This window comes from Dactylosporangium maewongense, assembly GCF_039531485.1.
In the GTDB taxonomy this organism is placed as follows: domain Bacteria; phylum Actinomycetota; class Actinomycetes; order Mycobacteriales; family Micromonosporaceae; genus Dactylosporangium; species Dactylosporangium maewongense.
This window is the reverse complement of sequence record NZ_BAAAQD010000037.1, coordinates 1-55,909: the sequence shown is the minus strand read 5'-3', so window position 1 is coordinate 55,909 and position 55,909 is coordinate 1. Positions and strand designations below refer to the sequence as shown.

57 protein-coding genes and 2 tRNA genes (1 of these 59 cut by a window edge) are annotated in these 55,909 nt (G+C 69.2%); 28 read left to right on the top strand and 31 right to left on the bottom strand.

The features are described 5' to 3' along the window. Positions 1–308 carry the 3' portion of a pseudouridine synthase gene (locus ABD332_RS52225; RefSeq protein WP_344513244.1) on the top strand. The gene continues 493 nt to the left of window position 1, outside the view, so only the last 308 of its 801 coding nucleotides appear in the window; the start codon falls outside the window, past its left edge; it ends in the stop codon at positions 306–308. A 6-nt stretch (positions 309–314) separates the two neighbouring features. Here ABD332_RS52225 and ABD332_RS52220 read toward each other — a convergent pair whose 3' ends face one another. Together ABD332_RS52220 and ABD332_RS52215 are read right to left on the bottom strand one after the other, a co-directional pair. After that, positions 315–1,085, bottom strand: a complete 771-nt coding sequence (locus ABD332_RS52220; protein ID WP_344513242.1) for an ABC transporter permease — start codon at positions 1,083–1,085, stop codon at positions 315–317. Continuing rightward, positions 1,082–2,017, bottom strand: coding sequence for an ATP-binding cassette domain-containing protein (locus ABD332_RS52215; RefSeq protein ID WP_344513240.1), 936 nt, complete (start codon positions 2,015–2,017; stop codon positions 1,082–1,084). The genes ABD332_RS52220 and ABD332_RS52215 overlap by 4 nt, the downstream gene beginning before the upstream one ends. A gap of 63 nt (positions 2,018–2,080) precedes the next feature. Between ABD332_RS52215 and ABD332_RS52210 the strand changes: the two genes are divergently transcribed. Continuing rightward, on the top strand, positions 2,081–3,055 hold the full coding sequence (locus tag ABD332_RS52210) for a helix-turn-helix transcriptional regulator (protein ID WP_344513238.1): 975 nt from the start codon (positions 2,081–2,083) through the stop codon (positions 3,053–3,055). A 1-nt stretch (position 3,056) separates the two neighbouring features. Here the strand turns inward: ABD332_RS52210 and ABD332_RS52205 are convergent, their stop codons facing one another. Then, positions 3,057–3,617 carry an NADPH-dependent FMN reductase gene (locus ABD332_RS52205; RefSeq protein ID WP_344513237.1) on the bottom strand — a complete coding sequence of 187 codons (561 nt, stop codon included), beginning with the start codon at positions 3,615–3,617 and terminating at the stop codon, positions 3,057–3,059. A 119-nt stretch (positions 3,618–3,736) separates the two neighbouring features. On the opposite strand from ABD332_RS52205, the gene ABD332_RS52200 reads away from it, so the two are divergent. From ABD332_RS52200 to der, 3 genes are all read left to right on the top strand, one after another. Continuing rightward, positions 3,737–4,276, top strand: a complete 540-nt coding sequence (locus ABD332_RS52200; protein ID WP_344513235.1) for a MarR family winged helix-turn-helix transcriptional regulator — start codon at positions 3,737–3,739, stop codon at positions 4,274–4,276. Positions 4,277–4,354: 78 nt separating this feature from the next. Further along, a complete protein-coding gene (gene cmk, locus ABD332_RS52195) occupies positions 4,355–5,026 on the top strand; it encodes a (d)CMP kinase (RefSeq protein ID WP_344513233.1) in 672 nt (223 codons plus the stop codon). A gap of 39 nt (positions 5,027–5,065) precedes the next feature. After that, entirely contained in the window at positions 5,066–6,451 is a 1,386-nt protein-coding gene (gene der, locus ABD332_RS52190) for a ribosome biogenesis GTPase Der (RefSeq protein ID WP_344513232.1), read from the top strand. 135 nt (positions 6,452–6,586) lie between these two features. On the opposite strand, the gene ABD332_RS52185 is transcribed toward der, so the two are convergent. From ABD332_RS52185 to ABD332_RS52175, 3 genes are all read right to left on the bottom strand, one after another. Next, on the bottom strand, positions 6,587–7,393 hold the full coding sequence (locus tag ABD332_RS52185) for a hypothetical protein (protein ID WP_344513230.1): 807 nt from the start codon (positions 7,391–7,393) through the stop codon (positions 6,587–6,589). A gap of 86 nt (positions 7,394–7,479) precedes the next feature. Beyond that, a complete protein-coding gene (locus tag ABD332_RS52180) occupies positions 7,480–7,932 on the bottom strand; it encodes a response regulator transcription factor (RefSeq protein WP_344513228.1) in 453 nt (150 codons plus the stop codon). A gap of 96 nt (positions 7,933–8,028) precedes the next feature. Next, positions 8,029–8,439, bottom strand: a complete 411-nt coding sequence (locus ABD332_RS52175) for a VOC family protein (protein WP_344513226.1) — start codon at positions 8,437–8,439, stop codon at positions 8,029–8,031. A gap of 94 nt (positions 8,440–8,533) precedes the next feature. On the opposite strand from ABD332_RS52175, the gene ABD332_RS52170 reads away from it, so the two are divergent. The 4 genes from ABD332_RS52170 to ABD332_RS52155 all read left to right on the top strand — a co-directional run bounded on the left by ABD332_RS52170 (position 8,534) and on the right by ABD332_RS52155 (position 11,639). After that, a tRNA-Pro gene (locus tag ABD332_RS52170) sits at positions 8,534–8,607 on the top strand. Positions 8,608–8,655: 48 nt separating this feature from the next. Then, complete coding sequence (locus tag ABD332_RS52165; protein ID WP_344513224.1) at positions 8,656–9,681, top strand: tyrosine-type recombinase/integrase; 1,026 nt, start codon at positions 8,656–8,658, stop codon at positions 9,679–9,681. 542 nt (positions 9,682–10,223) lie between these two features. Continuing rightward, complete coding sequence (locus ABD332_RS52160) at positions 10,224–11,129, top strand: tyrosine-type recombinase/integrase (protein ID WP_344513222.1); 906 nt, start codon at positions 10,224–10,226, stop codon at positions 11,127–11,129. Positions 11,130–11,560: 431 nt separating this feature from the next. Further along, a tRNA-Thr gene (locus ABD332_RS52155) sits at positions 11,561–11,639 on the top strand. 51 nt (positions 11,640–11,690) lie between these two features. Here the strand turns inward: ABD332_RS52155 and ABD332_RS52150 are convergent. Together ABD332_RS52150 and ABD332_RS52145 are read right to left on the bottom strand one after the other, a co-directional pair. Continuing rightward, positions 11,691–12,203, bottom strand: a complete 513-nt coding sequence (locus ABD332_RS52150) for a tyrosine-type recombinase/integrase (protein ID WP_344513220.1) — start codon at positions 12,201–12,203, stop codon at positions 11,691–11,693. Between the two features lie 1,136 nt (positions 12,204–13,339). Next, positions 13,340–13,858, bottom strand: coding sequence for a transposase (locus ABD332_RS52145; RefSeq protein ID WP_344513218.1), 519 nt, complete (start codon positions 13,856–13,858; stop codon positions 13,340–13,342). A gap of 335 nt (positions 13,859–14,193) precedes the next feature. Between ABD332_RS52145 and ABD332_RS52140 the strand changes: the two genes are divergently transcribed. Then, complete coding sequence (locus ABD332_RS52140; protein WP_344513216.1) at positions 14,194–15,264, top strand: ABC transporter permease; 1,071 nt, start codon at positions 14,194–14,196, stop codon at positions 15,262–15,264. 40 nt (positions 15,265–15,304) lie between these two features. Next, positions 15,305–16,486: a sugar ABC transporter substrate-binding protein gene (locus tag ABD332_RS52135; protein WP_344513214.1), complete on the top strand. Its 1,182-nt coding sequence runs from the start codon at positions 15,305–15,307 to the stop codon at positions 16,484–16,486. A gap of 152 nt (positions 16,487–16,638) precedes the next feature. Here ABD332_RS52135 and ABD332_RS52130 read toward each other — a convergent pair whose 3' ends face one another. Genes ABD332_RS52130 through ABD332_RS52120 form a run of 3 tightly spaced genes read right to left on the bottom strand, consistent with a single transcriptional unit; the run spans position 16,639 to position 19,028 of the window. Continuing rightward, positions 16,639–17,532 carry a polysaccharide deacetylase family protein gene (locus ABD332_RS52130; protein WP_344513212.1) on the bottom strand — a complete coding sequence of 298 codons (894 nt, stop codon included), beginning with the start codon at positions 17,530–17,532 and terminating at the stop codon, positions 16,639–16,641. Then, the gene (locus ABD332_RS52125) at positions 17,519–18,235 is read right to left on the bottom strand and encodes a fumarylacetoacetate hydrolase family protein (protein WP_344513210.1); all 717 of its coding nucleotides are present in this window, start codon (positions 18,233–18,235) and stop codon (positions 17,519–17,521) included. The genes ABD332_RS52130 and ABD332_RS52125 overlap by 14 nt, the downstream gene beginning before the upstream one ends. A gap of 46 nt (positions 18,236–18,281) precedes the next feature. Beyond that, positions 18,282–19,028 carry a sulfite exporter TauE/SafE family protein gene (locus tag ABD332_RS52120; RefSeq protein ID WP_344513208.1) on the bottom strand — a complete coding sequence of 249 codons (747 nt, stop codon included), beginning with the start codon at positions 19,026–19,028 and terminating at the stop codon, positions 18,282–18,284. Between the two features lie 85 nt (positions 19,029–19,113). Between ABD332_RS52120 and ABD332_RS52115 the strand changes: the two genes are divergently transcribed. The 5 genes from ABD332_RS52115 (at position 19,114) to ABD332_RS52095 (ending at position 23,307) form a co-directional block, all read left to right on the top strand. Then, positions 19,114–19,794, top strand: coding sequence for a GntR family transcriptional regulator (locus ABD332_RS52115; protein WP_344513206.1), 681 nt, complete (start codon positions 19,114–19,116; stop codon positions 19,792–19,794). A gap of 110 nt (positions 19,795–19,904) precedes the next feature. After that, positions 19,905–21,470 carry a sugar ABC transporter ATP-binding protein gene (locus ABD332_RS52110; protein WP_344513205.1) on the top strand — a complete coding sequence of 522 codons (1,566 nt, stop codon included), beginning with the start codon at positions 19,905–19,907 and terminating at the stop codon, positions 21,468–21,470. A 99-nt stretch (positions 21,471–21,569) separates the two neighbouring features. After that, positions 21,570–21,923: a hypothetical protein gene (locus tag ABD332_RS52105; RefSeq protein ID WP_344513204.1), complete on the top strand. Its 354-nt coding sequence runs from the start codon at positions 21,570–21,572 to the stop codon at positions 21,921–21,923. A gap of 38 nt (positions 21,924–21,961) precedes the next feature. Continuing rightward, on the top strand, positions 21,962–22,360 hold the full coding sequence (locus tag ABD332_RS52100; RefSeq protein WP_344513202.1) for a hypothetical protein: 399 nt from the start codon (positions 21,962–21,964) through the stop codon (positions 22,358–22,360). After that, positions 22,357–23,307, top strand: coding sequence for an NAD(P)-dependent oxidoreductase (locus tag ABD332_RS52095; RefSeq protein ID WP_344513200.1), 951 nt, complete (start codon positions 22,357–22,359; stop codon positions 23,305–23,307). Before ABD332_RS52100 ends, ABD332_RS52095 begins: the two co-directional genes overlap by 4 nt. Here the strand turns inward: ABD332_RS52095 and ABD332_RS52090 are convergent. The 13 genes from ABD332_RS52090 to ABD332_RS52030 form a co-directional block, all read right to left on the bottom strand. Continuing rightward, positions 23,258–24,265 (bottom strand): Ldh family oxidoreductase, encoded by a 1,008-nt coding sequence (locus ABD332_RS52090; RefSeq protein ID WP_344513198.1) that lies wholly within the window; start codon positions 24,263–24,265, stop codon positions 23,258–23,260. The genes ABD332_RS52095 and ABD332_RS52090 overlap by 50 nt on opposite strands. After that, a complete protein-coding gene (locus tag ABD332_RS52085; protein WP_344513196.1) occupies positions 24,262–25,611 on the bottom strand; it encodes a mandelate racemase/muconate lactonizing enzyme family protein in 1,350 nt (449 codons plus the stop codon). Before ABD332_RS52085 ends, ABD332_RS52090 begins: the two co-directional genes overlap by 4 nt. Beyond that, the gene (locus ABD332_RS52080; RefSeq protein WP_344513195.1) at positions 25,611–26,915 is read right to left on the bottom strand and encodes a KamA family radical SAM protein; all 1,305 of its coding nucleotides are present in this window, start codon (positions 26,913–26,915) and stop codon (positions 25,611–25,613) included. The genes ABD332_RS52085 and ABD332_RS52080 overlap by 1 nt, the downstream gene beginning before the upstream one ends. Continuing rightward, the gene (locus ABD332_RS52075; RefSeq protein WP_344513193.1) at positions 26,912–27,874 is read right to left on the bottom strand and encodes an AurF N-oxygenase family protein; all 963 of its coding nucleotides are present in this window, start codon (positions 27,872–27,874) and stop codon (positions 26,912–26,914) included. Before ABD332_RS52075 ends, ABD332_RS52080 begins: the two co-directional genes overlap by 4 nt. After that, positions 27,871–28,590 (bottom strand): TauD/TfdA family dioxygenase, encoded by a 720-nt coding sequence (locus ABD332_RS52070; RefSeq protein ID WP_344513191.1) that lies wholly within the window; start codon positions 28,588–28,590, stop codon positions 27,871–27,873. Before ABD332_RS52070 ends, ABD332_RS52075 begins: the two co-directional genes overlap by 4 nt. Positions 28,591–28,662: 72 nt before the next feature. Next, a complete protein-coding gene (tnpC, locus tag ABD332_RS52065; protein ID WP_344513189.1) occupies positions 28,663–30,138 on the bottom strand; it encodes an IS66 family transposase in 1,476 nt (491 codons plus the stop codon). Positions 30,139–30,258: 120 nt separating this feature from the next. Then, positions 30,259–30,453: a hypothetical protein gene (locus ABD332_RS52060; protein ID WP_344513187.1), complete on the bottom strand. Its 195-nt coding sequence runs from the start codon at positions 30,451–30,453 to the stop codon at positions 30,259–30,261. A 4-nt stretch (positions 30,454–30,457) separates the two neighbouring features. Beyond that, on the bottom strand, positions 30,458–30,631 hold the full coding sequence (locus ABD332_RS52055) for a hypothetical protein (protein WP_344513185.1): 174 nt from the start codon (positions 30,629–30,631) through the stop codon (positions 30,458–30,460). A 102-nt stretch (positions 30,632–30,733) separates the two neighbouring features. Then, entirely contained in the window at positions 30,734–31,483 is a 750-nt protein-coding gene (locus ABD332_RS52050; protein WP_344513183.1) for a sulfite exporter TauE/SafE family protein, read from the bottom strand. 63 nt (positions 31,484–31,546) lie between these two features. Further along, positions 31,547–32,020 carry a DoxX family membrane protein gene (locus tag ABD332_RS52045; protein ID WP_344513181.1) on the bottom strand — a complete coding sequence of 158 codons (474 nt, stop codon included), beginning with the start codon at positions 32,018–32,020 and terminating at the stop codon, positions 31,547–31,549. Between the two features lie 2 nt (positions 32,021–32,022). Continuing rightward, a complete protein-coding gene (locus ABD332_RS52040; RefSeq protein WP_344513179.1) occupies positions 32,023–32,376 on the bottom strand; it encodes a hypothetical protein in 354 nt (117 codons plus the stop codon). 29 nt (positions 32,377–32,405) lie between these two features. Then, the gene (locus ABD332_RS52035; RefSeq protein WP_344513177.1) at positions 32,406–33,869 is read right to left on the bottom strand and encodes a cytosine permease; all 1,464 of its coding nucleotides are present in this window, start codon (positions 33,867–33,869) and stop codon (positions 32,406–32,408) included. 410 nt (positions 33,870–34,279) lie between these two features. Continuing rightward, a complete protein-coding gene (locus tag ABD332_RS52030; RefSeq protein ID WP_344513175.1) occupies positions 34,280–35,203 on the bottom strand; it encodes an NAD(P)-dependent oxidoreductase in 924 nt (307 codons plus the stop codon). Positions 35,204–35,262: 59 nt separating this feature from the next. Here ABD332_RS52030 and ABD332_RS52025 point away from each other — a divergent pair, with 59 nt between their 5' ends. Beyond that, positions 35,263–35,835 carry a CGNR zinc finger domain-containing protein gene (locus ABD332_RS52025; protein WP_344513173.1) on the top strand — a complete coding sequence of 191 codons (573 nt, stop codon included), beginning with the start codon at positions 35,263–35,265 and terminating at the stop codon, positions 35,833–35,835. A gap of 951 nt (positions 35,836–36,786) precedes the next feature. Here ABD332_RS52025 and ABD332_RS52020 read toward each other — a convergent pair. Next, a complete protein-coding gene (locus tag ABD332_RS52020) occupies positions 36,787–37,326 on the bottom strand; it encodes a pyridoxal-dependent decarboxylase (RefSeq protein WP_344513171.1) in 540 nt (179 codons plus the stop codon). Then, positions 37,250–37,987, bottom strand: coding sequence for an amino acid permease (locus tag ABD332_RS52015; RefSeq protein ID WP_344513319.1), 738 nt, complete (start codon positions 37,985–37,987; stop codon positions 37,250–37,252). Before ABD332_RS52015 ends, ABD332_RS52020 begins: the two co-directional genes overlap by 77 nt. Here ABD332_RS52015 and ABD332_RS52010 point away from each other — a divergent pair. Next, entirely contained in the window at positions 37,935–38,165 is a 231-nt protein-coding gene (locus ABD332_RS52010) for a hypothetical protein (protein WP_344513329.1), read from the top strand. The two genes, ABD332_RS52015 and ABD332_RS52010, sit on opposite strands and share 53 nt — an antisense overlap. A 140-nt stretch (positions 38,166–38,305) precedes the next feature. On the opposite strand, the gene ABD332_RS52005 is transcribed toward ABD332_RS52010, so the two are convergent. The 3 genes from ABD332_RS52005 to ABD332_RS51995 form a co-directional block, all read right to left on the bottom strand. After that, entirely contained in the window at positions 38,306–39,277 is a 972-nt protein-coding gene (locus tag ABD332_RS52005) for a transposase (RefSeq protein ID WP_344513169.1), read from the bottom strand. After that, positions 39,268–39,807, bottom strand: coding sequence for a transposase (locus ABD332_RS52000; protein WP_425552426.1), 540 nt, complete (start codon positions 39,805–39,807; stop codon positions 39,268–39,270). Before ABD332_RS52000 ends, ABD332_RS52005 begins: the two co-directional genes overlap by 10 nt. 133 nt (positions 39,808–39,940) lie before the next feature. Beyond that, the gene (locus ABD332_RS51995; RefSeq protein WP_344513166.1) at positions 39,941–41,104 is read right to left on the bottom strand and encodes a hypothetical protein; all 1,164 of its coding nucleotides are present in this window, start codon (positions 41,102–41,104) and stop codon (positions 39,941–39,943) included. A 1,055-nt stretch (positions 41,105–42,159) separates the two neighbouring features. On the opposite strand from ABD332_RS51995, the gene ABD332_RS60310 reads away from it, so the two are divergent. Next, positions 42,160–42,426, top strand: coding sequence for a helix-turn-helix domain-containing protein (locus ABD332_RS60310; protein ID WP_425552425.1), 267 nt, complete (start codon positions 42,160–42,162; stop codon positions 42,424–42,426). A gap of 424 nt (positions 42,427–42,850) precedes the next feature. Here the strand turns inward: ABD332_RS60310 and ABD332_RS60305 are convergent, their stop codons facing one another. Both ABD332_RS60305 and ABD332_RS51990 read right to left on the bottom strand, forming a co-directional pair. Continuing rightward, the gene (locus tag ABD332_RS60305) at positions 42,851–43,015 is read right to left on the bottom strand and encodes a diguanylate cyclase domain-containing protein (RefSeq protein WP_425552430.1); all 165 of its coding nucleotides are present in this window, start codon (positions 43,013–43,015) and stop codon (positions 42,851–42,853) included. A gap of 50 nt (positions 43,016–43,065) precedes the next feature. After that, complete coding sequence (locus ABD332_RS51990) at positions 43,066–43,218, bottom strand: hypothetical protein (RefSeq protein WP_344513164.1); 153 nt, start codon at positions 43,216–43,218, stop codon at positions 43,066–43,068. Between the two features lie 409 nt (positions 43,219–43,627). On the opposite strand from ABD332_RS51990, the gene ABD332_RS51985 reads away from it, so the two are divergent. The 9 genes from ABD332_RS51985 (at position 43,628) to ABD332_RS51945 (ending at position 55,808) form a co-directional block, all read left to right on the top strand. After that, positions 43,628–44,749, top strand: coding sequence for a hypothetical protein (locus ABD332_RS51985; protein ID WP_344513162.1), 1,122 nt, complete (start codon positions 43,628–43,630; stop codon positions 44,747–44,749). A 261-nt stretch (positions 44,750–45,010) separates the two neighbouring features. Next, positions 45,011–45,421 (top strand): hypothetical protein, encoded by a 411-nt coding sequence (locus ABD332_RS51980; RefSeq protein ID WP_344513160.1) that lies wholly within the window; start codon positions 45,011–45,013, stop codon positions 45,419–45,421. A 1,150-nt stretch (positions 45,422–46,571) separates the two neighbouring features. After that, positions 46,572–47,033, top strand: a complete 462-nt coding sequence (locus ABD332_RS51975) for a MarR family winged helix-turn-helix transcriptional regulator (protein WP_344513158.1) — start codon at positions 46,572–46,574, stop codon at positions 47,031–47,033. After that, positions 47,030–48,295, top strand: coding sequence for a pyridoxal-dependent decarboxylase (locus ABD332_RS51970; protein WP_344513156.1), 1,266 nt, complete (start codon positions 47,030–47,032; stop codon positions 48,293–48,295). The genes ABD332_RS51975 and ABD332_RS51970 overlap by 4 nt, the downstream gene beginning before the upstream one ends. A gap of 34 nt (positions 48,296–48,329) precedes the next feature. Continuing rightward, entirely contained in the window at positions 48,330–49,964 is a 1,635-nt protein-coding gene (locus tag ABD332_RS51965; RefSeq protein WP_344513155.1) for an amidase, read from the top strand. A 503-nt stretch (positions 49,965–50,467) separates the two neighbouring features. Then, complete coding sequence (locus tag ABD332_RS51960) at positions 50,468–53,617, top strand: DEAD/DEAH box helicase (protein WP_344513153.1); 3,150 nt, start codon at positions 50,468–50,470, stop codon at positions 53,615–53,617. Between the two features lie 24 nt (positions 53,618–53,641). After that, a complete protein-coding gene (locus ABD332_RS51955) occupies positions 53,642–54,217 on the top strand; it encodes a restriction endonuclease (protein WP_344513151.1) in 576 nt (191 codons plus the stop codon). 569 nt (positions 54,218–54,786) lie between these two features. Continuing rightward, entirely contained in the window at positions 54,787–54,981 is a 195-nt protein-coding gene (locus ABD332_RS51950; protein WP_344513149.1) for a hypothetical protein, read from the top strand. Beyond that, entirely contained in the window at positions 54,978–55,808 is an 831-nt protein-coding gene (locus tag ABD332_RS51945) for a hypothetical protein (RefSeq protein ID WP_344513147.1), read from the top strand. Before ABD332_RS51950 ends, ABD332_RS51945 begins: the two co-directional genes overlap by 4 nt. The last annotated feature ends 101 nt before the right edge of the window (positions 55,809–55,909 follow it).

Genomic DNA, 55,909 nt, shown 5'->3' with positions numbered 1-55,909 from the left:
TCGCCGGTCCGGTGCCGCGGGCGATGGGCCGGGAGCTGAAGGCCGGCGTGCAGCTCGAGGACGGGCCGGCGAAGGTCGACTCGTTCAGGGTCGTCGACGCGTACGGGAAGGTCGCGCTCGTCGAGGTCGTGCTGCACGAGGGGCGCAACCACATCGTGCGGCGGATGTTCGACGCGGTCGGCTACCCGGTGCAGCGGCTGATCCGCACCCAGATCGGCCCGATCCGGCTCGGCGATCTCCGCCCGGGCAGGACGCGACACCTGTCCCAGGCGGAGATCGGCGCACTCTTCAAGGCCGTCGGCGAGTAACCGCTGTCAGGTGGAGCGGCGCATCGCGCGGATGCCGACCGTGAGCCCGGCTAGGGCGGTCGCGGCCGCCGCGGCGAAGCCCCACCAGACGGCGCGGTCGCCGACGGTACCGGCGAAGAGCAGACGCTCGGCGGTCACCATGTGCGCCAGCGGGTTGAACTGCGCCAGTGCCCGCATCCAGCCCGGCCCGGTCTCCAGGGGCAGCAGCATCCCGGAGAGGATCATCAGGGGGAACAGCAGCGTCTGGTGCACGACCCAGAACATCCAGTCGGTGCGGCGGACCGCGACCGCCAGGGCGTAGCTGAACGAGCCGAGCCCGACGCCGAAGAGGGCGAGCAGCGCCAGGCCGAGCAGCGCGCCGGCCGGGTGCAGCTCGAAGCCGAACGGCAGCATCACCACGACGATGATCAGGGCCTGCCCGGCGAGCGGCACCATCTCCTTGAGCGCGCGGCCGACCAGCAGCGCGTGCCGGGCGAGGGGCGTGACGAGCATGCGCTCGTGCGCGCCGGTGACGAACTCGCTGAGCAGGTTCGCCCCGACGGTCGACGTGCCGAAAAGCGTGGTCATGACGAGGATCGCCGGCACGAACCACTGCCACACGTCGCTGCCGAGGCCGCCTTCCTGGCCTTTCAGGGAGCCGGCGAGCAGCGGCCCGAACAGCGCCAGGAACACCAGCGGCTGGATCATGCCGAAGATCAGCGAGAACGGCGAGCGCAGCAGCGGCCGCAGCTCCCGGGCCGCGACGATGCGGACGTCGCGCAGGGCGAGGGTGGTCATGCGTTCTCCCGGAGGTTGCGGCCGGTCAGGGACAGGAAGACGTCGTCGAGCGTGGGGCGTTGGATCTCGGCGGTACGGACGGCGCCCGGCACCGCCGCGATGAGCTCGGGCAGCGCGGCGGGCCCGTCGTTGACCCGGAACGTCAGCGTGTCCGAGATCTCGGTCATGTCGCGCATGCCGGCGAGCCCGCCGGCGGCCTTGGCGATGAGCGGGAGGTCACCGGTCAGCAGCAGCTTGTCGCCGGCCAGCTTGGCCTTCAGCGCCGACGCCGTGTCGTCGGCGATCACCTCGCCGTGGTCGACGACCACGACCCGCTCGGCCATTGTGTCGGCCTCGTCGAGGTAGTGCGTGGTCAGCACGATCGTCATGCGGTGCTCCTCGCGCATCCGCAGGATGTGCTGCCACAGGTTCGCGCGGTTCTGCGGGTCGAGCCCCGTCGACGGCTCGTCGAGGAACAGCAGCCGGGGCGCGTGCACCAGCCCGATCGCCACGTCGAGGCGCCGCCGCTGGCCGCCGGACAGGTCCGACACCTTGCGGTCGCGCTGCTCGGCGAGGTCGAGCGCCTCCAGGAGCTCGTCGGTGCGCCGGGCGGCGGCCTTGCGGTCCAGGCCGTAGATGAGGCCCTGGGTGCGCAGCTCGTCGGCGACGCGGTGGATGTGGCCGGCGCCGTTGCCCTGCCCCACGTAGCCGATTCCCCGCCGTACCGCCGCCGCCTGCGTCGCCACGTCGTGCCCGGCGACGGTCGCGGTGCCGCTGGTCGGCGCGATGAGCGTGGTCAGCATCCGCAGCGTCGTGGTCTTGCCGGCACCGTTCGGGCCGAGCACCGCGACGAGCTCGCCCGGCGCGATGTCCAGGCTGATGCCACGGACCGCGTGCACCGTGGTCTTGCGATTGACGACGAAGTCCTTCGTCAGCGCTCTCGTCTGAATCATGCCGCTGACATTGCCGGTAGATGCGGACAGCTTCTGTCCTCAAGTGCGGGCGATACTGGACGCATGTTGGAGACCTCGGCCCGCCTCCTGGCGTTGCTGTCCCTGCTGCAGGCCCGCCGCGACTGGCCGGGGCAGACCCTCGCCGACCGCCTCGAGGTGAGCCCGCGGACCGTCCGGCGCGACGTCGACCGGCTGCGCGAGCTCGGCTATCCGGTGCAGGCGACCCGCGGCCCGGACGGCGGCTACCGGCTGGACGCCGGGTCGGAGCTGCCGCCGCTGCTGTTCGACGACGACCAGGCGGTCGCGGTCGCGGTGGCGCTGCAGACGGCGACGATGTCGGTCGAGGGCGTCGAGGAGGCGGCGCTGCGCGCCCTGGCGACGGTGCGGCAGGTGATGCCGGCCAGGCTGCGCCAGCGGGTCGACGCGTTGCAGGTGACCCGGGTGGCGAAGGCCGGCTGGCAGCCGTCGCGGGTCGACACGGCGGTCCTGCTGGCGATCGGCCAGGCCGTCCGGGCGCGGGAGGTGCTGCGCTTCGACTACGCGGGGGTACGGGAGATCGCGGCCGGTCTGACGGGCGACCGGCGCCGGGTCGAGCCGTGCCATATGGTGACGTGGGGCGGCCGGTGGTACCTCATCGGCTTCGACCTCGACCGGGTGGATTGGCGCACGTACCGGGTGGACCGCATGACGCTGCGCACACCCAACGGTCCCCGGTTCACGCCCCGGCCGCTGCCGGCGGCGGACGTGGCGGCGTTCGTGGCGCAGCGGTTCGAGGGCCACGACCCGCTGCCGTGCCGCGGCGAGGCGATCCTGCACGCGCCGGCGGCGGCGATCACCGAGTGGACCCGCGGGCAGGCCGTCGTCGAGGAGCTGGGCCCGGACCGGTGCCGGGTCAGCGCCGGGTCGTGGTCGTGGACCGGCCTGGCCGCGTGGTTCGGCATGTTCGACGCCGAGGTCGAGGTGGTCGGGCCGCCGGAGCTGCGGTCGGCCACGGCGGCCCTGGCCGCCCGCTTCGCACGGGCGGCCGCCGCTTCCTGAGCTACCGCTTGCGGACCGCTTCGAGGGCCTTCGTCCAGCTCACCGTCTGGTCGAGCACCACGCCGAGCGTGCCCTCGTGCTGCGGGCCCGGCTTGAACGTCGAGAAGTTCTCGAAGTCGGTGAAGAGCGACAGCGCCACCTGCGCCCGGACGTCCGCGATCTGCAGCTCGCCCATGATCAGCCGCAGGTGCTCGACCGCGCGGGTGCCGCCGGCGGAGCCGTAGCTGACGAACCCGGCCGCCTTGTTGTTCCACTCGGAGTAGACGAAGTCGATCGCGTTCTTCAGCGCGCCGCTGGTCGAGTGGTTGTACTCCGGCGTCACGAACACGAAGCCGTCCAGCTCGGCGATCTTCGCGGCCCACTGCCGGGTGTGCTCGTGCGCGTACTGCCCCATGGACGGCGGCACCGCCTCGTCGAGGTGCGGCAGGTTGTAGTCGAGCAGGTCGACCAGCTCGAACTCCGCGTCGGAGCGGCGGCTCGCGATGTCGTACACCCACTTGGCGACCGCCTCGCCGTTCCGGCCGGGGCGGGTGCTGCCGAGGATGATCCCGATCTTGGTCATGGTCCAACTCTCTGCTCGTGCGGCGTGGTTCTCTGCTCGTGCGACGTCATGGGTGACGCGTCACCGTCACGCTAGCTCGTCCCACGGTGATGTGTCACCCATGGACGTAGACTTCGGGTGTGACGGATCCCAATTGGCTGGACGAGCGGGAGCAGCGCGCCTGGCGCGGGTTCCTCGCCGTCAACGCCGCGGTCAGGGGTCGCATCGCCCGCCAGCTGCAGCAGGAGACGGGGCTGTCCAGCGCCGACTACGCGGTCCTCGTCAGCCTCTCCGAGGCACCCGGCGGGCGGCTGCGCGTCTTCCAGCTCCGCGTCGCCGCCGACTGGGAGAAGACCCGCCTCACGCACCAGATCACCCGGATGACCGCGCGCGGGCTGGTCGCCCGCGAGCCGTGCGCCGACGACCCCCGCGGCGCGTTCGTCGTGCTCACCGAGGCCGGCTGGGACGCGATCACCGCCGCCGCGCCCCGCCACGTCGAGCACGTGCGGCACTGGTTCTTCGACGCGCTCGGCCCCGAACACGTCGACGCCCTCATCGAGGTCAACGAGGCGGTGACGCGGCACCTGCTCTCGGCGAGCGAGCCCTGCTCGCCGTGCTCCCCCTGCTCACCGAGCTCACCGGGCGATGTGCCATCCTCCTGCGACGACGTGCTCCCGTGAGGTAGGGCCACCGGCCGGTCAAGTACTGTCGAACAGCAGGTGTCATCGGGGATTCATTGTTTTCGTGGAGGATCGGGCGTGGCAGGACACAGCGGCCAGTTGGTGGTTGCCGTCGACGGGCCCTCCGGGTCCGGCAAGTCCACGATCTCGCGTCGGGTGGCACAGGCCCTCGACGCCCGCTACCTGGACACCGGCGCCATGTACCGGGCGGTGACCTGGGCCGTGCTGCGCGACAACGTCGACCTCGCCGACGCGGAGAAGATCCACGCCGTCGCGGCGTCGGCGGCGCTGGGCATCGGCACCGACCCGGCCGAGCCGCACATCAGCGTCGACGGCGTCGGTGTCGACCGTGAGATCCGCGGCACCGAGGTCACCCAGGCGGTGTCGGCCGTGTCCGCGGTCCCGGCCGTGCGGGCGCTGCTCGTCGCGCTCCAGCGGGACATCATCGCCGAGGCGGGCCGGATCGTGGTCGAGGGCCGCGACATCGGCACCGTCGTCGCCCCCGGCGCCGACCTGAAGGTCTACCTCACCGCCTCCGCGGACGAGCGAGCCAGGCGCCGGAGCACCGAGAATGCGACCAACCAGGCCGCGACCGCAGCCGACCTGGCCCGTCGTGACAGACTTGACTCGACGCGCGCCGCCGATCCGCTTCGCCAAGCCGACGACGCCGTTGTGCTCGACACCACCGCGCTCGGCATCGACGAGGTGGTCGAGCGACTCCAGCGGATGCTGGACAAGGTCACCGCATAGGCGAGCGCCGGCCCCCCGGCCGTTGAGCAAAGGACCCCCGTGAGCGCTGAGGCATCCGCAGGTGCCGAGGTCGACGTCGACGTTGTCGATGACGTCGAGCTGAGTGTGCCGATCGTCGCCGTCGTCGGCCGACCCAACGTCGGCAAGTCGACCCTCGTCAACCGGATCCTGGGCCGCCGTCAGGCGGTCGTCGAGGATGTCGCCGGCGTCACCCGCGACCGGGTCGCCTATGACGCCGAGTGGACCGGGCGGCACTTCACCGTCGTGGACACCGGCGGCTGGCTGCCCGACGCCAAGGAGCGGGCCAAGGCCATCGCCACCCAGGCCGAGATCGCCACCCAGACCGCCGACGTGGTGCTGTTCGTGGTCGACGCCACGATCCCGCCGACCTCCGACGACGAGGCCGCGGTCAGGATGCTGCGCCGCAGCGGCCGGCCCGTGATCCTCGTCGCCAACAAGGTCGACAACGCGCGCATCGAGGGCGAGATCTCCAGCCTCTGGGGCCTCGGCCTCGGCGAGCCGTTCCCCGTCTCGGCCCTGCACGGCCGCGGCTCCGGCGACCTGCTCGACAAGATCCTCGAGGCGCTGCCGGCCGCTCGTGTCGTCCCGCCCCGCGAGGCCGGGCCGCGCCGCATCGCGCTCGTCGGCCGGCCCAACGTCGGCAAGTCCAGCCTGCTCAACAAGCTGGCCAAGGAGGAGCGGGCGGTCGTCGACTCCGTCGCCGGCACCACCGTCGACCCGGTCGACAGCCTCGTCGACTTCGGCGACGAGACCTGGCACCTCGTCGACACCGCCGGCCTGCGCAAGCGGGTCGCGCACGCCAGCGGCACCGAGTACTACGCCTCGCTGCGCACCAACGCGGCGATCGAGGCGGCCGAGGTCGCGATCGTGCTCCTCGACGCGAGCGAGGTCATCTCCGAGCAGGACCAGCGGATCATCACCATGGTCATCGAGTCCGGCCGGGCGCTCGTCATCGCCTTCAACAAGTGGGACCTCGTCGACGAGGACCGGCGCCACCAGCTCGGCAAGGAGATCGAGCGGGAGCTGCGCCGCGTGCCGTGGGCGATCAGGCACAACGTCTCGGCGCTCACCGGCCGCGCCGTCGACAAGCTCGCGCCCGCGCTGCGCACCGCCCTGGAGAACTGGGAGCGTCGCGTGCCCACGGGGCAGCTCAACCAGTGGCTCACGGCGCTCGTGCAGCAGACCCCGCACCCGATCCGCGGCGGGCGCGCCCCGCGCGTGCTCTTCGCCACCCAGGCCGGCGTGTCGCCGCCGAAGTTCGTGCTCTTCACCACGGGCGCGCTCGACCCCGGCTACGTCCGGTTCGTGGAGCGCAAGCTGCGCGAGGAGTTCGACTTCCTCGGCACCCCGATCCACATCAGCGTGAAGCCCCGCAAGAAGAACAGCCCGCGCGGGAAGAAGTAGCTCTCGCCGGCTCCCGCCGCGGTAGCAACGCTTCGGCGGCCACCGCCACGACGACCAGCCCGGCGAAGATCATGAGTCCCATGCCCGCGACTTCGACAGGTGCGCCGCTCAGCTGAGCGGCGCACCGTTACGCACCTAGGCTGCTGCCGTTTCCTCGGTCGTGCCCGCCTCGATCTGGTCCTGGGCCGCCGACGCGCTGGTCAGGACGTCCAGCTCCAGGCCCTTCGCCAGCCACGACGCGCCGAAGCACAGGACCGAGGCCGTCTCGCCGATGATCAGGCTGTACGCGTCGAGCGTGTGGAACACCTGGGTCACCGCGATGTACACCACGGCAAGGGCGATCCCCGCCGCGCACGCGTAGTGGAACGACCGCCAGAACGCGGGGGAGAACCGCGCCAGGTGCCCGTCGCGGTGCTGCGACCTGGCACCCTCGCGGCGGCCGAAGAAGTAGCTGATCACGCCCAGGCAGAGGATGAACGTCGCCGCGCACACGTAGTGCACGCTCTGCACCGTCTGCTCGCCGAGCTTCTCCTGCAACGGCGACAGCGGCACCGTCCCGCCGCCCGGCCGCCCCGTCGGGAACAGCGCCACACCCACCGCCGTCACGCCGGCGACGATGCTGAGCGTGTTCTCCAGGTTCCGCTCGAAGAACTTGTAGAAGATCAGGAAGAACGCGGTCACGCACAGGCAGCTGACGAAGATGTCGCGCATGCCGGAGTAGTAGTACGCGCTCAGCGACCCCCGCGGCTTCCCTCCCTCGAACAGGAAGCCGTCGCCGAGCAGGAGCGTCACCGGCAGCAGAATGCCCATGACGCCGATCAGGGTGCGCATCAGCAGGAAGGAGCGCAGGTAGAGGATCCTGGCCTTCAGGTTCTCGTCGGCCTGATCCTGCGGTTTGCCGGGACGCTGCGGAGCGTCCACCGGTGGGGTGAGGTATCCCATGGTGCCCTCCAAGTGTGGTTACTTGAAGAGAGCACGTGATCACGCTGTCGATACGTTGACTGCGCTTTTACGACAGACACGTTCGGTCACCACTGATAGCTGCGGCCCAGATCGTGGCCCGTGTTGGGGTCCACCGGCGTCGGGTGCACCCGCAGCAGCGACTGCACGCTGCGCAGCAGTGCCTCCGGGCTGAACGGTTTGACCATGTGGTGCACCGCCCCCGCCATCACGCCGCTGCGTACGACGTCCGGCTGCGACAGCGCGGACAGCAGCATCACCGGGATCTGCGCCGTCTCCGGGTCCGCCTGCAGCTGCTCGCACGCGGTGAGCCCGTCCTGCCCCGGCATCATGATGTCGAGGATCACCAGGTTGGGCAGGCAGGCGACCGCGGCGTCGACCGCGGCCAGCCCGTTGTCGGTCTCGATGACCTCGAAGCCCGCCTTCACCAGCTTGTACGCCACCATGCCCCGCAGATCCGGGTCGTCGTCGACGACGAGAATCCGGGCGGTCTGCGCTTCGGACGCGATGGCCGTGTTCATCGGGAACCTCCTGCAACGGGTTGAGACCATCAGGTTCACCGCACCCGGCTGCGCTTCAGCGGCCTTTCCGTTTGCCGACCGGTTGTGTGCGCTACGTCACTGCGCTTCCCCCACCGCCGGCGGCCCCAGCAGATCCCACAGATTGCCGGCGACGTCCTCGAAGACCGCGACCTGCCCGTACACCTCGTCCCGCGGCGGCCGCACGATCGTGACCCCGGCCGCCTCCAGCCGCTCGAACGTCGCCCGGAAGTCGTCCACCCGCAGGAAGAACCCCACCCTTCCCTTCACCTGGTCCCCGACCGCCTCCCGCTGCCGCTCCCCGTCTGCCCGCGCCAGCAGCAACCCCGTCCCCCCACCCGGCGGCCGCACCACGACCCACCGCTTCGCCGCCCCGTTGGTCGTCGTCGCCGGCGAGTCCTCCACCAGCGCAAACCCCAGCACCTCGGTGAAGAAGACGATCGCCGGGTCGTACTCCTCCACCACCACCGTCACCAGATCCAGCCGCATCCCCCCACCGTAGTTGGGACAGGGGATACTCCTGCGCGCGGCGGTAACCCTATGCGCTAGTCTGTAGCGGCTGCTCCGGACGAGTCCGGTTGCACGGGACGTAGCGCAGCTTGGTAGCGCACTTGACTGGGGGTCAAGGGGTCGTGGGTTCAAATCCCGCCGTCCCGACAGCGCAAGGGTTTTCGCAGGTCACAAGCCTGCGGAGGCCCTTTTTTCGTGTGTGAGCAGTTCGTCGAGGTCGAGCACGCCGCTGTTGGACCCCTTGACTCGACGGGTGACGAGATGCCCCTGCTCAAGATCGAAAAGCTCACCGAAGGCCTCGCCGGCGACTGGCCCGGACACCTCCGCGACTGGGACCGGACCCTGCGCGCCGCCAACCATCCGGAGACCACCCGCTACAACTATCTGCTCGCTGCGGCGCAACTCGGCCGGTATCTCGGCGAGCATTCCCCGGACCCTGACGCTGTCGACGCGGCCGAGGATCCGACGGACGTGACGAAGGCGCACGTCGAGCACTTCCAGGCGTGGGTGATCGAGACCCGCTCCGCCGCGACCGCCTTGAACAAACACAAGGGCCTGCAGCAGTTCTTCAAGTACCTCGTCGATGAGGACGAGATGGACCGCTCACCGATGGACCGGGTGAAGCAGCCGAAGACGCCGAAGAAGCTCATCCCTGTCATGCGCGACGACGACACGAAGAAGCTGCTCGACGCGTGCAAGGGCAAGGCGTTCGTGAACCTTCGCGACGAGGCGTTGATCCGGCTGTACTACAACACCGGCGCACGCCTGTCGGAGGTCGGCAATCTGCTGCTGACCGACCTCGACCTGAACACCGAGTCGGTGCGGTTTCACGGCAAGGGCGCGAAGGACCGGCGGGTGCGGTTCGGGCCGAAGACCGCCCGGGCGCTGAGCCGGTATCTGCGGGCGCGGGCGAAGCGCCGCGATGTCGAGCAGGTCCCGAACCTGTGGCTGGCTGAGCGCGGGGCCCGGCCGTTGCTGCCGAACGGCATCAAGATCCGGCTCAAGCGGCTCGGGCTCGCCGCCGGTCTGGATGGTGTCCACGCGCACCGGTGGCGGCACAACTTCGCCCACGAATGGCACCGCGCCGGCGGCAACACCGGCGACCTCATGCTGTTGCTCGGCTGGACGTCCGAGGACATGCCGCGGCACTACGGTGCCAGCGCCGCCGCGGAGCGAGCGCAAGAGATCCAGGCGCAGTTCGGCATCGGCGAACGCGTCTGACCGCTCCAGCGGAGGCGGCTCCTCGCCGACACGGTCCGCCTGGACCGCCTCCGTTCGCTCACCATCAGATCCAACGGTGAGCAGGGTGGGTCGCGGCCTCGCCGATCTCGGTCGGCAGGCCGGCGACCTCCGCTGGAAGCGGTGCGGTGGCTCGTGCGAGTGGTTGGTGACTATGTGCCTCGGGAAGTCCGTGCGCCACTGCAGCCGGTCGGTCAGGCAGTGGAGACCTGTAGGCCGATGGTCGAATGGCCTGGGTGGCAGGGACCGCGGCGCAGGTAAACGCTCTACCGCCGCGTGTAATGGACGGGTGCCGAACATGGCGCAGCCGCGCAGGGTATTGCAACTGTCGTGCCTGCGTCGTGTATGGGACGCCGGGGTTCCGTGGGCCCGCTCTGGCAACAGGTGACACCTGGTGACACCTGACGACACGTTCCATTTCCGGCGGCGCGTGGGCGATGCTCGGACCGGCAAGGATCACCACGCCGGAACGGGGGGAGTGGACGGTGACAATCGATCTGCAGAAGTTGACCGACGGTCTACCGATGGTTTGGTCGAGCTATCTGCGCGACTGGGACCGCACCCTGCGCGCGGCGAACCACCCCGACACGACCCGCTACAACTACCTCTTGGCCGCCATACAGCTGGCGAGGTACCTCGGTGAGCAGGACGACACTGCCGGTGCGGCGGATGATCCGACCGTCGTCGACCGGGCGGCTGTCGAGGAGTTTCAGGCGTGGATGGTGCAGACCCGGTCGGCGGCGACCGCGCTGAACAAGTACAAGGGGTTGCAGCAGTTCTTCAAGTGGCTCGCCGAGGACGAGGAGATCGCCCGCTCGCCGATGGAACGGGTACGGCAGCCGAAGACCCCGACCAAGCTGATCCCGATCATCCGTGACGACGACACCAAGCGGGTCCTCGACGCCTGCAAGGGAACCCAGTTCGTCAACCTGCGCGACGAGGCCATCGTCCGGATGCTGTACAACACCGGCGCTCGGCTGTCGGAAGTCGCGAACCTGCGCGTCTACGACGTCAACATGGACGCCGACACGATCCACTACCGGGGCAAGGGCAGCAAGGACCGGCGGGTGAGGTTCGGGCCGAGAACCGGCCGGGCTTTGAGCCGCTACCTCCGCGCCCGCGCCCGCCACATCGGGTTCTCGCTGCCGGCGCTGTGGCTCGCCGAGCGGGGCGGGCACTCGCTCTCGGCGAACGGCGTGAAGCTGATGCTGCGCCGGCGCGGTGTCCAAGGCGGGGTGTCCGGCGTCCACGCGCACCGGTGGCGGCACAACTACGCCCACGAATGGAAGCTCGCTGGCGGGGACACCGGCGACCTGATGCTGCTACTCGGCTGGACGTCAGAGGACATGCCACGGCACTACGGCGCGAGCGCCGCAGCCGAACGCGCACAGCAGATCCAGTCCCGGATCGGCATCGGCGAACGTGTCTGACCACGACACCACCAAGCCGCGACGCGAAAGCCTGAGCCCGCACCAACGTGTTCGCCGCGCTCGAATCGCCGCGCACGCCTCCTGGGCGAACACCAGCGACCGGACCGCCCGCACCACCCCGGCCACCAACGCGTTCCTGGCCCGGTTCGAACGGCAGGTGGACCCGCTCGGCGTCCTACCCGAGGAGACCCGGACCGCCATGGCGGCCCACGCACGACGCGCCTACATGCTGCAACTCGCGGAACGCTCCGCTCGAGCCAGACGCCGTCGCCTAACAGCAGCTGATGATCAACATTGATGGTCGGAGCCGAGCCGAGATGATGTGCTGGTTTGCAACAATTCGATCTTGGCGCATTTCCACCGAGGACGGCGCTAGAGGGGGTCTGCCCACATCGTGAGTCGCATTGCCTCGTGGTGGCGGTGAGGGCGGCGTCGCTGGTCGGGATCGGTATGGCCATGACCTATTCACTCGTAATGAATAGGTCAACGGTTCGATTCCGTTAGGCGGCTCTGGCAACGCAGCGCCCTCCACCGCAGGTGGGGGGTGCTTTCCGTGGACGCCTACGCCGACCGCTGGAACGGAATGATCTTGGCCTCGCCTGGCCTGGTTGCAGGTGTGGTTGCATAACTAGCCTTATCTATATTGACGTTCTTGCGTTTTTGCTGCTTGCTGGCCTTCTTGCTCTTCTTCTTCGGCTTGGGTGCCGGAACCTCCTCCGGGCCGTACAGGAGCTCACTGAGGCGGCGCGACGCTTCGACGCGCAGCTCGTCGATCACGTGCTGATAGCGCTGGACCATCCGGCGGTCCGACCAGCCCATGATCGCCATGACAGTCTGCTCATCCACGCCCTGCAGGAGCAGCATCGTCGCAGCGGTGTGCCGCCCGTCGTGTATTCGGGCGTCCCGGACACCGGCGAGCTTGAGAATCGCCTTCCACTCCCGGCGGTCCGTGCCGGCGTCGATCGGGCTGCCGTCCAGCTGACACCAGACCAGGTCGTGATCTTCCCAGTGCTCACCCGCGGCCCGACGTTCCGCGTCCTGCTCGGCTTTGTGCCCCCGCAGCTTCGTGAGCATCTGCGGGGCGAGTGCGGCCCGGCGGCGTCCGGCTTCCGTCTTGGTGTCGACGAGCCGGATGCCGCCGCCAGTGCGCTTCGGGCATCGGTCCGCGTGACCGGCGCAGTCGGGTGGGCACACCTTCACGCAGTTGCGCAGGTCGCGATGCCGCCGACACGAGTCCGCCGGCCGCCGCTTCGGACACCGGTCGGCCCGGTGCTTCGTGCAGGCCGCCGGCGGCCTGCCGCACCCGTGTCCCCATCGCGCCGGGCACGCCGCCGTCCGGCAGTGCGGGCGAGCGCATGCGCGCTGGTCCTTGCACCCATGCTGCCACTTGCGGCGCTCTGTTTGCTTGCGGGTGTGCAGCCATCCGCCATCGAGGTCGAGACCGATCGGCTTCTCTCGGCAATGCCGCAATGGGCGCACCATCGCGCACGTCGCCACAGGTCCATCGCTCGATCCATCGCAGGTCGATCGGCGACGGAGCGATGGCGCCGAACGAATGCCAGTGCACTGAACGCAACCAGCGCAACCACCGAGAACACGGCCAAAGGTCCCGTCGAGCCGGCGCGTCCCGGCCCGACCGAGTCGGCGAGGGCGACTAACCCGAAGAGTCCGGCGACGCCGGCTGCGAACGCTGGACGACGCCACGACGGCAACGCGGTCGGTGGTTGAAGTCTCGCGGCGAGTGCGGTGTGGATCGATGCTCGACCCCGACTCCAGCCGGCAGCGCGACCCGCAGCCGAATGCGAGACACGGATATCAGCGATATGACTGCCGGCCGCGTGAATTGCCGAGACGGGCGAGACGCCATCGGCCCGGCTGCACCGGGGACATGCGGTCGAGACTCGGATTCGTGTGTCTCGCTCCGCGAGCGAGGGCTGTCTCGTCTCGCGGCTGTGCCCAATGACTTCTGTCGCGGCATGGTGGTCTCGTCTCGTCATCCCGACCTCCGTCTCGCCAGGTCTCGAATATGGTCGATGGTATCGGCTATGCCTCGACGTTTCAGGATCTTGAATACGTTGACGTATGTGGATGGCTGCGGGTGGTGGGTGTTGGTTTTCGGCGGTGGGCGGCCGGTGGTGCCGAGTGTCGCCTCGGTGGGCGCCGTTCTCCAGGCGGTGGGGTGCGTGGTCGGTTCTGCGGGGGTGTGAGGGTCAGGTTGGGGCGGGGATCGCGAGGAGCCGTGTGAAGATCGCCTGGATGTGGTGGGTCCATGGCCAGTGGGCTGGGAAGTTGAGGCGGCGTTGTCGGCCGCCGCGGGTGAGGGTGGCCGGGGTGTGGAATACCTGGTATTGCAGGGTGGCTGGTTCGGCGCGGGCCTGGTGACCATCGCAGGCGAGCAGTTGCAGCCAGGCGATGAGGTCGCAGGCGATGGCGTGGGTGCGGTACCAGGTGGTGTTGGTGGCGAAGCTTTGGGAGGGCAGCCGGTCGGCGCCGGTGGTGTTGCCTTCCTTGAAATGGTCCTCGACCCGGGCGTGGACGCGGTGGCGGCCGTCGAGGCAGGCGGCGACCTCGCCGGCGTCTTCGCGGGGTCCGGCGGCCGGACTGTTGGTGGCGAAGGCTTCGTAGCGCCAGCCCGCAGCCTGCTGTTGCAGGTCGAGGGCAAGCTGGCCGGTGCCGGGCAGGGGTTTCGGGGTGGTGTCGCGGAGGGGTTTGACCCGGCGGGCGAACACCTGCTGGAGGCCTCATCGCGCCCTGGAACTGCAGCCACCCCGGTCTGAACGCCTCGTCGCCGACCTGACCCACGAACGGATCAAACGCCGACCGATCCTCGGCGGCCTCGTCAACGAGTACGAACGGGCCGCATAGAAGTCCAGCTTAGGCACTGAAGCGAAGTAAAGACACCCCACAGGAGTGCGGGCCCGTTGTCGTTCCCGCGACCAGCCGCCATCCGGATCTGCCGAGGCCGCTCGTCCTCGCTTCTTGTACGCAGTGCATGCACTGGGTATATTCCGATGAGTCCCGGGTTCGACGCGGCGTGGACTTGCCAGCGAAGGGAGACGACGATGTGCTGTTCAGCAGACAACAAGAGTTCGGGCGGTCGGTCATGACGCCGACGGCCGCGAACACCGCACACGAGGCGGACGCCGGCCCGGTTCCGGCGGCCGCCGGAGCGACGACGCGGTTCTCGTCCGCGCGGGTCGCTGCCTTCACCTATCGCTACATGGTCGTATTCGTCCTGGTCGCGATGGTCGTCCTGTTCTCGCTGTTGCTCCCGGAGACGTTCCCGACGGTGGCCAACCTGAGGACGATCACCGGTACCCAGGCCGTGTTGATCGTCCTCACGCTGGGGCTCACCGCGACGCTCGCCGTGGGCGAGTTCGACCTGTCGTTCGGCGCCGTGCTCGGCTTCAGCTCCACCCTGACGGCGGTGCTGAGCGTCGAGCACGGCTGGTCGACCGTTCCCGCCGTGCTCGCCGGGGTCGTCGCCGGCACCGTCGTCGGATCGATCAACGGGTTCTTCGTCGTACGACTCGGCATCAGCTCGCTCATCACGACCCTGGGCGTCAGCACCATCCTGACGGGACTGACCCTGGCGGTGAGCCACCAGCAGGTCATCTCGGGAGCGCCGCAACTGCTCGTCGACCTGAGCGCCGACCAGCTCTTCGGCCTACCCTACCCCGTCTACTACGGCATGGCGCTCGCCGCGATCGCCTGGTACGTCTACGAGCACACGCCGCTGGGCCGTTACGTCTACTTCACCGGCGAGGGCCGGGAAGTGGCCCGGCTCAGTGGCCTTCGGGTGGACGCCATCCGGTGGGGAGCCTTCATCGTCACCGGGACCGTGAGCGGTCTTGCCGGCGTGCTGACCTTCGGCACGCTCGGTAGTGCCGATCCCAACATCGGCGGCACGTACCTGCTGCCGGCCTTCGCCGCGGCGTTCCTGGGCGCCACGACGATCAAACCCGGCCGGATGAATGCATGGGGGACCGTGGTCGCCGTGTACGTCCTCGTGGTCGGTGTGACCGGACTGCAGCTTCTCGGGGGTGCGGGCTGGCTCGAACAGGTCTTCAACGGTTCTGCACTGGTGCTTGCGGTCACGTTCGCCCGCATTGTGCAGCGACCGAACCAGTCATGACCAAGGACCCCTGCAACACCCGAACCCGAGAGGCGGCACTGTGATTCAACCGACGACCGCTCCCACCGCCCCAAGAGCCCGGACTCGCACGAGTCGCTGGCTCGCCGTCCTCGCCGCTGCCGCGGCGTCCGCGTTGACGCTCACCGCCTGCGACAGCTCTGCCTCGGGGCCGAGCGACGGCCCGGGTGTCTCGGCCGCGCACGGGAGCGAGGCGAAGGCGTTCGTGGCGAAGTACAGCGGCGACCTGACGTTCATTCCCCCCGGCAAGCCCATCGACATCACGTCGCTGAAGGGCAAGACGGTGTGGATCATTCCCTCGGACCTCTCCATCCCGTTCATGCAGACCGTGGCGAACGGCTACAAGGAGGCCGCGGCGGCTGCCGGTCTGGACGCGGTCGTGTTCGACGGCAAGGGCTCGACGAAGGAGTACAACCGGGGCATCCAACAGGCGATCGGCACCAAGGCCGCCGCCATAGCCCTGATCTCGATCAGGTCGAGCTTCGTGAGCGGTGCGCTCAAGGAGGCCCAGTCCGCGAAGATTCCGGTCATCGGCGTCTCCACGATCGACGCCCATGAGAGCCCTCAGGAGGGCACCGCGGGTGCGGCCACGTTCGACTATGTCGCTTCCGGCAAGCTGCTGGCCGCCTACGCCGTCGCGCACACCCCGGGGCCGGTACGCGCGGTGTTCAGCCACGTGCCCGAGTTCGTCGAGCTCGAGAAGCTGAGGAGCGGTGTCGAGTCGGGCATCGAGGAGTACTGCTCGTCGAATTGCTCGGTCGCGACGATCAACTCCCAGGTCGCGACCTTCAAGACCCAGGTCCCGACCCAGGTCCAGTCCGAGCTCAAGCGCAAGCCTGACACCAACTGGGTGTTCCCGGCCTTCGACGGGCAAGCCGTCTTCGCCGCGTCGGCGGTCAGGCAGGCCGGCAAAGGCGACTCGATCCGGATCGGCAGCATCAACGGTGTCAAGGCCAACCTCGACCTGATCAAGAACGGTGACGTCCAGGTCGTCGACGTCGGTGCCTCGAACACCTGGCAGGGCTGGGCCGCCTTCGACCGGGCGCTTCGCGCGATGCTCGGCGAGCCGCCGGCCGTCAGCGAGGTCCCGATCAAGCTGTTCGACAAGGAGAACCTGGAGGGGATCGACACGTCTTCGGAGGACGCCTTGTTCAAGGGAGCCGACTACCGGAGCGAGTACAAGAAGCTCTGGGAACTGAGCTGAGCCGAGGGCGGCCCTCGTCCGAGGGTCGCGTGGGCCCCGTCGCACCGCGGCGGGGCCCTGTTTCGTGCCCGCTGCAGGTCCGGGAACCGGCGAACCCGCTGACCCTAGCGACGCGGGCCAGCGGGTTCGGGTGCGTGCGGTGCGTGCGGGCCTCAGGCGATCGCGGGCGCCGTCCGTGCGGCCGCGCCCAGACCCGAGGCGTCGAGGATCTTCGACCCCGTGGTGAAGGCGACGTTCGCGTGCGATCGGATGTGCTGCAGCGCTCGCTCGAAGTACGCCAGCCGGTGTGGTGCGCCCATGATGTAGGGGTGGACGACCAGGGCCATCACCCGGCCGCCGTCCGCCGAGTCGGTGTACAACTGGTCGAACTGGTCGACGGCCCGCTGGTAGTACTCACGCGCCGGGTGGTGCTGGATGAGCATCATCGCGACGTCGTTGCACTCCTGGGTGTACGGGATGTTGACGATGGGCCTCGTGCGCGTCCGGAGGAGTACGGGCTGGTCGTCCAGCACCCAGTCGCAGACGTAGTCGTATCCCTCCTCGACGAGGATGTCGGGCGTCTCCAGCGTCTCGGTCAGTCCCGGGCCCAGCCATCCGCGCGGGGGAGACCCGACGAACCTCTCGATCGCGGCGGTCGTGCTGGCGATGTCGTGCCGCTCGTCCTCGACCTTCTGCATGTTCTTCTGCGTGAAGCCGTGACCGATGAACTCCCACCCGCGTTCCTTCGCGGCCTGGGCGATCTGCGGGTAGTGCTCGATCGCCTGGCCGTTGATCGCGAGAGCGACGTCGATCTGCTGACGGTCCAGCGCCTTGAGCATCCGCCAGAACCCGACCCGGTTGCCGTACTCGTGCCAGGCCCAGTTGGGGACGTCGGGCACCGGTACGCCGCCCGCGGGAGGGGTGAGTACCGTGCGTGGCATCGGCTCGGAGTCCGACCAGGTCTCGACGTTCACGATGACCCAGACCGCCACCCGGGCGTCGCCGGGCAGCGTCAGCGGTGCCCGACCCTGGATGGGATCGAAGGCGATCCGCTCACTCGGACGCATGGCGGGCCCCCTCGGAGATGGTGACGGCCAGGGACGGCAGCGAGGTGATCTCCACCCTGACCGTGTCTCCGGGGAGGACCGGCGCGACGCCTGCCGGGGTGCCGGTGTAGACGAGGTCTCCCGGCATCAGGTGGTAGGAGTGCGACAGGTGACTGATGATCTCGGGGACGTTCCAGATCATCAGCGAGAGCGCTGTGTTCTGGCGCTCCTCACCGTTGACGAGGAGACGCAGCATCCCGTCGAACGGCACCGCCACCTCGGTGACCGGCGCGATCGGCCCGCACGGGGCCGAGTGGTCGAAGGACTTGCCGGCCTCCCAGGGATGGGCGCGGTCACGCGACAGCTTCTGCTGGTCGCGCCGGGTGAGGTCGATGCCGGCGGCCAGTCCGAACACGTAGGACCAGGCACGCTCGACCGGGATGGCGGAGCCCTCCGTGCCGATGGCGACGACGAGTTCCCCTTCGAACTGGAGATCGGACGTGTGCGGCGGGTACGGCACCGAGCCGCCGTCCTGGACGACCGCGTCGGTGGGCTTCTGGAAGAAGAACGGGTCGTCGCGTTCATCTCCCTCCTCCATCTCGCGGATGTGGTCGAGGTAGTTGCGGCCGACGCAGTAGATCCGGCGGACCGGGTAGCGGTCACTCGTGCCGACGACCGGCACCGAGGACCGAGGAAGCGACCACAGGTGGGTGGTGATTGTCATGGGCAGCGCTTTCTGTGTAGGGGTTGGTTGAACTCGAAAACCTGGTTCACCTCAGGAGCAGCGCGATCGACAGGACGAGACCCGTCGCGATGATCAGTCGGTTCAGCACCGCCGGCCGCAGCCGTCGCGCGAAGCGGACGCCGATCCGCCCGCCCACCAGGCCGGCCGCCGACATGACCGCCACGGGTCCCCACTCGACCGGCCCGAAGGCGATGAAGCAGGTGCCCGATACCAGGCCGATCAGCAGCGACAAGGCGCCCTTGAGTGCGTTCAGCTCGTGCAGGTCGTCGTCCTTGAACGTGCGCAGAGCGGCCAGGAGCATCACTCCCAGGCCGGCCGAGAAGTAGCCGCCGTACGCGGACACGGCGAGCTGAGCCGCCTGCATGGCCCGCGGCCGCGGCGCCCGGCCGCGGTCGCCCGCCCGGCGAGCCACGAAACCCTGGAGGGCGAGGGCGGCGACCGCGGTCAGCACGAGGAACGGCGCCACCACCGCGAAGCCCTCGGGCGGCAGCGAGAGGAGCATGGTCGCGCCGAGGGTTGCGCCGGCGATGCTCGAGATCGCGAGCACGCGCGCCGCGCGGAGCTGGCGGCGCAGCTCGGCCCGGTAGCCGACCAGGCCGCCGACGTACCCCGGGAGTGTCGCGAGCGCGCTCGCGACGTTGGCGGACACCGGCGGATAGCCCACGGCCAGCATCGCCGGGAAGGCGATCAGGGTCCCGCCTCCGGCTACACCGTTGACCGCCCCGGCGAGCAGACCAGCACAAGCGAGGGCGGCTCCGCCGAACAGGTCCATGCGCTTCTCCATTCTCGTATGCAAAGTATACAACAGATGCTGGCGGCGGTGGCCGGAGAGTGTGTGCGCTGTATACTTCGACCTCGTGTCGACCAGTCAGCTCCCGGCGAGCAGTTCCAACGCGGTCTATGCCGAGCTCCGGAGTCGCTTCGCGAACGGTGACTACGGTCCGGGGCAGCGGCTGATGGAAGTCGCGTTGGCAGCCGATCTCGGTGTCAGCCGGACGCCGGTGCGTGAAGCCATCGGCCGCTTGCTGGCGGAGGGCCTGGTCGTGCCGACCGCGCGCGGAGTCGCCGTTGCGGCCCTGAATGAGGTCGATGCGGCCGCGATCTTCGTGTTGCGTGCCGACCTGGAGGGCCTGGCGGCACAGCTGGCCGCCGAGCGCCAGGCCGCCGGCGCCGTCGCGCCCGCCGTCTTCGACCAGCTGGACAAGGCTACGGACGCCGTCGAGGTCGCGGTGGTCGCGGGAGACGCGCGAGCCGCGGCTCGCGCCAACCTGCATCTCCACCGCGCCATCGGGGCGACGGCAGGCAACGCCTTCCTGGAGGACGCTCTGCACCGGGTGTGGGACCGCATCGCGGTGTCGACGGTTTCCAACCTGTCCGACCCGGTCTGGGCGGCCTCCATCACCGAGCAGCACCGCGCGATCGTCTCCGCGATCCGCGCCGGAGACTCCGGTGCTGCCCGGCAGGCTGCCGTGGCGCACATCGAAGCGGCGTACCGGGTCCTGCTGCACAAGAGCGCCGGCACCTCGACCGACGCCTGATCCCGGACGAGTCCCCGTCGCGGGGACGACTGTGCCGTGCATGCTCGCGCACACTGCACGCTCTGCATACACTGATGGGGTAGAGTCGGTTTCCGTTGCCAGGAGGAGACATGTCGATGGTGCGCGCAATGGTCGAGGCCTCGCAGGACCAAGAGCACGGGCCAGGTCTGTCGGTCAAGAACGTCTCGAAGACGTTCGGAGGCACCCGGGCTCTCTCGGGCGTCAGCCTCGACCTTGCCGCTGGTGAGATCCATGCGCTCGTCGGCCAGAACGGGTCCGGCAAGTCGACGTTGTTCAAGATCCTTGCCGGGTACCACGAGCCGGACGGCGGCGCGACCCTGGAGGTCGGTGGGAAGCTCATTCCCCTTCCCCTCCACCCAGGTGCGGTGAACGGCCTCGGATTCCGCTTCGTGCACCAGGACCTCGGCATCGCCGGGTCGCTCTCGATCCTGGAGAACGTGCGGGTCGGTCACTTCGCGACCGGGTACGCAGGCCGGATCCGGTGGAGCCAGGAGCGGGCCCTCGTCGCGAAGCTGCTCCGTGACTTCGGCGTGGACATGTCTCCGGACACGCCGTGCGAGCGCCTGTCGCAGGCCGAGAAGGCGATCGTCGCGATCATCCGGGGGTTGCAGTCCCGGCCGGGTGAGCGGCCGACCCTGCTCGTGCTCGACGAGCCGACCGCCTACCTGCCGCCGCCCGAGATCCGGCGGTTGTTCGTGGCGGTTCGCCGACTGCGGGAGACCGGCGTTGCCATCGTCTTCTCGACCCATCGCCTCGACGAGGTGAAGGAGCTCAGCGACCGTGTGTCCGTCCTGCGTGACGGCCACCTCGTCGGAACGTACAAGACGGAGGAGACCACCGAGAGCGCGCTGATCAGGGCGATCATCGGCAAGGATCTCGACAGCGTCTACCCGAACAACGCCCGCGCGGCGCGGGACAAGCCCGTCCTGGAGGTCCGCGGACTCTGCGGTGGACCGGTGGCCGACGTCTCGTTCACCCTCCACGAGGGCGAGGTGCTGGGCGTCACCGGCCTGGTCGGCATGGGTCACGACGAGATCGCGTACCTGGCGTTCGGTGGTCAGGCGTCGAGTTCCGGGACGATCAGGATCGACGGGACGGTGTGCCGGTCGCTGAACCCGCGCACGGCCATCGAGCTCGGCGTCGGACTCGTCCCCGCCAACCGGCAACGCGACAGCGGCATCCAGTCGGCCACGCTGAAAGAGAACGTGACGATCCCGGTGCTCGGCGGCTACTTCCGCTGCGGCACGTTGGATCACGCTGGTGAGCGTCGGGACGTGACGGCGCTGCTGGACGCCGTCGACGTGCGACCGCGAGGTTCGCAGGATCGAGCGCTGGCGACCCTGAGTGGTGGGAACCAGCAGAAGGCGTTACTCGCCAAGTGGCTCAACGTGCCCGGACTTCGCATCCTGATCCTTCACGAGCCGACCCAGGGTGTCGACCTGGGAGCGCGCAAGGCGATCTTCGAGCTGCTGCGGAACGCCGTCGACAGCGGCATGGCGATCCTGCTCGCGAGCGCGGAGTACGAGGATCTGGCCCACCTGTGCGACCGCGTCGTCGTGATGCGTCACGGCCGCCCTGCGGCCGAGCTCTCAGGTGCGGACCTCACGGAGGAGCGGATCGTTGAGCACTGCTATCGATCGGACGTCCCTCAGTAGCGGGGCCGACCCTTGACATCAATGCATGCAATGCATACGCTGAGGCCGCAACTCCTACCAGGCAGGAGCGATCCGGACTTCGTGAAAGCGAGTGAAGCCATGAGGCTCGAACGACACACCTTCGACCACGTCGGCATCCCGACGTCGGTCGTACGCGAGGGCGAGATCTTCGTCGAGGCAACCCGCGTGTGGCTGACCAGCCCGCGTGACCATCCCGCCAACATCGAGTGGCTCCGCTACGAGCCCGACACCCCGGTGCCCGCGCCCGTGCGGGACGAGCCGCACGTCGCCTACCGCGTCGCCGATCTCCAGGAGGCGCTGGTCGGCCACGAGCTGCTGATGGGTCCGTTCGAGATCGGCGACGGGTTCGCCCAGATCGCGTTCATCCTGTTCGAGGGCGCCGTCGTCGAGTTCATGCAGTACCGGAACCCTGACGAAGAGGGATGGATTTGAGGACCAGCTCCTCGCCAGGTCGGGAGAGGTTGGCGCGTGTGCTGCTGGGATCGATCTTCGTGCACGGGGGAGCGTTCGTCCTGCTCCGCCCCGACGTGCCGGCCCGACGGCTGGAGGTAGCGCTCTCGCGGGTAGGAGTGTCGTCGCCGGGCATCAGCGCGGGTCTCGTCCGGGGCAACGCCGCGGCGATGGTGCTCGGCGGACTGACGCTGTCGGCGGGCCTCGCCCCACGCCTGTCCGCGCTCGCGCTGGCCGCGCTGCTGCAGCCCACGAACGTCGTCGGTCACGCCTTCTGGAACGAGAGCGACCCGGCGCAGCGCTTCGCCCACCGGACCGGATTCGTCTCGAACCTCGCCATCACCGGAGGCCTGCTGCTGGTGGGGCGCCGGTACCGCCCTGACCCATCACCCACGACGTCACGAAGGACACCACGATGAGCACGCACGCCACCGACAACCGGACCCGGGTAGCCGTCCTCGGGATCGGCATCATGGGGCAGCCGATCGCCGCCAACCTGGCACAGGCCGGCTTCGCCGTCAGCGCGTGGAACCGGACCCCGGGGAAGGCCGAGCCACTCGCTGACCACGGCGTGCTCGTCGCTGCCTCGGCCGCCGAGGCGGTCGCGGACGCGGACGTCGTCCTGACCATCCTCACCGACGCCGATGCGGTCCTGTCCGCCATGGGTGCCGCGCTGCCGTCGATGCCGGAGGGGGCCGTCTGGATCCAGGCCAGCACGGTCGGTGAACGGGTCGACGACCTGGTCGCGTTCGCCGACTCGCACGCTCTCCGTTTCGTCGACGCTCCGGTGCAGGGCACGCGCAAGCCGGCCGAGGACGGCACGCTCCTCGTCATCTGCGCCGCCGACCCTCTTCTCCGGCCGGTGGTGCAACCGGTGTTCGACGCCATCGGATCGCGCACGCTGTGGGTTGCCGAGACCTCCTCGCAGGGGACCGCCAGCCGGTTGAAGATCGCGACCCACACCTACGTGGCGGGGCTCACCCACGCGGTGGGTGAAGCGCTCGCGATGGCTACCGCGCTCGGGGTGGCGCCTCAGCTCGTCGTCGATGCGATGGCCGGAGGGCCACTCGACTGCGGCTTCATGCGGGGCAAGGCGTCGGTGATCATCGACAACGACTACGCGGCGTCCTTCACCGTGGACAACTCGATCAAGGATGCGCACATCGTGCTCCGGGCAGCCGAACGACACGGGGTCGTCGTCGACTGCACACGCGCGGGGCTGAGTCGCTACGAGCGGCTCTCGGCTGCCGGGTACGGAGATTCCGACATGGCAGCCACCTACCTGGCGAGCTTCGTCGGCGAGGACGGATCGGTCCTCAGCCCCATTCCGGAGGCAACTGCTCCATACGTTCACGCAACATCCTGAGCTGATGAGTGTCGTTCCGCCGGCTCTGCCGATGGGCCCGCGAACGGGCATGACCACTTAGCCTCGATCCGTGGACCGGGGCGGTGGTGATCGGCGAATAGACAGCGAGAGTGCCTTGTCGGGTGGCCGGAGGGGGTCTCACCCTCCGGCTCCCACGGATCCCGGCGTAAACCTCTCGGTTTACCGGGCTCCTGTCATGCTCCATCTCGGCGTCGAGCGCGCCGCCGACCAGCACGGCGGTAAGCATCGTGACCGCCATCGCCAGCCCCTGGCCCTTGTATCCGCCCAGCGGGGACAGGGCGGTCGCCTCGTCCGGAGCGGTGGTGCCGCGGCCGTCGGCGTCGACGGCCCAGCCGTGCTCCAGCGGGCGTCCGGCCCGGCGGCGCTCCTTGATCTCGTTGAAGCACACCTGGCTGGTCGCCATGTCCAGGCAGAACTCGGGCCCGTAGGCGACGGCGAGCGGGTTGGTGCCGAACAGCGGCTCGACCCCGCCGAACGGCGCGACCCGGCTCGCCGCCGACGTGGTGACGACGGCCAGGTGACCGGCGGCGGCGATCTGCCGGGCGTAGTGGCCGGCCGCGCCGAAGTGGTTCGAGTTGTTGACGCCGACGACGCCGACCCCGTACCGGTCGGCGCGTTCGGCCGCGAGTCCGGCGGCGCGCAGCCCGGCGAGGACGCCCAGCGCCCGGCGGGCGTCGAGCCGCACGACGGGCCCGCTGTCGGCGGCGATCGCCGGCTCGGCCGCCGGGTCGGCGACGCCACGGTCGAGCTCGTCGAGGAACGCCGCCAGCAGCCGGATGCCGTGCGTGTGGACGCCGAGCAGCGAGGTCTCCACCAGCGTCGCGACGATCTCGTCGGCGGCGGTGACGCCGCGGCGGCGCAGCGCCTCCCCGGCGACGCGGCGGACCCGCTCGGGGTCGCCCCAGGGCCCAGCGGCGGGCCGTCTCCCGCCGGTCATTCCTGCTCCCCCGTAGTGCTGATGGTGTGGCCGGCGCCGCCGGCCGCGGGTGCCCACATGCCGCCGGTGTGGTCGTGCCGGGCCCGGTCGAGCAGCGCGGTGGCGTAGCCCCCGTCCCGGGCGGCGGTCGTGGTGACCGGGCCGTACAGCCGCCAGCGGGCGGTGCCGTCGGGGGACGGGTCCTCGGCGACGCCGAGTGCGGCGACGACCGTCCCGTCGCGGACGACCCCCAGCTGGCGGGCGTCGCCCGGCGGCCCGGTGCGGCGCCACAGGTCCGCGGTCCGGGCCGCGGTCACGGGCCAGACGATCCACGCCTCGCCCGCGCGATCGGGTTCGAACCCGGTCCCCGGGCCGGCGGCGAGCCCGACGCGGCCGTGGTCGTCGAGCCGTACCCCGGTGCCGGTGTCGGCGGCAAGCAGAGCCACGGTGTCCAGGTCCAGGTGGTCGGCGAGGCCGGCCAGGTGGGCGGTGGCGCTGGCGCCGGCCGACGACTCGGGCAGGCAGCCGAGCATGCTCGCCAGCCCTTCGGTCCGGCACCGGCGCAGCATCGCCAGGGCCGGCGTGAGGCCGCCGGCCTTGAGCAGCTTGATGTTGACCCCGTCGAACTGCCCGGCGGTGGTGTCGAGGTCGGCCGGGCCGGTGACGGACTCGTCGGCGAAGACGGGCACCGGGCTGCGGCGGCGCGCCTCGCGGTGCGCCGCCCCGTCCGGTACGCCGAACGGCTGCTCGACCGCGACGACGCCGAGCTGCGGCAGCCGGTCCAGGACCGCGAAGAGCGCGGACGGCTCCCAGCACGCGTTGCCGTCGACCCAGAACGGTGCGGTGGTGTGTTCGCGCAGCGCCCGCAGCACGTCGAGGTCGTCGGCCCGGGCCAGCTTCACCTTGTACAGGTCCCAACCCGGCGCGGCGCGCAGCTTCGCCACCATCTCCGGCAGCGAGGCGAGGCCGATGCTGTACGCCGACGCACGCCCCTGCGGCGATGGCAGCCCCAGGTGCTCGTGGAGCGGCCGGCCGGCGAGCCGCGCCGCCAGGTCGTGCGCGGCGACGTCCACGGCGGCCAGCGCGAACGGGCAGTCGCGCAGGACCGGCCGCAGGCGCCGGTACAGGCGCTGCGGAGCGGCCGGGTCGGCGTCGTGCAGGAGCGGCTCGGCCTGCCGCAGCCGGTCGACGACGTGCGCCACGCCGGAGCGGTAGGTGTCGGTCATGAACGCCGACGCCTCGCCCCAGCCGCCGCATCCGTCCGCCGTGAGCTGGACGAGGACCGCGTGGTGCTCGGGGATCTCCTCCCGGGCGCAGCGCCACACGTCCCGGTCCACCATGCGGACTAAATGCAGGTCGAGGCGCATCAGCCGGTCCGGCCGAAGAAGGGTACGTCGGCCGGGCCGTACGGGCGCAGCTCGTCCCACCACTCGGCGAGCGGGTCGAAGCGGGCGAAGAACGGCCGGCCGACCAGGTCGGCGTCGCGAGCCTGCAGATACCGCAGCGCGAACGCCGGCCCGGACGGCAACGCGGCGACGCCGTCGACGCAGACCTTGCCCGGCGACGCGGACATCACCGGGCCCCGCGAGGTGCGGGCCAGGCCAGACACCTGCCGCACCGCCTCGCGGTACACGTCGGCGGCCCGGGCGAGGGGCACCCCGAAGTACCGGCGGGCGCCGGTGTCCCGCTCGACGAACATGTAGTAGGGCACGATGCCGTGGCGGACCTGTTCGCGCCACATCGTGGCCCAGGTGTCCGGCTCGTCGTTGACGTGGCGCACGAGCGGGGCCTGCGCCCGCAGGACGGCGCCCGTCCCGGCCAGCCGCCGCAGCGCCTGGCGGACCGGCTCGGTGCTCAGCTCGCGCGGGTGCGAGAAGTGCAGCATGAGGGCCACGTGCCGGCCGGCGGAGACGGCGCGCTCCAGCAGCCGCAGCAGCGCGTCGCCGTCCGGGCCGGGCAGCACCCGGTACGGCCAGAACGACAGCGCCTTGGTGCCGATGCGGATCGTGCGCACGTGGTCGAGCTCGTCGGTGAGCAACGGCTCGACGTACTGGGCCAGCAGGTCAGTGCGCATGACCAGCGGGTCGCCGCCGGTGAGCAGCACGTCGGTGACCTGCCGGTGGCGCCGCAGATACTCGGTCATCACCTGCGGCCCCGGCACGGCGAGCTTCAGGTCGCCCCGGTCGACGAACTGGGCCCAGCGGAAGCAGTACCCGCAGTAGCTGTGGCAGGTCTGTCCCTGCCGGGGGAAGACGAGGACCGTCTCGGCGTACTTGTGCTGCAGGCCCCAGGCGTCGAGCTCGTCGTCGCTGGGCACGTTGCGGGTCAGCTGGTCGCCGGGGTGCGGGTTGAGCCGGTCGCGCACCTTGTCGGCGCTGATTCGCAGCGCCTGCGCGTCGCCGCTGTCCAGCGCCGCGGCGACGAGCGCGTAGTCGGCCGGGTCGAGCATGTCCCGGTGCGGGATGACCAGCCGGTACATCGGGTCGTCCGCGGCGCGGTCCCAGTCGATGAGATGGTCCACGACGTAGGAGCTCACCTTGAACGGCAGGACCCGGGAGACGACGTCGGCGTCACGGGCCAGGCCGGAGTCGCTCGTGCGGTCCGCGACCAGCGCGGCGAGCCGCTGCCCGGAGACGCTTCGCAACGCGGGCGGCTGCGTGGTGCCGGTCACGGGTTGACCACCGCCTTGTCCCAGTCGAAGTCCACGTCGCCGAGTACGTCGAGGTCGGACATGAGCGAGTGCAGGCCGGTGTAGTCGCGCACGAGCCGGGCCCGCGACCGGTCGTCGCGCACCTCGGCCACCATCCGGTCGCGGTCCGGCACCTGCTCCAGTTCCAGGATCCGTTCCCAGGTCGTGTAGTCCGTCGCCACGAAGGCGTCGAGGCCGGCCAGCAGCGCGTCGAGGAAGTACCGGCGCTGCGGAGCGTCCAGCGTGTCGTAGACGATCTTCGCGAGCTTGTCGGAGATCGAGGCGTGGCAGTACTCGTCACGGTTGTGCAGCTTGGCCGTGGTCGAGTTGATCACCTGGATGTCCTCGGCGTCGGCGAGCAGGTCGAGGTAGGCGTTGATGGAGATCTCGGAGACCGTCGCGAACGCCAGCGTCGTGAGGCTGCGCTGCCACCGCTCGGGCGCGGCGTCACGCAGCTGCTGGTGCACCCGGGCGGTGTGCGACTCGGGCAGCGCCGCGTCGGGCAGCGCGAGGCCCCGGCGCCGGCGGGTGACCGCGCTGGCGTTGATGTGCATGAGCGTGTGGTACTGCTCGTCGACCATCGCCTGGGCCAGCGCGATCTCCATCGCCTGGCCGCCGAGCCCCGGGAACTCGCCCTCCATCACCAGGGCGAACGCCGGGTTGGCCACCCGCTGCTCGGCGAGCACGGTGTGCCGGTTGTAGGCCACCCAGGCCCAGCTCAGCAGCGTCGAGCGGGTGGACTCGGGCAGCGCGCGCCACACATCGTGGTCGCGGAACGGCACGATGGCCTCGGGGTAGTCGGGCCGCTGCACGTCGAACAGCGCGTCGAGGTCGGGCTCGTCCCGCTTCACGGTGGCCCGGCGCGGCCAGTTGCCGGCCAGCCGCGCGATGACGGCGCTCTCGACCGGGTCCGCCGGGTCGTACGAGGGCAGGCCGGTCATGCCACGCCCCGCTCGTTGAGGAAGAAGTGGGTCAGGTGCCGCTGCGTGTCGGTGTACCGCGAACGCGCGTGCAGCATCCGCCGGTTGTCCCAGACGAGCACGGCGTGCTCCGGGATGAGCACGCTGAGGCGGTGCTCGGCGAACAGCTCGCTGACGCGCGCCGCCAGGACGGCGCCGGCGGCGCCGAGCGGCAGCCGCGCGGGGCCGGGCCGGCTGTCCAGCGGCGGGTCGTACTCCCCGGTCGTGAGCAGGTTGTAGCTGAAGCGCAGCACGCGCGGCTCGCTGGCGCGACCCGACAGCATCGGGCCGCGCACGGGCCCGGCCCCGCCGGTGGCGTGCGCCGGTCCCGGGAAGTCGAGCTCGGCGCCGGTCAGCAGCGTCCGCTCGGCGTCGGTCAGCCGTGGTAGCAGCGTCTCGACGTCGAGCAGGTCGGTGTCGCCGCCGCCGCAGCGGGCCTGGCGGTGGCAGTACAGCGCGAGGTACTTCGGGCTGGGACGCCAGCCGGGCGCCTCGGTGTGGGCGCGGATCGTGTTGACGCTCTGGGAGTAGGCCCGCCCCTCGTTGCCGGGGCGGTAGGTCACCTCGTGGGTCAGGTTGCCGTCGTACTGGCCGACCAGCACGCCGAGCCGGCCGAGGAGGGCAGTGGCGTGTTCGACCCCGTCGACCGGGCCGAGCACGGCGAACCCGTCGGCCGCCAGCGCGGCGGAGGCAAGCATTCAGGTCCACTCCATGACGTAGCCGTTGGTGGCTGTGTGTGATGGATGGTGGCGGTCGTTACTTGTGACGGTTTAGCTGGGTGCCCAGGCGGGTGGTATCCACGGTCGGCCGAGGATCGCGTCGCGGATCGCAGCTATGACGTCTGCACCGTGTTTGCTCACGGTGGAGATGTACCCGCGGATCGCGTATCGGTTTTCGGTGACGGTATCGCTGGTGAGTCGCCCGGAGATCTTTTGCTGGGTTTTCGCCGGTCGTAGGTCGCGTTCGGCCTGGTTCGAGGTCGGGGGGATCCGCAGATCGGTGGTGAAACGCAGGACGTCGTCCTCGCGGTCGCGGAGATCTTCCAGCAACGCTCGGTGTTTCGGCTGTTTGCGGCCGGGCACTCGACCGACCTCTTTGAGTCCGATCCGGACCCCGTGGCGGTAGGCGCTGATCAGCGGATCCGCGATGTGCGCCGGGATCGCCGGTAGGTTCTGCTCGCGGGCGAGGTTCGCCGCGTGGATCAGAGCTTGCAAGGCTTCACGGATCTGGGTCGGCCAGTGCGCGTCGGGGTACGTCTCCGCGGCGTCGGTGCAGTCCCTGATCAGGTGCGCTGTGCACAGTTGATGGACCAGGTGGCCGAAGATCTCCGCGTCGTAGTTCTGGTAACGGTCATGAACGACGACGCCGGTCAGGTCGGGTAGGACGAACACCTCGAACGTGTCCAGGCTGCGATCGCCGAGCAGGTACCAGGTGTAGATCCGGGTGCAGGCCACCAACAGGTGTTTCTTGACCTTGCGAGGGCCGACCCGGATCGGGGTCTCGTCGCAGGACACCACGTGCGCCAGGGTGATCAGTGTGCGGATCATCCGGTTCGTCCCGGCCACCGCCGTAGCGGCCCGGCCGAGCAGCGAGTGGACGAACCCGTCCGACGGGCGGGTCCCGGTCAACGCCGCCACCAGATCAGCGCACCGGGCCACCGGGATCGCGTGGGCGACCATCAGATACACGCACCAGGACACCAGATTCGGCCCGAACGACACCGACGTGTCCGCGACATCCCCGGGACGGGCAGCGACGTGCACCTTCCCGCACCCGCAGCGCACCGCGTGCCGGTCGTGTTGCGTCACCGTCGCCGCCATCAACGGGACATCGACCTGCTGATGCGCGGCGTATACCCCCAGATCCACGGCCTCACCCAGGTCCGACCCGCACCCGCACACTCCTTGCGGGAAGTGGTCCAGAGTCTCGTTCGGATCCGGTGACCAGGCCAGATACGCCCCTGGCGCACCTTTACGCTTGCCTCGCTTGCGCGGCAGCCCACCACTACCGGCAGCTGGATCATCGGCCGGCGGCGTCCGGCCCAGATCGTCGTCCTTCGACGGCGGCGTCCCCGAATTCCCGCTGTTGCGGCTGACGATGTGTTCCAACCGTGCCACCCGATCAGTCAACGCCGCGTTCGCCGCGACCAACTCCGCGTTGACCCGGGTCAGATCCTGCACCTCGACGAACAGCCGCCGGGCGAGCGCGATCAGCTCACCACGCGACAAATCGTCGATCTCCGACACCCGAAGATTCCAACACACCAGCCCTGCCCACCCACGTCACCGCCAACGGCGTGTCGCAACGCCCCGCCGCCAACTACAGCCAGGGCACGCACGGCAGCCCACGGCGAATGCCGTGAATGTTTACTCCGGGACGACCGCGTTCGACGGCTTCTGGAAGAAGAACGGATCGTCGCGCTCGCTGCCCTCCGCCATTTCACGGATGTGGTCGACGTAGTTGCGCCCGACGCAGTAGACCCGGCGGATCGGAAACGACTCGAGTCTGCCGACCACGGGAAGGGTCGCGTGGGGGATCTGCCAGAGCGGAGTGATGGCCATGGGATCAGTTCTCCTGGGATGTTTCGATGGTGCCGAACAGGTGTGGGCGCAGGGCGAGGACCAGGACGGCGCCGAGCGTCGAGAGGCCGACGATCTGGATCATCGCCGCCGTGGTCCAGCCCGCGGTCGCGATCAGGTGGCTGAACACGAGGCCGGCGACGCTGGCGGCGATGTACACGCAGGTGGCGAAGGGTCCTGCCGCCCGACTGACGCTCTCGCGGTCGACGGACTTGAGATGTGTGCCGCGATGAGGAGGTCGGTTCGTTCAGGGAGGCATGGGTTACCTCAAGAAGAAGGCTGCGGACAGGACGAGACCGATGGCGACGACGAGTCGCCGGAGGTGGTGCGACGGCACCCGTCTGGCGAGGACCACGCCACTTCGGCCCCCGGCCAGACCGGCGACCGACATGATGGCGACGGGTCCCCACTGCACGGGACCGAAGACCGCAAAGCACAGCGCCGAGACCAGCCCGACGACCAACGACAGGGCGCTCTTGAGGGCGTTGAGCCGGTGCAGGTCCTCGGCCACGAAGGCCCCAAGGGCCGCGAGCATCATCACGCCCAGCCCCGCGGCGAAGTAGCCGCCGTACGCCGAGACCACGAACTGGGCGACGAACAGACCACGCCCTCCTCCGGACTCCCTGGCCCGTACGAGCCGCCGGGCCAGTACTCCCTGCAGGGCCATGGCGATCACGGACGCGAGGACGAGGAACGGGACGACGGAGGTGAAACGCTTCGCCGGTACGGCGAGTAGGAGGGCCGAACCGCATGCCGCGCCCGCGACGGTGACCGCCGCGAGCCGCATCAGACGGCCGCGGATCGCGCCCAGCTCATCGCGGTAGCCGACGAGCCCGCCCGCATAGCCGGGCAGCGTCGTCAGGGCGCTGGTGACGTTGGCGGCCACCGGTGAGTAGCCGACGGCCAGCAGAGCGGGGAAGGAGATCAGGGAGCCGCCACCGACGACCCCGTTCACCGCGCCGGACAGGAAGCCCGCAACGGCCAGCACTGCCAGCTGCGGGGCACTCAGCATCACTCCCCCTTCCACCAAGGCCGACATTTGTGTGCACCAAGTATGTATTGCATGCATTGCATATCAAGCCTCCCACTCGGTTCCAGGCGACCTTGCCCACCGGCTGGGCCCGGATGCGGCACGTCCGCACCTCTGCAGGTCCCGTGTAGCCACCATGATCAGTCCGCCGGTGATGGCCATGTTGGAGAGGAAGGCGTTGAGCTCGCTTGTCCTTTCGGCGCCCTCCGACTCCCAGAACGGATGGCCGACGACGTTGGTCGGCTGGAGGCTGAGCGCCAGGGCGGCGGCGGCACTTCGGGGCCACACACCGAGCGCGAGCGCCGCGCCCCCCGCAACCATCGCCGCCGCGTTCAGTCGTACGAGCGCCGCTGAGTTCGGAATCTCGAATCCCAAGTAGCGGCGTGTGAACGCGTCCAGCTTCTTGGCCAGTCCAGCTGGGCGGCTGGCGACGCGGTATCCGGCGTGGATGAAGATCGCGGACAGTGCCACGTCGCTCAGTCGTGCGAGTCCGCCGATGCCGGACCTGGTGGATCTCATGTTCAGATCCAGCCCGTCTCTTCGGGATTCCGGTACTGCATGAACTCCACGACCGCGCCCTCGAACAGGATGAAGGCGATCTGTGCGAACCCTTCACCGATCTCGAACACATCCATGAGGACTTCATGTCCTTTGAGGGCTTCTCGGATGTCGTCCACGCGGTAGGCGACGTGCGGGAGGTCGCGGACCGGCGCGGGCACGGGTGTGTCCGGCTCGTACCTGAGCCACTCGATGTTGGCGGGGTGTGAACGCGGGCTGGTGAGCCACACCCGAGTGGTCTCTACGAAGACCTCGCCCTCGTGGGTTTCCGTGGTGGGAATCCCTATGTGGTCGAATCTGTGCCGTTCGAACGACATTTCTATGCTCCTGCTCCGTTGATCGGATATCAGCCGCGGGCGATGTCGAGCCCGGCGGACGCGGGGGAGGGCGTGGACGGGGAGACGCGAGTGCCCCCTGGGAGGGTTTTGGTGAGGACGACGTGGCTGATTGCGGCGGCGGCCGTGCCGGCGTACCAGGCGACCCAGCTCCACGCCGCGAAGTCGGGAACCACCGCCAGTGGGACGCTGACAGCGACTCCGATCAGTGCTGCGGCGATCGCACGCCAGTTGAACCCTCGCGAGTAGAAGTACGGTCCGGTCCTGTCGGTGCTGTAGAGCCCATCGACGTCGACGCGTTGGCGCTGCAGCAGGTAGTAGTCGGCCACGATGACGCCGAACATCGGGCCGAGCATGGCCCCCAAAGAGCCCAGGAAGTAGTTGATGGCGACAGGGGAGGCGAAGAGCTTCCACGGCATCACGACCACGCAGACGGCGCTGGCGATGAGTGCGCCGCGGCGGAAGGTGATCCGAGCGGGGTTGACGTTCGCCAGGTCGAAGGCCGGGGAGACGAGGTTGGCGATGATGTTGACACCGAGGGTGGCGAAGATGAAGAGCACCGCGCCGATGCCCACCAACCATCGGTTGTGGGTGAGCTGGAGGAAGTCGGTTGGCTCGGTCAGTGCTTTGCCCGCCAGCTTGTAGCTGGCGCCGGTGAGCAGGAGAACGGTGACGGCGAAGACCATGCCGCTGACTGGAAGCCCGAAGAAGTTTCCCCAGAAGTAGGAGCGCCGGGTGGGGGAGAAGCGCGTGAAGTCACAGAAGTTCAAGATCATCGTCGCGTAGACGACGAACAAAAGAGTGCCGATCTTGACGATGGCGCCGGCGGCTCCGGACGAGAACCCCGAGGCGGTGTGGTCTCCGTAGTCCAGGTGGAATCCGGCCTTCGCGGTGAGTCCGACGGCCAGACTGATCATCACGATCGACACGACCGCGCCCGCCCAGTTCTGGGTCTTCCTGATCGCTTCCATGCCGTGTTCGGCGATGAAGAGCTGGACGCCCCATATGAACAGGAAACACAGCCAGCCGAGCGGTGAGAGGCCGAGGAACCCGTGGCCATGGTCGAGTGCCTTGGCACTGGGAACCAGGAGGAGGACGAGGATCTGGACGGCGTGGGAGGCGAGGAACGTCTGGATGCCGTACCAGGCGACGGCCGCGCCGCCACGGACGAGGGCGGGGATGTTCGCGCCGAAGACGCCGAAGCCGACACGCGCGGCGACTGGCAGTGGGACGCCCTCCCGGAAACCGAATCTACCCATGAGTTCCGCTCCGGCCCAGGTCAGGAGCAGGCCGAGGAAGATTCCGATGAGAACCTGCCAGATGGGGACCCCGAGGAGGAAGAAGCCGGCCGCCGCTGTGTAGACGCCCATGTTGTGCAGGCAGGCGAACCAGATGGAGGCGATGCTGTAGGTGCCCCACCGCCGGTCGGCGGCGGGGGCTAGGTCGGAGTTGTAGAGCCTGATCGAGTGATTCATGGCAGGTTCCTCCAGCGTGCCGAGGCTGAAGCCGTAGGGAGTTGGAACCGTCTAAGACGGTTCCAATGCTAAGGGGGCGTTAAGGAGATGTAAATCCCCTGTTCCGAAGGTTGGTCTTGGCTGGGGGAGCAGTCAGGGGCGAAGCGGCATCGCGACAGGTCTGATGGGGGCCACCGTGGCGCCCTGAAGGCGGATCGCGGCGCCGAAGAAGGCGAATTCGTAGAGCCTCCCGGCAGTGAGATCCTCGAGGGTCCTGAGGATGCGGGACGGCCAGCGCGCTGGCGTGTGCAGAGTCCACGGAGTCTTTGTTGAGCCGATCGAACGCGTCGATGGCGTGGCGGCGGCACTCGGCATCGTGATCGGCGCTTCGGTGACGGGGCCGCGGGCGGCCCCGTCACCGACCAAGCATGTCAGAGCGTTGTCTGAGGCTGAGTCTGCGCAAGGTGGGATGCGATCATGTCCTTGTCCCCATATCCCTGTTCTGCGGCCAGCGACCATCTCCGCAGGGCCGCGCGAGAGAGGTCGAGGGGCACGGCGTCGCGGACGGCGTCGAGCACCAGCTTCGTGTCCTTGACGGCGTTGGCGACGGTGAAAGACGCGTCGTAGTCGTCGTCGAGTATGGCGGCGGCCTTGGCCTGAAAGAACCCGCTGTCCATCGGGCCGTCGCTGACGACGTCGAGAACCAGGGCCGGGGCGACGCCGAGACTGCGTGCGACGGCGAGGCTCTCGGCGATGCCATGGGTGAGCGCCGCCACCCAGACGCTGAGCGCCAGCTTGAGGCGGCTCGCGGTGCCGGGGGTGTCGCCGACCCAGAGGGTACGGCTGCCGATCGTGTCGAACACGGCCTGTGCGGCCACGTGAGCAGAGTCAGGTCCGGAGGCGATGACGACAAGCTTTCCCTGCTCCGCCGGCTGCCTGCTCCCCTGGACCGGAGCGTCGACGAGCGTTACACCGTACCGGGAGGCCCACTCGGACAGACCGGCAATGGCGGCTCCAACGGTTCCCAGCTGGAGCCACAGCAGGCCCGGCCGGACCCCTGCCGCTGCCTGGTCCATCACCGCCTCCGTGGCCCGGGCGTCGGTGAGGACGGTGACGACGATGTCCGCGCCGGTGACCGCGTCCCGAGGAGTGTCGCACACGGTGATGCGGGATCCCGTTGCCGCGTCCTTCGCCCTCTCGATGTTGCGGTTCCAGACACGCACGGGGTATCCGGCGGCATCCAGTTCCGGGCGATGGGTGATCCGATGATGCCCGTCCCGAGCACGGCGACGGCGGGGCGAGAGGTCATGACGGCTTCCGTTGTCCTTTCTTGGAACTGGCTGAAGGGGTTCCACATTACCAGATGCATGCGTGAGGGCGAGTGAAGACGGTGGCACCGACTAGACTGGTTCTCATGTCCCGGTACCGGCTCGACAATGACGTCCTGAGCTTTCGATTCGCTGCTACCAAGATCGATCGCTTTGGGCGTCCGCGGGAGCTGCTTGAGCAGCCAGGGGACTTGCGCGAGTGGTTCGGCCTGCATGGGCTTCCGGTTGAGGCCGTGGCCGACTATGACCTGCCTGAGGCCAGGAAGCTGCGTGAGGCCATCCATCGAGTTGGGACCGCGCTTGCCGAGGACGGGGCGCCCGCGTCCTCGGATACGGCGCTCATCAATGCGGCGGCGATGGCCGGACGGGCGAGGCGGTGGCTTGACGTCACCGGTGAACGGCGATGGGCCACAGAAGGTGGATTCACCGTCGCTGACGGGCTGGGGGTACTGGCCGAGGATGCCATCGAGTATTTCGCTGCTCATCGAGATCGCATCAAAGCGTGTGAGAATCCGGCATGCCGGGGGCTGTTCCTGGACGGCAGTCGGGCGGGAAACCGGCGTTGGTGTTCAATGAACTTCTGCGGTAACCGGAACAAGAAGCTGATTCTCCGGCACGGTCGTGCGCTGACTGCATCAGATTCCACAGGTCATGCGTGAATCTTTCCGGGCGGGGGTGTATCGGACTGATTCGTCGGGCGAGGATGGCGGAACGTGTCAAGCCTGGTGATTGCGCCGTGAGGCGCTGTTGGTTCGAGTGGGGGTGAGAGACCGCCGCCTTTCGTCTGTCGCAGCAGGCGATCGAAGCTGAGGGCAGCCTGATCCGGGTGGTGCCGGGGAGGGTGGGAGCAGCTCTGACAACGCCGGGACGCATCAGCACTGCCAGATGGTGTGGGTCCGGCAAGCGTGGCGAAGAGGAGTACGCGAGGAACCGGCGTTGTTACGTCCTTCAATCTTGACACCGGCTCGAACCTGGCGGATCTGGGCCGGACGCGGTGCGTCCCTGCTGTTTGCCGTTGTGGTGGGGAACTCGTCGGATGGTCTTTATTAGCTGTCCGGGGAGGCCATGGGGAAGGTCTGCGGCGTACCCATGGCGATGTCGCTGGGACACAGTCGGGCTCCTCCTTCGCTGAGCGAACCACAGTGAACACGGGAACCACCCTGTCGCGGTTCCCGGGCGGTAGGCGTCCAGCCGGCCGTTCGGGATAGGCGCACCGACCGTCGAACCGGTGGGGTGGGGCGGAGCCGTCGTAGTACTCCGAGTCGGGGAAGCCCGGCACATGGGGAAGGACGGCAGCGGTATCGAGGAGGGCGGAGGCTGCAATGCCGGAAGACGCATCGTTGAATAGCGGCGCTCCGCTGGAGGTGGCCCCGCTGGGGCCGCCGGCGGGTATCGGAGATGCAGGCCAAGCTTCACCGTTGGGCGGTGGCCGATCTCGGCCGCCGGTTCGATGATCTGTTCAACTTCGTGTACGACCCGGCGACGCTGTTGGTGGCGTTCGACCGGGTCGCTGGCAACCAGGGTGCCCGCACCGCTGGCGTGGACGGCTTGACGGTCGCCGACGTCGAGGAGCGGGTGGGTGTTCCCGGGTTCCTGGACGATCTGTGCACTCAGCTCAGGACGGGTGTGTTCCGGCCGTTGCCGGTGCGGGAGCGTGTGATCCCGAAACCGGGTGGCTGGTCCAGGACCACGGTGAGCGCGAGGGGATGCCGCCACGCCCGCCAGCCGATATCGTCCAGCCGCTGGGTCGTGGCGGCGGCCAGCTCCCGCGCCTGCTCCGCGCGGCGGCGCAGCCCGTCCAGACCCCAGGTTTGCAGCGCCCACCAAGCCATCAGCGCCATGTGTCCGGACCGGGAACCACTCACCGTCGTGTCCAGGCTGCCGACATAGTCGATGTGCCGGCCGTAGACGGCATCCCCTCCGGGACCGTGACCAGCATCGTGGCCGGTGTGGTGGCGGGGGCGCGCGGAATCGCGGACGATCAGCACGGCGCACGGTGCGGGGACCCCGAGAAACTTGTGCCCAGAGACCACGATCGAGGTGGCGCCGTCACCGAAATCGAACCCGGGCCGGTCAGCGGGGTCGAGCAGGCCGAGGGGGATCCCGGCGAGCGCCGCATCGGCGTGGACCCACCGCAGCTCGACCGGCACGCCCGCCGTGTCGAGCGCGGCATGGACCTTCAAGCCAGGTGAACAGCACCCCGATCGGGTCCGCGCCGGTCACCGCGACCACCGCCAGCACCGCCAACGCCACCGCCGATTGGGTCAGCGACCCACCGACCGGCGCACCCGCCCGAGCGGCGGTACCCACCACCGCCAGCCAGCCCGGCAACACCCGCTCCCGCGCCATCGCATACACGTAGCGGGCCACCGTGCCGTGAAACGACAACATCGCGGTCAAAACCGACGTGACCAGCAGCATCGAGGCTAGGAGGCTCAACCCCCACCCGTACGCCCGATCGAGGACCACGAACGGCAACCCCGACTCAGGATCACCGGCCACGGCCACCACCCGGTCAGCGCCGACCGCCACCGGGATCGCCCACGCCGCCACACAGTAGAACGCCAGCAGGAACGCCAGCACACCCACCGTCGCCCGCATCACACTCCGCGGGTGCTTCGCCTCCTCACTGAACACCGGCGCGGTCTCGAACCCCACGAACGCCGCCACCGCGAACGTCAGCACCCCACCAAACCCGCCGTGCCACACCGCGCCCGCCGTCATCGGCGCGACCGTGACACCGCCCGGGGCAGGATGGGTGAACGCGGCCAGGACGAACGCGCCGATCGTGCCCAACTCCGCGCACAACACCACCGCCACGATCCACGTGTTCAACGCCACGTTGAGCACCCCGGCCACCGCGATCAACGCCCACGCCACCCCGGCCCACACCAGCCACGACCCACCGGCCAGCCCGGCCAGGGTCACGCCGACCAACCCGAACAGGCTGATCTCGATCGCGTTATACCTCGACGTTTCAGGATCTTGAATACGTTGACGTATGTGGATGGCTGCGGGTGGTGGGTGTTGGTTTTCGGCGGTGGGCGGCCGGTGGTGCCGAGTGTCGCCTCGGTGGGCGCCGTTCTCCAGGCGGTGGGGTGCGTGGTCGGTTCTGCGGGGGTGTGAGGGTCAGGTTGGGGCGGGGATCGCGAGGAGCCGTGTGAAGATCGCCTGGATGTGGTGGGTCCATGGCCAGTGGGCTGGGAAGTTGAGGCGGCGTTGTCGGCCGCCGCGGGTGAGGGTGGCCGGGGTGTGGAATACCTGGTATTGCAGGGTGGCTGGTTCGGCGCGGGCCTGGTGACCATCGCAGGCGAGCAGTTGCAGCCAGGCGATGAGGTCGCAGGCGATGGCGTGGGTGCGGTACCAGGTGGTGTTGGTGGCGAAGCTTTGGGAGGGCAGCCGGTCGGCGCCGGTGGTGTTGCCTTCCTTGAAATGGTCCTCGACCCGGGCGTGGACGCGGTGGCGGCCGTCGAGGCAGGCGGCGACCTCGCCGGCGTCTTCGCGGGGTCCGGCGGCCGGACTGTTGGTGGCGAAGGCTTCGTAGCGCCAGCCCGCAGCCTGCTGTTGCAGGTCGAGGGCAAGCTGGCCGGTGCCGGGCAGGGGTTTCGGGGTGGTGTCGCGGAGGGGTTTGACCCGGCGGGCGAACACCTGCTGTCCCTGCGGCCAGGTGTGTAGGTGGGGCAGCAGTACGGTGATGTCGGCGACCTCGCCGACGGTGTCGGGGCCGGAGTCGGCGTCGAGGGTGGCGGGGATGCCGGGCTGACCGTCGGCGGCGAGCATCGCCGTCCATGCGTCGGCGGGGAGTTTCGCGATGGCCCGGCCGGTGTGTTTGTCGGCCGGCCAGCCGACCGAGTACTCCACGCGCATGCCGGGGTCGTCGCCGCGGGGTTCGCGGTTGAGGGAGGCGATCCAGGCCAGCAGTTTGTGGGTGGCGCCGGCGCCGTCGGCGGTGATGAGCAGGTTGTGCCGCCAGGGCTCGGGGATCTGGGCGATGGCGCGGGTGAGCAGGGCGATGTGGTCGTCGGCGTCGTTGGCGCCGGCGGTGCCGCCGCGGAGCTGTTCGGCGAGGCACTCGCCGGTGTTGTCGCAGATCACGGCCATGGGTGCAGTCCGTAGCGGCCGCGTAGCCGGCCGGCCTGTTCCTTGCGCGAGTAGGCATCGATGAAATGGGCGTCGATGCGCAGTACGATCGTCTCGCCGAGGTCGCCGTTGGGTACCCGGGCCGGCGGGATCCGGCCGTGGCGGGCGGCGATCAGGTCCCAGACCCGGGCCCGCACTGCGGCGCGGGCGGCGTCGATACGGTCCAGGGCGGCCTGGTCGACCTCGCCCAAAGCCCGTGACAGGGTGGCCGGTGAGGCCACCTCTCCGAGCAGATCGCGCTGGTGGCGCAGCACATCGATACCACGCACGGTGTTGCCGCCGTCGGCCATCATCACCGCCGCGTCGGCGAGGACCCTGCCCCGGTCGTGGCCCGGGGTGAAATCCTCTCGGTACAGCGCCCGCGACAGGGCCGCGGTCAGACCCGTACGGTCGGCCGTCAGCCGCAGCGCGACCGCGCCCGCGTGCGACACCACCCCCTTGCCGCCGGCGGTGACTGTCAGCCGCCTCGACCATCCGGTAACATCACTCACGCGAAAAGTGCCTCTCGATCCGGGCGATTTCTGACTTCGACACTCAGATTTTCCCAGATCAGGGGCATTTTTCTATGTCCACATGAGACAGATAACGTCAAGATCCTGAAACGTCGAGGTATGGCGATCAAGCTCATCCCGCCGAGACTGCGTGGGGCCGCAAGCCGGACCGCGCTGCATCAGCTTCCGCCTGCGTAATGCGTCCAGTGTCGACCCATTCTTTGATCGTGCGTCGGCCGTAGTTGTTGCTGCCGAAGACGCGATCCAAGTCGGCCCCGTTGACCGCCTGGCCCGCGTCCCGACAAGCCTGCCAGTACTTCCACATCGCCTCCTTGATAGGCACGCCTGGCTCCAAGGTCAGCAGGCCGGGGGGCGACGCCGTCTCGTTCTTCGGTTCCGGCATGGTCGTCTCGTTCGCACCCTCGTCTCGCTCCACCCTGGCCTCAGCAGCTGATTCGGGTTGCGCGGTCTCCGGGCCTGAGGTCTCGGCGTCCGGCGAGACGGAGCGGACCGTCTGCGCTTCCGTGACGCGAGAGATGGTGGCGGATGCCTCCGCCTTCGTCTCGCGAGACGGAGGCGGCGTTGCGGCCAGGGTTGGACCGCCGGGCATCGGCGCGTCCGAAACGGCGAGACTCGACGACTGGGTCGCAGCTCGACTTTCGAGCCCGGAACCAGGTCGTTCGCCATCGATCGACTGCTCTACCAAGCTCGTGTGGTCGCCGCGGGGTTCGGTGATCACTGTCCGGCCGGCAGTGGCGAGTTCCAGTTCCGCCAATTCGGCTTGCAACTGGCGGATGATCTCCGTCAGCTGGCGCTGGAAACTGCCGGCGCCCTCTGCGACCAGGATCAGCAGGACTGGTCCGACAGTGTGGATTCCAACTCCGACCCAATCACGGCTCAAGGCCGGTTTGGCGGTGTTGAGGACCAGCGTCATAGCCGCCGTCAGCCAGCGCAGGGCGGTAACCCACCCGTCCCGACGCCCGTATCGGTGCAGCACGCGATCGCCCATCAGTCCTACACACATTGCAAGATCGATCATGAACGACAGCAGCCAGGCGACCTTGATCCACACGTCGTGATCGATGAGTAGGCCGGTTACGTTGATCGCCCCGTAGACCATGACGCCCAATGCGATGCCCCATACCGCCGTGTTGATCCACCGACGTGTGCGTTCAAGGTCGGCTATCTCCGCGCTCAGACTTTCGATCTTGCGTTCCGCCGTCCGCCGCAACCCCGGGTTCACGGCCGTGGTCGGTGCGCTCGGCAGCGCATCTGATGGATAATCGGATGCTGTCATCTCGTATGGCTCCGTCTCCAGAACGGGTTGAGGTGGCAGCGGCCTCGTCGGGCCCAATCCTGGCCCAATCCCGACGAGGCCGCTCTTTCTCTACGGCCGGACTTTGCGTTGCACTACAGGGTCCGGACCGTCCGCATGGTGATGCGACACGGTGCGGCCCACCGTTGGAACCTCCTGGATCAAGGAGGCGCAGGCGTCGCGGCAGTTGGTCCGCGTTAGGGGTTGTTAGGTTGTCGAGCCGCCAACTCGTCCCGGAGGGTGTTTCACGAGTGAGACTCGGGCTCAAACGACAAAGGGGGCAATCGACGTGCTGGGTAGAGAACTCCTCGCCGTGACTGCAGTGTCTGCGGCGGTCGTGGGTGTGGCGTGGGCCCTTGGTCAGCGCTGCAACGGCGTCCCTGCGGTCAGAACGCCGCTTCCAAACCCACGGACCCACGCCGAGGCGTACCTGCTCGGCTACATGCAAGGCTTCGACGACGCCCGCAGCGGCCAAAACTGAGTCGAAGTGGTTGCAGGATTGGTTGCAGAACCCGTAGGAATCTGGTGGAACCTGGAGGGCTACTGCGAGACCATTTCTGCAGGTCACAGTGCCCTCAGGATCCCCCAGGTTCCCCCAGAACCCCGTCCGAGACCACCTCGTAATGAATAGGTCAACGGTTCGATTCCGTTAGGCGGCTCTGCGTCCCTACCTGGGACAACGTACCAGGCCGGATGATCTTGAAGTCAAGATCATCCGGCCGTGGGCACACGATGGGAACACCGGCCGATCTTGAAGCCCTCTTCCCGACTGCTCCGGCCCTGATCAGGGACCCAGGGGCGGGCCTTGCCGTGTCGTGTGCAGTGATCCCGGTCACAGCGGCGTGTTGAGCGGCGCAACGCTCCCGCCGGACCCGGTGACACCCCGCCACACGCACCCGCACCTGTCATCGGGAGCCTGCCGCCAGGCAGGCTGAATGGCGTCGATCCGGCACGATCCAGCCACTCACGGAACTGCCGGCGAGCGTGTTGACGTTCCAAGCGCCCCAACACGCTCGCATCGACACGGCAGGGCGTAGATGAGAGCGGGGGGCGACATGCCAGAGGAAATCCGGTACTACGACATCCCAGAAGTAGCCAGACTCATCCGAGTCTCAGCCCGCTGGCTGGCTGACGAATGCCGAGCGGGGCGCATCGAGCACGTTTACATCGCTCGCAAGCGCCGGTTCACCGCCGCCCAGGTCGATACGCTCATGGCCGCGAACACGGTAAAGGCTGTGGCAACACCGGAAGAAACTGCACGGACCCGGGCGGAGAAGAATCTGCGCCGGAGGTTGCTCCCCTGAGCCATTCTTGTGCGGGCGGCCGAGCCTGGCCCTTCAGGCTTCAACGGTTATGAATAGGTCGCCGCGCCTATCGTCAGTCGCCGCGTTACTCAGGCTCTGGCGAAGCATGTCGTGACCGTACCCGATGCAACGGAACGAGCGGAACTGGTCCTGCTCCATGCCGGCCTCGATCGCGAAGACGCCTTGCGCTCCATCGCTCGATCCGACCATGGTTCCGTCCTACGGGTCCAATGACCGAGCCGGCGATCGTCGGCCTATCCGCAACTGATCTGCCTCGACCAGTTCCCGGTAGCCGCGGCCGTTGCTCGTGTGCTGCTCAATCGACACGGATAACGCCGGCCGCCGCCAAAGCCGTGCGAGCAATCCGACCGTGCGCGCTGGCCTCGACGCAGATGGATAGCGCTCCGGTCTCCGGTCGGGACCGTCAGGTGGTCGTGGTTAGGTGGACGTCGGATCGGCCGGTGCGGCGGCGTTTGGCGCTATACATCGCCTGGTCCGCTTGGCGGAGGAGCTGGCACGGTGTGCTGTCGGGACCGGATACGAAGATGCCGATGCTGGCGCGGGCGCGGAGTGGGTGGCCGTCGACGATGACCGCTTCGGCGAGTTCGGTGACGATCCGGTCGGCGAGTTCGGCGGCGGTCAGTCGTCTTCGAGTTCGCCCGCGCGGAATCGGCGGAGCACTTCGGCGACCGTGTCGGCGCGGAACTTGCGGTGGGCTCCGACACGCATGACGACGAGGCCGTAGCGTCCGGCGTCTCCCCAGACTCGGACGGTCTGGTCGGTGATGCCCATGACGCGAAGCTGCTCATACGCTTCTCCCAGCCTTAGCCATTGCGGCTCGTCGGCCTGTGTCACGTTGCACCCCTGAGTCGTCACATGAACACGCTGGTGCAGTCATCTTTGCAGGTGGACTTGTCCGGGCTTCCGGGCGTCGACCACGCATCCCGCGCCGTTCTGGCGCAGCTGATCGAGGCGCATGCCGAAACTATGAAAACTATAAAAACTATGAAACCTATGATGGTTGTGCGATAGTGCGTGCATGACGACCATGCACGCCGCGAGGGCGTCCGGCGGACGGCCGATCGACGCCTGGTCTGACTTGGCTACCGCGGGAGCGCCAGCACTCCTGACGGCACCACGGCGGCCGCGGGACGGCTCTCCGCGGACGCCGTCTGCGCGCCCGGCTGCCCGGCCGACTGATATGCGTGACCTGGACGCGGATCTTGCCAACGCGATGCGGGACAGCGTCGTGATGCGCCAGCTGTTCTACGTCGTGGTGCTGATCGTTGCGCTCGCCGGGCAGGTGTCCGGCGCGGTCGAAGCGCTCGGTATTCCGCTGCTGTGGGCAATCCCGGCGGTCGGCGCCCTCGAACTGGGCGGCATCGTCGTGCTCGCCAACGCCGACGTCCGGCGCCGGCTCGGCGAGAATGCGACCGGGTCGCGCATCCTGTCCGTCCTCATCGCGGCCTGGGCGGTCGCGTTCAACTGGATGGCGCACGACAATAAGCTCCTGGCAGGGTTTTTCGCCGGCATGTCGGCGCTGGGCTACCTGGTGTGGCTGATGCACACCGAGAACCAGCGCCGCGACCGGCTGAGGGCCACGGGCGACCTGCCGCCGACCACCCCGGCCTACGAGGTGGTCGGGCACTGGGTTCGCCACCCGTGGCTCACCCTGCGGGCCAAGAACCTGGCCAAGGCCGACACCTCGCTCGGGCTGTACACCTCCATCGCCGCCGCGAAGGCCGAGAAGCGCAAGGAGCAGCGCACGTCGGCGATCGCCAAGGTGCTGCACCGCAAAATCCGCTCCGCGGTCGACCCGACGACGGCCGACATCGCGGTCGCGGTCTATGACCTGGACGAGATCGCGGTGCGGCTGGCCGACGGTGCCGACTATGACGGGCTGACCGCGCTCATCGCGGTCGACCTCGTCCCGTCGCGTCTGGCGCCTACGACACCTTCGGATGATGGGAACTGGCCTTCAGCAGCCGGTCACGAGGCCGGTCCAGGTGAGCCGGGCCGCGGAGGGAGCAGCGGTGCAGGCACGTCCACCAGCAGCGACGCGGAGGATTTGCGCGATGCGTCGGTGCGTACGAAGCGGCAGACACAGGCTGCATCGATGTGGGCGATCGTGCAGGGGCGGCGGGATCATGGTCAGGCGCTACCTTCGGCGGCGGAGCTCGATCGGCTCGTAGGGTCCGTCCGGTACGCCGCCACTGTCGCGGGCAGATGGTTGCAGGCTGGCGCAATCTCCGAGGAGGAGTACCTGACGGTGGTCAAACCGCGTCGGCGGCACACTGTCTCCGCAGCAGCACCGAGCGGCTGATCGCGTGGGCTCGCCACGGCCGTCGGTCGCGGTGTGGGAACCTGCGGGTGGACATCGCCAGCTACTTCGATCAATATCGGGAGTGGAACGGGGGTTCGCATGGAACAGAGGTCAGCACCGCAGCCAGCCGGCCAGACGACGCTGGCCGCGCAGCGGAATGCAACACCTGTGCACCTGGATGCGCGGTGTCCGCGGTGCGGGAGTCTCGATCAGGTCGGGAAGGTCAGTGTCCTGCACGCTGCCAGCACAACCCGGACGACCGTGCGGGTGCCGCAGCAGTCGTTGACCGGCGAGTGGTACATGGCCCGCGGTACGGCCGTTACCCGGACCCATCTCGCCCGGCGGCTCGCGCCGCCGCGGCTGCCCGCCTGGTACCTGCTCCCGGCGGCGGCCGGCGTGCTCCTCGCGCTGATGGCGCTGTGCAGCGTCGCGGCGCTCGTCGACGATCCCGGCCGGCTCACCCCGTCCGCGCTGCTCGGCGTGGTCATGGTGGTGCTGATCCTGACGGGTCTCGTTGTCGGCGCCGTCGTGTTGACCGTCATCGGATGGCAGAAACACCAGACGCAACTGCCCGCCTTCCGTCTCCGGCTCCAACACTGGCAGAGCCAGTTCTACTGCAAGCGATGCGACATGACGTTCGTGCCGGCGACCCGCGGGGCGCCCACACGCTGACGCATACCCGCCCTATCGGGTACAGGGGCGTCTCCGCCCGTGACACCGATGCTGGGCTGTCGCATCCACTGATTCAGGGCACTGCGGCAGATTGACCTCGGCTGCGACACCGCCGCACCACACCGTACAACGTCTCGGCCGTCGCAGCGCTGCAGCAGCTGTCGCCCTGGCGCAGCTCGGCGTCCCGAGCCTATCGCCGCATCCGCCGGCAGCTGCGACGGCGCCTCGCTCGCACGTCGCGGCGGCGGCTCCCTCGAATCCACGGACGACACCGATATGACGCTCGCCGAGCACGCCACGCACACCCGTTGCGTGCGATCCAGGACCGGCGCTGCGACACGCCGCCCGGGCGGTGCGGCAATGTCACACCCGGCGCACCGCAGTCTGAAGCGCTGGATCGCTGAGGCATCGCCGGCACTCGACCGGCTACTCCACAGGCCAGCGGTGTCATCGCTGTACGTTGATCGAATCGACGACTCCAGCGAGCGGTCGCATGGCGCGGCACCAGCGTGACGGTGGCGACCACGTCTGATCAGAGCAAGGTCAGCTTCGCGTGGAGACGGTGCGCTCGGCCTACTTGATCGCCTGCAGATGCGACACCCGCCATGGCGCTGCGGCGCCCATGTCGCAGCGATGCAGCATTGATGTTCTCGGAGATCGCAATGCGTGAGCCAGCCGATGCCGTGTCGCGCCGTCCGGCTCATTGCGCTGCTGCTTCGCAGCCGGTCGCAACGCCGGTGAGGTCGATCGTGCCCGGCTGCGACGGTGTCGCAACGGTCGCCGCACCGCCGCAGCACGTCGCACGCGGCGACATCCCCGCGCCACGACCCCACACGTCCGCACTCCTTCCCACACGTTCCGGCGGCGGGGGTGTTGCAGGCAGGGTCAGATTCGTGCTCATCACAGTGATCACCCCGGCCGCCGGTGCGGCCCGGGGCTGGTGATGTGCCGGTGCTGACCGACACGGGGGAAACATGGACAGCGATGATCGCAGTGCTGCGGCACCGGCGCCGCAAACGTCGCAGACCGCTGCGACGGGCGAGAACGCCGACCGTCATGGAGGCCGAGGCCGGCATCGCCGGAGCCGCAGGCCCGCCTGGTGGCACAACTGGCTGCGGCGGCTGAACCGGCACAGCGGCCGGCACCGCCAATGACCGCCGCCGCCGAACCCGCGAACCCAGGCAGCGACGACGTCGCGGTGCCGCTGGTCGTGGCGGCCTGGCATCTCGCCCGGCGAGCCCGGTCCAACGCCGAACGCGTGGTCCTGGCCGGCTCGGGCCTGACGGTGCCGGACTACCTGGTGCTGCACCTGGTCCATTCGCAACCGCAGGTGCAGGTGCTGGACCTGTGCCGGCAGATCGCGGTCGCGAAGGCAACGTTGAGCGACATCCTGACCAAGCTGTCGCGGCGCGGCCTGATCAGCCGCGAGCGGCCGTCGTCGGACCGGCGGACGGTGGCGCTGTCGTGCACCCCGTCCGGTCGTGACCTGCTCGCCGAGACGGCGGCGGCCATGCAAGCCGCCGACGCCGCGTACGTGCACGCCAACGACGACCTCATCGCGTTGTGCGCCACCCTCGGTGCGCGCATCGCCGAGTTGGGCCCGGCGGCGTGAACGGCCGGCATCCGCCCCCAGGGCCGGTGGCGTCGCTGCTCGCCGCCCGGGATACCCGCCGCGCGACGGCGATCGGCGAGCCGTATGCGACCGACCTGGACCGTGTCGCCGCCGTCGCGTCGATGCTGCGACATGCGCTGCGGGCCGAACAGGACATCGGCCTGGGGCCGACGGTCGGCTGGTTCGCCGACCAGGTCGTCTCGCAGGTCGCCGAGCTGCTGCAGGCGCCTCCGCGGGGATGGCAAGGCGCGGTGTGCGACAGCCTGACCGCTGCGACGATCCGGACGTTGCTGCCGCTGCGGCAGGCCGAACCAGGGTTGGTGCTGTACCGGTCCGCGGCCGGGCACCCCCATGTGGCCGCAGCAGCGCACATCCTTGGCCTGGACACCGTCGCCGTCGCGGCGGACCGACGCGGAGTCCTCAACCCCGCCCAGCTCGCCGCGGAGATCCGGCACCGCCGGCCGTCGGCGGCGACTGTCGTGGCCACCCTCGGCACACCAGCGACCGGCGCCCTGGACGACGTGGCCGCGATCCGGGCCGCGATCGACGCGCTGCCGATCGCGGCGCATCTGCATGTGGACGCACCGCTGGAAGGGTTGGCGCTGGCCGCGCGAGCGGTGCCGCAGACGCCGGTCGGGTTCGCCGCCGGTGCGGACAGCATGGTCGTGGCCGGTGACCAGTTTCTGCCGGTGCCGCTGCCCTGCGCGGTGGCGGTGCGCCGGACCGCCGGCCCAGCCGCAGCGGCATCGCCGACGCCGGCGGTGCCCTCGCCCGCCGACCTGTCCGATGCCGCCGATGCCGTGGGCAGGTACGGCCTGGGGTCAGGGCACGCCGCTGTGCTGCTGTGGCAGGTCCTGCACGAGTACGGCATCGATGGCCTGGTCCGGCGGGCCCGGCGCAGCGACGCGCTCGCCGGCTACACCCTGCGCCGGCTGCGCGAGCTCCCCTGGCCGGGCTGGCGGCATCCGGGGTCGATGACCGTCCTGCTGCAACCACCGTCCGAGCTGCTGCGGCGGCGGTGGTCGCTGCCGGTCGCGGCGGGCTGGGCGCGGATCGTGTGCGTGCCCGGGGTGACCGAGGCCCACATCGACCGGTTCGTCGCCGAACTGCGCCACGAACCGCCGCCCGCACCCGCCGCTGCGAGCGTGTCCGCCGGCCCGATCAGCGAGCCGAACCCGGGCCACGGCGGTCCCGGGGCTGCTGCGGCAACCGACCTTCCCGCGTCACGCACCGCCGGCCTGCGCCAGTCGCGGGCGGCGTGACATCCACCGCTCGACCACCTCTTGGAGTGATCGCATGCACGTGACCCGACGCACCCTGCTCACGGCCGCCGCGGGGGCGGCCGCGCTGATGCCTGCCCACCCGGCGTTGGCCGTGCCGCCACCGCCCGGACCGCCGCTGCCATACACCGGCACCGCACCAGCCGGGGAGGAGCCGTGTTTCCTGCCTGCGACGGTGCAGCTGGAACTGCTGCGACGTCGCAGGATCTCCGCCGTCGAACTGACCCGTGCACACCTGGCCCGGATCCGCCGGATCAACCCGGCGATCAACGCCTTCGTGTATCTGCTGCCGGACGAGCAGGTCTACGCCGCGGCGCGGGAGGCGGACCGCCGGTACCGGGCCCGGACGAACCGGCCCCTGGAAGGACTCCTCCTGGCGGTGAAGGACCTCTTCGACTACGTCAAAGGCGTCCCCAACACGTTCGGGTCCCGGCCGTTCCACCAGCTCGGGTTCACCGCCCCGTTCACATCGATCTACATCCAGCGTCTCATCGACGCCGGCGCGATCGTCGTGGGCAAGACGAACACCGCCGAGCTCGGGCACAAGGGCACCACCGACAACCTCGTGTTCGGGCCGACCCGCACACCGTTCGACCTCGACTACAACGCCGGCGGGTCCAGCGGCGGCGCAGCCGCCGCGGTCGCGGCGTTCCTGGTGCCGCTCGCGCAGGGCTCCGACGCCGGCGGCAGCGTCCGCATCCCCGCCGCGCTGTGCGGCGTCGTGGGCTTGAAGCCGACCCAGGGCTGCATCCCGCAGGACGCGCCGCCATTGCCGCACACCCCGATGCTGACCCCCGGCCCGATCACCCGCACCGTCACCGACACCGCGCTGCTGATGAACGTCATGGGCGGCCCGTCCCCGGTCGACATGTTCTCCCTGCTCGACACCCCGCACAGCTACACCGCCGGACTCTCCGGCCGCCTGCGCGGCGTGAAGGTCGCCTACAGCCCCGACCTAGACCTGTTCCCCGTCGACCCAGCCGTCGCCGCGACCGTCCCGGCCGGTCTCGCCGCGCTGCGCGCCGCGGGGGCGACGGTCACCACCGTGCGCCTCGGTCTGGACCAGATCCAGCTCCACCCGCTGCGGTCCCCGGCCGGGCGGCCGGTCACCCAGAATGACCTTTCCGCGCTATGGGTCATGCTGCAGTCGGCGCTGTACGCCCACGGCCGGGACCTGTTCCTTGTCGAAGGCGCCCCTGTCGACCTGCTTGACCCCGGCGTCATCGACCAACTGTCCCCGGACTTCGTCGACATGATCCGCCGTGGCGAGGAGACCAGCGCGGTCGAATACCAGCATGCTGCGTTCCTCCGCGTCGCCGTCAGCACCTCCCTTGAGCGGACCTTCGCCGGCTACGACCTCATCGCCTGCCCGACCCTGGCCGTCCCGTCCGTATCGAACGGCCCAACCGGGTACACCGTCGGACCGACGTCGATCAACGGGGTCGGCGTCAACCCGCTCATCGGGTGGGCCCTGACGTACCTGACCAACTTCACCGGCCACCCGAGCCTCACCGTCCCGGCCGGCATGGCCGGCCGGTTCCCGATCGGCATGCAGCTAATCGGCCGACGCGGCGCCGACGCCGCGCTGCTCAACGCCGGCTACGCCGTCGAGCGGCACCGCCCCTGGTACACCGACCTGCCCCGACACTGACCAGCGCATCGCCTGCAACCTCGGCGGTAGCTTGGCCGCAACCGATCGCGTTAGCCATCGCCCTTGCGGCTTCAGCGACGATCGTCCGAGGCCGGCGGCCGTGCCGAGGCCGACGGCGAGCGACGTTCTCGTCCCGGCCCGCAGGACGCGTTCCTGGCCGCCGCTGCAGACGACCGGTTCGAGCCGGACGCCGTCGCGCACGTACAACGCGGCGATGCCTTTCGGCGCGTACAGGCCAGCGCATCTGACCGCAGCAGGCAGGCCGCAGTGCTCCACGCTGTCGACTCCGGGTCGTGCGTTCGGACCTCGAGTACCTGTTCCCGTGCGGCACGCAACCGGCTGTGCAGGTCCGACGGGTTTGTCCTCGCCGGCGCCTGTTAGCCTTTTCTGCTGCCGCTCGATTCGAGTGCCACCCGGCCAGTCGGGCGGCGGCACGTAGGTAGCGGCCGGGCACGGTTTCCACCGGAAATCGGCACGAACTACTTTCACATCTGAGGCGTTGAATGCCGGGCAATCCGGCCGCGACTTCGGCGCGGCAGTTCCATGGTCTTTTCGTAGGTATCAACCGCTACCGGTCCAAGTCGGTGCGGCGGCTGGCGTCGGCGGCGCGTGACGCGAAGGCGCTGCACGCCGTCTTCTCCGACAACCTCGGCGACACCAACACCACGTTGCTGGTGGACCGGCACGCCACCCGCGACGCTCTCGTTGCCGCCCTCGTGCAGCTGCAGACCCGCAGCACGCCCGAGGACGTCGTGGTGATCTCCTTCTCTGGGCATGGTAGTACGACCCACGAGCTGGTCACGCACGACGCCGACCCGGACAACCTGCCCTCGACGTCGTTGCCGCTTGAGCAGTTCACGGACCTGGTGAGCGCGATCCCGGCCCGACAGCTGGTCGTGATCCTGGACTGCTGCTTCGCCGGAGGCGCGGGCGCCAAGGTTCTCAACGCCACGCTGGTGCCTCGTGGCGGCGTGACCGGCTTGCCGGAATCCACGGACGCACGGCTGGAGCGGATGGCGGGGACCGGACGGCTGATCCTCGCCGCGGCGACCGGCGAGCAGGAGGCGTGGGAGGACCCGCACCTGGGGCACGGGCTGCTCACCTACCACCTGCTCCGGGCACTGCTGGGCGCAGGTGCCGGGGACGGCGGGCAGGTTCGCCTGTATGACCTGCTGGCGTTCGTGACCCGCGAGGTCAAGGCGAAGGCATCCGGCACGGTCGCCGCCGAGCAGGATCCGAGCCTGCGGGGCCAGATGGACGGGGAGCTGCGGTGGCCGGTCTTCACCGATACCGGGCCGCTCTACTCGGCGCAGTTCCCGTCGTCCGTGCTGGCTCCGGTCACCAGGGACCTCGCGAGCCTACGCGGTCACGGCATCCCGCAGGTTGTGCTGGATGCCTGGGCGGCGCGCATCGACGAGCTCAATGATCTTCAGGTCGACACGATCAATCAAGGAAGGCTGCTCGCCGGGGCGAACGTCCTAGTGACGGCCCCTACGTCCTCCGGCAAGACCATGATCGGGGAACTCGCCGCCGTCCGCGCCGCCCGACTGGGCGGGCGGTCGGTGTTCCTGCTGCCGACCCGCGCGCTGGTCAACGAACAGTACGCGAGGTTCTCGCGCACATACGGGCCGGCAGGGTTGCAGACCATCCGGGCCACCGGCGAAACCGCCGACGACGTGCCGGCCCTACTGCAGGGGCAGTTCGACCTAGCCGTGCTGACCTACGAGAAGTTCGCCGGCCTGGCCCTGGGTAACCCGCACCTGCTCAAGCTGATCTCCGTCGTCGTCATCGACGAGGTCCAGACGATCGTCGACCCTAACCGTGGCGCCTACCTCGAGTTCCTCCTCACCGTGCTCAAGGCGCGCCGGCCCGAAGGGGTCGCACCGCAGGTCGTCGCGCTGTCCGCCGTGCTCGGCGACCTCGGCGGTCTCGACAGCTGGCTCGACGCGAACGTCATCGCCCGGACCGAACGGCCCGTCCCGCTCCTCGAAGGGGTACTCGGCCCTGATGGGATCTACCGGCACGTCGACGCCGACGGCGAGGAAGCATCCGAGCAGCTCATCACACCGACCGGATGGACGCAGCGCAACCAAGACCTGATCATTCCGCTCGTTCGCAAACTGGTGGGTGAGGGCCAGCAGGTCATCATCTTCCGGAGTACTCGGGGACTGACCCGCGGCTGCGCTCGGTATCTGGCGCAGAGCCTGGGCCTGCCCGAGGCGAAGGCGGCGCTGGATACCTTGGCCGGTGCCGACCTCAGTGCCGTGCTGGCTGACCTGCGCCAATGCCTCGCCGGCGGGGTCGCCTTCCACATCTCCGACCTGGCCCGCGATGAGAAGATCGCCATCGAGGACCAGTTCCGGGACAAGGACAGCGGCATCCGGGTGCTGGTGTGCACCACGACGCTGGCCCAGGGCGTCAACCTGCCCGCCGAGACCGTGATCATCGTGGAGCTGGACCACCCGACCGGGCCGACGCAGACAGCTCCGTATTCGGTCGCCGAGTACAAGAACATCGCCGGGCGGGCCGGCCGGCTGGGGCTGACCGACGGGGGACGCGCCGTCTTGATCGCTGGCGGGGGCATCGACGGCGACCGCCGGTGGCGCGACTACGTGCTGGGCACGCCCGAGGATCTGCGGTCTCAGCTGCTGGATCCGCAGCAGGATGCCGCGACGTTGTTGTTGCGTGTCGTGGCGGTCGCCTCACGGCGGGAGGGTGTGACGGGCCTGAGCGAGGCCGACGTCATCGCGTACCTGTCCAACAGCTTCGCCGCGCACCAGCAGCGTCTTGCGGGCGCACCGGAACCGCTCCCCGCAGCCACCGTCTCCGCCGTCCTAAGCGATCTTGTGGGTGCCGGGCTGCTGTCGTCCGACCCGTCCGGGATCGAGCTGACCGAGCTCGGGACCTACGTCTCGCAGAGTGGTCTGCGGGTGTCGTCGGCCGCGCGGGTCGCCCGCGCGCTGCGGGCTGTGCACCCGGGCGCGCTGAACCGCGTCACCATCATCGCCGCGGCCCAACTCACTGATGAGGCAGCAACTGCTCGTCCCCCGGTCAACGCAAGAGGATGGCAGAAGGAGCAGGCGACCTACATCGGCGAATTGCAGCGCCACGGTCTCGCCAGCCCCGTGCTCGCGGCTCTGCCCGGTCAGGAGCGCAAGACGGCCGCCGAGCGGGCGAAACGGGCGGTTGCCTGCATGTGGTGGATGGCCGGCGTCCCGATCGGCCGCATTGAGCAGCAGCTCATGGTGCACATGCCGTCGAAGGACGCCGCCGGCGCCGCCCGGGCCTCCGCGGACCGCACGCAAAGCGTCGTCGGCACCGTCATCGATATCGCCCGTTGCCTGCATCCCGACGCACATCTCGACGACCTCGCCCGCCTCCTGCCCGTCCAGCTCGAATTCGGCATCCCGCCCGAGTTGGTGCCGCTGGCCGAGCGTGCCGGTGCCGCGCTCGACCGGACGGCCTACCTGCGGCTCGCCTCACGGTCGCTCACCGATCCGGTCGCGGTCCTCGATGCCGACGATGACGTCCTGCTGGGGTGCCTCAACGGCAGCACCAGCAAGCTCAAGGCGCTGCGGCGGGCCGCTCGCGCCGCGCGTGACGGCGACGACAGCACCGACTTCGCCGACCTGCTGCCGGCCTCGACCGACTAACTCCTCACCGAGAGGGAGAACCTGATGAGCGACGATTCCCCGACCGCGACCGCCGCAGCGGGCGGGGAAGATCACTGGCCGTCGTTCGACATCACGCCTGTGGCATACGAGGAAGCGGTCGCCGCGATCGCCAAGTCGATGAACCTGGACCTGGTCGGCTGGGAGGTCAAACACCTCGACCCGGTCCAAGGGCTGGACGGGACCTACACCATGGACGTCACGGCACGCTTCCAGTTGGCGGGCATGGACTTCCTCATCCTGTTCGAGTGCAAGCGGCACAAGAGCCCGGTCAAACGGTCCGATGTCCAGGTGCTGCTCACCAAACTCCAGTCCATCGGCGCGCAGAAGGGCGTGGTGGTGGCCGCCACCGGATTCCAGAGCGGAGCCCTCGAATTCGCCAAGGCGCACGGCATCGCGTGCGTCCGCCTGGTCGACAACGCCTGGACGTACATCACGCGCCACACCGCAACGACAACACGACCCGTGCTCACCGGCGCGTACTCCGGCTACGCGATGACGCCCGACGACGGGGACTACGACTTCACCCTGCTCACCGGCAGCGCCGACAACACCCGCTCGGCGTTGATCGACCCGGCCTAGGCTTGCGGCAGGGCTGCGAGGCGGTTCAGCAGCACGGACCAGCGGAGCGCCAAACCACGTCAGGCAGCGTCGCGGTGATCCAGACCAGCACGTTGACCCGCCGCTCGCGCCACCATTAGTGCGCCAGCCCCGCAGCCAGTTGGGTCTTGCCGACCCCGCCGAGCGAGCCCGGGCAGGACCTGACCGACGACTCCGTCCCCGTGACCGGTGAGAGCGTCGCTGGCGCAGGCGTGGCATCGACGGCGCGTACGAAGCGCAGCTGCGTCGGGCCGCAGACAGATCCACTCGCCGCTCGCGTGGCGGCCCGGGAAAGATCTTGGGAAAAATCGTGTCCCCCTCAACCGCACCCTCTCAACCCAACTAGACAATGTGCAACGATGCGGCGTCTAGTTGGGTTGAGAGGGTCAGCACCCCTCAAGATCACGGGCCGACAAGGGTGTCCGTCGTCGGCACTATGAGTGTCGGAACGCGTCAACAGGCGCGGAACAACACGAAGGCCCGCCCGCTGGTGGCCCTGAGAAAGCGCCAGCGGACAGGCCTCATGCCGATTGCTTGGGAGAGCGTTACACATGACCGACCTGTTCGCCCAGCCCGGATGGGCGACCGTTCTGGTGGCCGTCGTCCCGACGGCCCTGATCAGCATCTGCGTGGTTGTGGTCGCCCTGGCTGCCCTGGCCGCGCGGCGCCCGGCCACCCGCCGCCACTACCTGGCCGTGATCACGCATCTGACCCGGTACGCCAGCGTCCTCCGGAACCCCAAGTGAGCATCTCGACCAACTCCCCCTCGGCCATGATCGCCCGCGATCGGCGTCTGCACGCCCTCAACGCGCTCGAACAAGCTGTCGGCGGCCGAGACGCCTGGCCGCTGCACGAGGTCGTCACCGACAACCTGCGCCACCTGTGGAAGAACGGCGGCAGAAAAGGCGACGACAATGCCGGACTACAGCCGTCGGCGATCTGGATCCGCAACGGGTTCGTCTGGACCACAGCCGAGGATGCACACAAGCCAGCGCTGCCGCGGCTGATCCAGTCGAAAGGACTGCAGCTGCGCCTCTACCTGCTGATGATTTTCGACGCCCAGTGCCGGCACGAGGCCAAGCACCGGGTGCGCAACGTCCGACCCGTCTCGACTAGCAACGGCTCCTTCAAGTCCTGGGGCGAACTCGTCCTGTCCGCCCCCGACCATAAAGACGAGCGGCCTGCGGCGTGGCAGATCGTCCGGCGGCGGCGCGAGCGCCAGATTAGGGAGGCGATGCTGGCGCTGGAGACCAAGCACCGTCTGCTCGACATTGGTATGACGACCACCGGACGACAGCGCCGCGACTTCGACAAGCCGACGCTGCTTGCCGAGGACAGCAGCCCGGATGCACAGGCCCGGTACACCGTCGCCGAAGAGCAGCGCTTCTCGGTCCCCAGCGAGTTCTTCACGAACCTGTGGATCTTCGCGTTGACTGACACCGAACTGAGCTGTTACCTGGCCTTGCAGTGGGCACGGTCGGCCGTGCCAACGGCCCACAGTGGCAGCTTCTATGTCGTCAGCCGTCAGCGTGAGGCGCACCTGCGACTAAGAGCGACCGGCAATAGGGCGTAAGTCGGTCAGAAGATCAGAGCGGGGCAGCAAGCGGGCACAGGCATCAACGATCATGTGAGTTCTCTACGCTCCGTGATCGACAAGGATGCCCGTGCCCGCGA

Coding starts and splice junctions, on each gene's coding strand:
- ABD332_RS52205 (WP_344513237.1), bottom strand. CDS start 3,617: ATGACCAAGATCGGGATCATCCTCGGCAGCACCCGCCCCGGCCGGAAC.
- ABD332_RS52025 (WP_344513173.1), top strand. CDS start 35,263: ATGTCCCGGTACCGGCTCGACAATGACGTCCTGAGCTTTCGATTCGCT.
- ABD332_RS52220 (WP_344513242.1), bottom strand. CDS start 1,085: ATGACCACCCTCGCCCTGCGCGACGTCCGCATCGTCGCGGCCCGGGAG.
- ABD332_RS52075 (WP_344513193.1), bottom strand. CDS start 27,874: ATGACCGGCCTGCCCTCGTACGACCCGGCGGACCCGGTCGAGAGCGCC.
- ABD332_RS52160 (WP_344513222.1), top strand. CDS start 10,224: ATGGTTTGGTCGAGCTATCTGCGCGACTGGGACCGCACCCTGCGCGCG.
- ABD332_RS52090 (WP_344513198.1), bottom strand. CDS start 24,265: ATGACCGGCGGGAGACGGCCCGCCGCTGGGCCCTGGGGCGACCCCGAG.
- ABD332_RS52070 (WP_344513191.1), bottom strand. CDS start 28,590: ATGCTTGCCTCCGCCGCGCTGGCGGCCGACGGGTTCGCCGTGCTCGGC.
- ABD332_RS52085 (WP_344513196.1), bottom strand. CDS start 25,611: ATGCGCCTCGACCTGCATTTAGTCCGCATGGTGGACCGGGACGTGTGG.
- ABD332_RS52105 (WP_344513204.1), top strand. CDS start 21,570: ATGAGGCTCGAACGACACACCTTCGACCACGTCGGCATCCCGACGTCG.
- ABD332_RS51990 (WP_344513164.1), bottom strand. CDS start 43,218: ATGGGCATCACCGACCAGACCGTCCGAGTCTGGGGAGACGCCGGACGC.
- ABD332_RS51995 (WP_344513166.1), bottom strand. CDS start 41,104: ATGACAGCATCCGATTATCCATCAGATGCGCTGCCGAGCGCACCGACC.
- ABD332_RS52120 (WP_344513208.1), bottom strand. CDS start 19,028: ATGGACCTGTTCGGCGGAGCCGCCCTCGCTTGTGCTGGTCTGCTCGCC.
- ABD332_RS52215 (WP_344513240.1), bottom strand. CDS start 2,017: ATGATTCAGACGAGAGCGCTGACGAAGGACTTCGTCGTCAATCGCAAG.
- ABD332_RS52040 (WP_344513179.1), bottom strand. CDS start 32,376: ATGTCGTTCGAACGGCACAGATTCGACCACATAGGGATTCCCACCACG.
- ABD332_RS51960 (WP_344513153.1), top strand. CDS start 50,468: ATGCCGGGCAATCCGGCCGCGACTTCGGCGCGGCAGTTCCATGGTCTT.
- ABD332_RS52130 (WP_344513212.1), bottom strand. CDS start 17,532: ATGCGTCCGAGTGAGCGGATCGCCTTCGATCCCATCCAGGGTCGGGCA.
- ABD332_RS52060 (WP_344513187.1), bottom strand. CDS start 30,453: ATGGCCATCACTCCGCTCTGGCAGATCCCCCACGCGACCCTTCCCGTG.
- ABD332_RS52005 (WP_344513169.1), bottom strand. CDS start 39,277: ATGGCCGTGATCTGCGACAACACCGGCGAGTGCCTCGCCGAACAGCTC.
- ABD332_RS52150 (WP_344513220.1), bottom strand. CDS start 12,203: ATGCTCACGAAGCTGCGGGGGCACAAAGCCGAGCAGGACGCGGAACGT.
- ABD332_RS52125 (WP_344513210.1), bottom strand. CDS start 18,235: ATGACAATCACCACCCACCTGTGGTCGCTTCCTCGGTCCTCGGTGCCG.
- ABD332_RS52180 (WP_344513228.1), bottom strand. CDS start 7,932: ATGAACACGGCCATCGCGTCCGAAGCGCAGACCGCCCGGATTCTCGTC.
- ABD332_RS52045 (WP_344513181.1), bottom strand. CDS start 32,020: ATGAGATCCACCAGGTCCGGCATCGGCGGACTCGCACGACTGAGCGAC.
- ABD332_RS52110 (WP_344513205.1), top strand. CDS start 19,905: ATGTCGATGGTGCGCGCAATGGTCGAGGCCTCGCAGGACCAAGAGCAC.
- ABD332_RS52185 (WP_344513230.1), bottom strand. CDS start 7,393: ATGGGATACCTCACCCCACCGGTGGACGCTCCGCAGCGTCCCGGCAAA.
- ABD332_RS52210 (WP_344513238.1), top strand. CDS start 2,081: ATGTTGGAGACCTCGGCCCGCCTCCTGGCGTTGCTGTCCCTGCTGCAG.
- ABD332_RS52175 (WP_344513226.1), bottom strand. CDS start 8,439: ATGCGGCTGGATCTGGTGACGGTGGTGGTGGAGGAGTACGACCCGGCG.
- ABD332_RS51955 (WP_344513151.1), top strand. CDS start 53,642: ATGAGCGACGATTCCCCGACCGCGACCGCCGCAGCGGGCGGGGAAGAT.
- ABD332_RS51950 (WP_344513149.1), top strand. CDS start 54,787: ATGACCGACCTGTTCGCCCAGCCCGGATGGGCGACCGTTCTGGTGGCC.
- ABD332_RS51965 (WP_344513155.1), top strand. CDS start 48,330: ATGCACGTGACCCGACGCACCCTGCTCACGGCCGCCGCGGGGGCGGCC.
- ABD332_RS51985 (WP_344513162.1), top strand. CDS start 43,628: ATGCGTGACCTGGACGCGGATCTTGCCAACGCGATGCGGGACAGCGTC.
- ABD332_RS60310 (WP_425552425.1), top strand. CDS start 42,160: ATGAGAGCGGGGGGCGACATGCCAGAGGAAATCCGGTACTACGACATC.
- ABD332_RS52050 (WP_344513183.1), bottom strand. CDS start 31,483: ATGCTGAGTGCCCCGCAGCTGGCAGTGCTGGCCGTTGCGGGCTTCCTG.
- ABD332_RS52095 (WP_344513200.1), top strand. CDS start 22,357: ATGAGCACGCACGCCACCGACAACCGGACCCGGGTAGCCGTCCTCGGG.
- ABD332_RS51975 (WP_344513158.1), top strand. CDS start 46,572: ATGACCGCCGCCGCCGAACCCGCGAACCCAGGCAGCGACGACGTCGCG.
- ABD332_RS52035 (WP_344513177.1), bottom strand. CDS start 33,869: ATGAATCACTCGATCAGGCTCTACAACTCCGACCTAGCCCCCGCCGCC.